The 56277-nt window shown below is 43.6% G+C and carries 72 protein-coding genes, 1 pseudogene and 1 other annotated feature (2 of these 74 only partly in view); of the genes and pseudogenes, 3 read left to right on the top strand and 70 right to left on the bottom strand.

All coding sequences use genetic code 11. The annotated features are described in order from the left end of the window. The 3 genes from BMW59_RS12445 to BMW59_RS12455 all read right to left on the bottom strand — a co-directional run. Positions 1-308, bottom strand: partial view of a P-loop NTPase gene (locus BMW59_RS12445; RefSeq protein ID WP_093052531.1) — the 5' end (the start) only. The gene continues 745 nt to the left of window position 1, outside the view; 308 of the gene's 1053 nt are visible here — the first part of the coding sequence; it begins with the start codon at positions 306-308; its stop codon lies beyond the left edge, outside the window. A gap of 116 nt (positions 309-424) precedes the next feature. Beyond that, on the bottom strand, positions 425-1138 hold the full coding sequence (gene cwlD, locus BMW59_RS12450; RefSeq protein ID WP_093052534.1) for an N-acetylmuramoyl-L-alanine amidase CwlD: 714 nt from the start codon (positions 1136-1138) through the stop codon (positions 425-427). A gap of 71 nt (positions 1139-1209) precedes the next feature. Next, positions 1210-1647 (bottom strand): DUF2521 family protein, encoded by a 438-nt coding sequence (locus BMW59_RS12455; RefSeq protein WP_093052537.1) that lies wholly within the window; start codon positions 1645-1647, stop codon positions 1210-1212. A gap of 347 nt (positions 1648-1994) precedes the next feature. Here BMW59_RS12455 and BMW59_RS12465 point away from each other — a divergent pair, with 347 nt between their 5' ends. Continuing rightward, on the top strand, positions 1995-3827 hold the full coding sequence (locus BMW59_RS12465; protein ID WP_093052543.1) for a UbiD family decarboxylase: 1833 nt from the start codon (positions 1995-1997) through the stop codon (positions 3825-3827). A gap of 56 nt (positions 3828-3883) precedes the next feature. On the opposite strand, the gene BMW59_RS12470 is transcribed toward BMW59_RS12465, so the two are convergent. From BMW59_RS12470 to BMW59_RS12505, 8 genes are all read right to left on the bottom strand, one after another. Continuing rightward, positions 3884-5293, bottom strand: a complete 1410-nt coding sequence (locus tag BMW59_RS12470) for an alanine/glycine:cation symporter family protein (protein WP_093052782.1) — start codon at positions 5291-5293, stop codon at positions 3884-3886. Between the two features lie 207 nt (positions 5294-5500). Then, on the bottom strand, positions 5501-6928 hold the full coding sequence (locus BMW59_RS12475) for an LVIVD repeat-containing protein (protein WP_245733097.1): 1428 nt from the start codon (positions 6926-6928) through the stop codon (positions 5501-5503). A gap of 356 nt (positions 6929-7284) precedes the next feature. Then, positions 7285-8022 (bottom strand): class D sortase, encoded by a 738-nt coding sequence (locus tag BMW59_RS12480; RefSeq protein WP_245733099.1) that lies wholly within the window; start codon positions 8020-8022, stop codon positions 7285-7287. A gap of 30 nt (positions 8023-8052) precedes the next feature. Next, positions 8053-9087, bottom strand: coding sequence for a processed acidic surface protein (locus tag BMW59_RS12485; RefSeq protein ID WP_093052546.1), 1035 nt, complete (start codon positions 9085-9087; stop codon positions 8053-8055). A gap of 235 nt (positions 9088-9322) precedes the next feature. Continuing rightward, positions 9323-10108: an SDR family oxidoreductase gene (locus BMW59_RS12490; RefSeq protein ID WP_093052549.1), complete on the bottom strand. Its 786-nt coding sequence runs from the start codon at positions 10106-10108 to the stop codon at positions 9323-9325. 211 nt (positions 10109-10319) lie between these two features. Beyond that, complete coding sequence (locus BMW59_RS12495) at positions 10320-11030, bottom strand: MerR family transcriptional regulator (protein ID WP_093052552.1); 711 nt, start codon at positions 11028-11030, stop codon at positions 10320-10322. 446 nt (positions 11031-11476) lie between these two features. Continuing rightward, on the bottom strand, positions 11477-12373 hold the full coding sequence (locus BMW59_RS12500) for a YheC/YheD family protein (RefSeq protein WP_093052555.1): 897 nt from the start codon (positions 12371-12373) through the stop codon (positions 11477-11479). 62 nt (positions 12374-12435) lie between these two features. Further along, positions 12436-12801 carry an SET domain-containing protein gene (locus tag BMW59_RS12505; RefSeq protein ID WP_245733101.1) on the bottom strand — a complete coding sequence of 122 codons (366 nt, stop codon included), beginning with the start codon at positions 12799-12801 and terminating at the stop codon, positions 12436-12438. Between the two features lie 147 nt (positions 12802-12948). Between BMW59_RS12505 and BMW59_RS12510 the strand changes: the two genes are divergently transcribed. Beyond that, positions 12949-13188, top strand: a complete 240-nt coding sequence (locus BMW59_RS12510) for a hypothetical protein (RefSeq protein ID WP_093052558.1) — start codon at positions 12949-12951, stop codon at positions 13186-13188. A 131-nt stretch (positions 13189-13319) separates the two neighbouring features. On the opposite strand, the gene BMW59_RS12515 is transcribed toward BMW59_RS12510, so the two are convergent. Beyond that, positions 13320-13808, bottom strand: a complete 489-nt coding sequence (locus tag BMW59_RS12515) for a hypothetical protein (RefSeq protein ID WP_093052561.1) — start codon at positions 13806-13808, stop codon at positions 13320-13322. A gap of 435 nt (positions 13809-14243) precedes the next feature. Between BMW59_RS12515 and BMW59_RS12520 the strand changes: the two genes are divergently transcribed. Next, complete coding sequence (locus BMW59_RS12520) at positions 14244-14924, top strand: DUF6944 family repetitive protein (protein WP_143051236.1); 681 nt, start codon at positions 14244-14246, stop codon at positions 14922-14924. Between the two features lie 5 nt (positions 14925-14929). On the opposite strand, the gene rpsI is transcribed toward BMW59_RS12520, so the two are convergent. The 58 genes and pseudogenes from rpsI to cysE all read right to left on the bottom strand — a co-directional run. Further along, complete coding sequence (gene rpsI / locus BMW59_RS12525) at positions 14930-15322, bottom strand: 30S ribosomal protein S9 (protein ID WP_093052568.1); 393 nt, start codon at positions 15320-15322, stop codon at positions 14930-14932. A gap of 20 nt (positions 15323-15342) precedes the next feature. Then, the gene (gene rplM / locus BMW59_RS12530) at positions 15343-15780 is read right to left on the bottom strand and encodes a 50S ribosomal protein L13 (RefSeq protein ID WP_093052571.1); all 438 of its coding nucleotides are present in this window, start codon (positions 15778-15780) and stop codon (positions 15343-15345) included. A gap of 149 nt (positions 15781-15929) precedes the next feature. Beyond that, positions 15930-16706, bottom strand: a complete 777-nt coding sequence (gene truA, locus BMW59_RS12535; protein WP_093052574.1) for a tRNA pseudouridine(38-40) synthase TruA — start codon at positions 16704-16706, stop codon at positions 15930-15932. Between the two features lie 14 nt (positions 16707-16720). Beyond that, entirely contained in the window at positions 16721-17524 is an 804-nt protein-coding gene (locus BMW59_RS12540) for an energy-coupling factor transporter transmembrane component T family protein (protein ID WP_093052577.1), read from the bottom strand. Beyond that, entirely contained in the window at positions 17517-18398 is an 882-nt protein-coding gene (locus BMW59_RS12545) for an energy-coupling factor transporter ATPase (RefSeq protein ID WP_093052580.1), read from the bottom strand. Before BMW59_RS12545 ends, BMW59_RS12540 begins: the two co-directional genes overlap by 8 nt. Further along, a complete protein-coding gene (locus BMW59_RS12550; RefSeq protein WP_093052583.1) occupies positions 18359-19213 on the bottom strand; it encodes an energy-coupling factor transporter ATPase in 855 nt (284 codons plus the stop codon). Before BMW59_RS12550 ends, BMW59_RS12545 begins: the two co-directional genes overlap by 40 nt. Positions 19214-19455: 242 nt before the next feature. Beyond that, positions 19456-19818 carry a 50S ribosomal protein L17 gene (rplQ, locus tag BMW59_RS12555; RefSeq protein WP_093052586.1) on the bottom strand — a complete coding sequence of 121 codons (363 nt, stop codon included), beginning with the start codon at positions 19816-19818 and terminating at the stop codon, positions 19456-19458. A gap of 72 nt (positions 19819-19890) precedes the next feature. Continuing rightward, positions 19891-20835 (bottom strand): DNA-directed RNA polymerase subunit alpha, encoded by a 945-nt coding sequence (locus tag BMW59_RS12560; protein WP_093052589.1) that lies wholly within the window; start codon positions 20833-20835, stop codon positions 19891-19893. Between the two features lie 177 nt (positions 20836-21012). Then, positions 21013-21405, bottom strand: coding sequence for a 30S ribosomal protein S11 (gene rpsK, locus BMW59_RS12565; RefSeq protein ID WP_093052592.1), 393 nt, complete (start codon positions 21403-21405; stop codon positions 21013-21015). Positions 21406-21428: 23 nt separating this feature from the next. After that, the gene (rpsM, locus tag BMW59_RS12570) at positions 21429-21794 is read right to left on the bottom strand and encodes a 30S ribosomal protein S13 (protein WP_093052595.1); all 366 of its coding nucleotides are present in this window, start codon (positions 21792-21794) and stop codon (positions 21429-21431) included. Positions 21795-21815: 21 nt separating this feature from the next. Then, entirely contained in the window at positions 21816-21929 is a 114-nt protein-coding gene (rpmJ, locus tag BMW59_RS12575) for a 50S ribosomal protein L36 (RefSeq protein ID WP_003322638.1), read from the bottom strand. A gap of 47 nt (positions 21930-21976) precedes the next feature. Next, complete coding sequence (gene infA / locus BMW59_RS12580; RefSeq protein WP_010896341.1) at positions 21977-22195, bottom strand: translation initiation factor IF-1; 219 nt, start codon at positions 22193-22195, stop codon at positions 21977-21979. 4 nt (positions 22196-22199) lie between these two features. Beyond that, on the bottom strand, positions 22200-22502 hold the full coding sequence (locus BMW59_RS12585) for a KOW domain-containing RNA-binding protein (RefSeq protein ID WP_093052598.1): 303 nt from the start codon (positions 22500-22502) through the stop codon (positions 22200-22202). 13 nt (positions 22503-22515) lie between these two features. After that, positions 22516-23274: a type I methionyl aminopeptidase gene (gene map, locus BMW59_RS12590; RefSeq protein WP_093052601.1), complete on the bottom strand. Its 759-nt coding sequence runs from the start codon at positions 23272-23274 to the stop codon at positions 22516-22518. After that, a complete protein-coding gene (locus BMW59_RS12595) occupies positions 23271-23924 on the bottom strand; it encodes an adenylate kinase (protein WP_093052605.1) in 654 nt (217 codons plus the stop codon). The genes map and BMW59_RS12595 overlap by 4 nt, the downstream gene beginning before the upstream one ends. A gap of 58 nt (positions 23925-23982) precedes the next feature. After that, a complete protein-coding gene (gene secY / locus BMW59_RS12600; RefSeq protein WP_093052608.1) occupies positions 23983-25275 on the bottom strand; it encodes a preprotein translocase subunit SecY in 1293 nt (430 codons plus the stop codon). Beyond that, positions 25275-25715 (bottom strand): 50S ribosomal protein L15, encoded by a 441-nt coding sequence (gene rplO / locus BMW59_RS12605; RefSeq protein WP_093052611.1) that lies wholly within the window; start codon positions 25713-25715, stop codon positions 25275-25277. The genes secY and rplO overlap by 1 nt, the downstream gene beginning before the upstream one ends. A gap of 27 nt (positions 25716-25742) precedes the next feature. Beyond that, positions 25743-25931, bottom strand: a complete 189-nt coding sequence (gene rpmD, locus BMW59_RS12610) for a 50S ribosomal protein L30 (protein ID WP_093052614.1) — start codon at positions 25929-25931, stop codon at positions 25743-25745. 14 nt (positions 25932-25945) lie between these two features. Further along, on the bottom strand, positions 25946-26443 hold the full coding sequence (gene rpsE, locus BMW59_RS12615; protein ID WP_093052617.1) for a 30S ribosomal protein S5: 498 nt from the start codon (positions 26441-26443) through the stop codon (positions 25946-25948). 25 nt (positions 26444-26468) lie between these two features. Then, positions 26469-26831 carry a 50S ribosomal protein L18 gene (gene rplR, locus BMW59_RS12620; protein ID WP_093052620.1) on the bottom strand — a complete coding sequence of 121 codons (363 nt, stop codon included), beginning with the start codon at positions 26829-26831 and terminating at the stop codon, positions 26469-26471. A gap of 33 nt (positions 26832-26864) precedes the next feature. Continuing rightward, positions 26865-27401 (bottom strand): 50S ribosomal protein L6, encoded by a 537-nt coding sequence (rplF, locus tag BMW59_RS12625; protein WP_093052623.1) that lies wholly within the window; start codon positions 27399-27401, stop codon positions 26865-26867. A 31-nt stretch (positions 27402-27432) separates the two neighbouring features. Then, positions 27433-27831, bottom strand: a complete 399-nt coding sequence (gene rpsH / locus BMW59_RS12630) for a 30S ribosomal protein S8 (protein ID WP_093052626.1) — start codon at positions 27829-27831, stop codon at positions 27433-27435. Between the two features lie 27 nt (positions 27832-27858). After that, positions 27859-28044 (bottom strand): 30S ribosomal protein S14, encoded by a 186-nt coding sequence (gene rpsN / locus BMW59_RS12635; RefSeq protein WP_093052629.1) that lies wholly within the window; start codon positions 28042-28044, stop codon positions 27859-27861. Between the two features lie 29 nt (positions 28045-28073). Further along, positions 28074-28613, bottom strand: coding sequence for a 50S ribosomal protein L5 (gene rplE, locus BMW59_RS12640; RefSeq protein ID WP_093052632.1), 540 nt, complete (start codon positions 28611-28613; stop codon positions 28074-28076). Between the two features lie 29 nt (positions 28614-28642). Continuing rightward, positions 28643-28954, bottom strand: a complete 312-nt coding sequence (rplX, locus tag BMW59_RS12645; protein ID WP_093052794.1) for a 50S ribosomal protein L24 — start codon at positions 28952-28954, stop codon at positions 28643-28645. A 63-nt stretch (positions 28955-29017) separates the two neighbouring features. Continuing rightward, entirely contained in the window at positions 29018-29386 is a 369-nt protein-coding gene (gene rplN, locus BMW59_RS12650; RefSeq protein WP_093052635.1) for a 50S ribosomal protein L14, read from the bottom strand. A 46-nt stretch (positions 29387-29432) separates the two neighbouring features. Then, complete coding sequence (gene rpsQ, locus BMW59_RS12655) at positions 29433-29696, bottom strand: 30S ribosomal protein S17 (RefSeq protein WP_093052637.1); 264 nt, start codon at positions 29694-29696, stop codon at positions 29433-29435. A 21-nt stretch (positions 29697-29717) separates the two neighbouring features. Further along, the gene (gene rpmC, locus BMW59_RS12660; RefSeq protein WP_093052640.1) at positions 29718-29921 is read right to left on the bottom strand and encodes a 50S ribosomal protein L29; all 204 of its coding nucleotides are present in this window, start codon (positions 29919-29921) and stop codon (positions 29718-29720) included. After that, on the bottom strand, positions 29911-30345 hold the full coding sequence (gene rplP / locus BMW59_RS12665) for a 50S ribosomal protein L16 (protein WP_093052643.1): 435 nt from the start codon (positions 30343-30345) through the stop codon (positions 29911-29913). Before rplP ends, rpmC begins: the two co-directional genes overlap by 11 nt. Before the next feature lie 2 nt (positions 30346-30347). After that, positions 30348-31007 carry a 30S ribosomal protein S3 gene (rpsC, locus tag BMW59_RS12670; RefSeq protein WP_093052645.1) on the bottom strand — a complete coding sequence of 220 codons (660 nt, stop codon included), beginning with the start codon at positions 31005-31007 and terminating at the stop codon, positions 30348-30350. 2 nt (positions 31008-31009) lie between these two features. Next, positions 31010-31351 (bottom strand): 50S ribosomal protein L22, encoded by a 342-nt coding sequence (rplV, locus tag BMW59_RS12675; protein WP_093052648.1) that lies wholly within the window; start codon positions 31349-31351, stop codon positions 31010-31012. A gap of 21 nt (positions 31352-31372) precedes the next feature. After that, positions 31373-31648: a 30S ribosomal protein S19 gene (gene rpsS, locus BMW59_RS12680; protein ID WP_093052651.1), complete on the bottom strand. Its 276-nt coding sequence runs from the start codon at positions 31646-31648 to the stop codon at positions 31373-31375. 60 nt (positions 31649-31708) lie between these two features. Continuing rightward, entirely contained in the window at positions 31709-32539 is an 831-nt protein-coding gene (gene rplB / locus BMW59_RS12685) for a 50S ribosomal protein L2 (protein WP_093052654.1), read from the bottom strand. 32 nt (positions 32540-32571) lie between these two features. Then, entirely contained in the window at positions 32572-32862 is a 291-nt protein-coding gene (gene rplW, locus BMW59_RS12690) for a 50S ribosomal protein L23 (RefSeq protein WP_093052656.1), read from the bottom strand. After that, positions 32862-33485, bottom strand: a complete 624-nt coding sequence (rplD, locus tag BMW59_RS12695) for a 50S ribosomal protein L4 (protein ID WP_093052659.1) — start codon at positions 33483-33485, stop codon at positions 32862-32864. Before rplD ends, rplW begins: the two co-directional genes overlap by 1 nt. A gap of 26 nt (positions 33486-33511) precedes the next feature. Continuing rightward, positions 33512-34144, bottom strand: a complete 633-nt coding sequence (gene rplC / locus BMW59_RS12700) for a 50S ribosomal protein L3 (RefSeq protein WP_093052662.1) — start codon at positions 34142-34144, stop codon at positions 33512-33514. Between the two features lie 38 nt (positions 34145-34182). Next, a complete protein-coding gene (gene rpsJ, locus BMW59_RS12705) occupies positions 34183-34491 on the bottom strand; it encodes a 30S ribosomal protein S10 (RefSeq protein WP_093052665.1) in 309 nt (102 codons plus the stop codon). 619 nt (positions 34492-35110) lie between these two features. Next, a complete protein-coding gene (tuf, locus tag BMW59_RS12710; protein ID WP_093052669.1) occupies positions 35111-36301 on the bottom strand; it encodes an elongation factor Tu in 1191 nt (396 codons plus the stop codon). Between the two features lie 117 nt (positions 36302-36418). Further along, on the bottom strand, positions 36419-38497 hold the full coding sequence (gene fusA / locus BMW59_RS12715; RefSeq protein ID WP_093052672.1) for an elongation factor G: 2079 nt from the start codon (positions 38495-38497) through the stop codon (positions 36419-36421). Between the two features lie 135 nt (positions 38498-38632). Then, a complete protein-coding gene (rpsG, locus tag BMW59_RS12720; protein WP_093052675.1) occupies positions 38633-39103 on the bottom strand; it encodes a 30S ribosomal protein S7 in 471 nt (156 codons plus the stop codon). Between the two features lie 51 nt (positions 39104-39154). After that, positions 39155-39574: a 30S ribosomal protein S12 gene (rpsL, locus tag BMW59_RS12725; RefSeq protein WP_093052678.1), complete on the bottom strand. Its 420-nt coding sequence runs from the start codon at positions 39572-39574 to the stop codon at positions 39155-39157. 112 nt (positions 39575-39686) lie between these two features. Continuing rightward, a pseudogene (locus BMW59_RS12730) lies at positions 39687-39916 on the bottom strand (ribosomal L7Ae/L30e/S12e/Gadd45 family protein). Positions 39917-39997: 81 nt separating this feature from the next. Continuing rightward, positions 39998-43612, bottom strand: coding sequence for a DNA-directed RNA polymerase subunit beta' (gene rpoC / locus BMW59_RS12735; protein WP_093052681.1), 3615 nt, complete (start codon positions 43610-43612; stop codon positions 39998-40000). Positions 43613-43648: 36 nt separating this feature from the next. Continuing rightward, positions 43649-47188 (bottom strand): DNA-directed RNA polymerase subunit beta, encoded by a 3540-nt coding sequence (rpoB, locus tag BMW59_RS12740; protein WP_093052684.1) that lies wholly within the window; start codon positions 47186-47188, stop codon positions 43649-43651. Positions 47189-47580: 392 nt separating this feature from the next. Further along, entirely contained in the window at positions 47581-48183 is a 603-nt protein-coding gene (locus BMW59_RS12745) for a class I SAM-dependent methyltransferase (RefSeq protein WP_093052687.1), read from the bottom strand. 147 nt (positions 48184-48330) lie between these two features. Continuing rightward, positions 48331-48693: a 50S ribosomal protein L7/L12 gene (rplL, locus tag BMW59_RS12750; RefSeq protein WP_093052690.1), complete on the bottom strand. Its 363-nt coding sequence runs from the start codon at positions 48691-48693 to the stop codon at positions 48331-48333. A 61-nt stretch (positions 48694-48754) separates the two neighbouring features. After that, positions 48755-49255 (bottom strand): 50S ribosomal protein L10, encoded by a 501-nt coding sequence (rplJ, locus tag BMW59_RS12755; protein ID WP_093052693.1) that lies wholly within the window; start codon positions 49253-49255, stop codon positions 48755-48757. Positions 49256-49291: 36 nt separating this feature from the next. Further along, positions 49292-49439 (bottom strand) — a sequence feature (ribosomal protein L10 leader region). Between the two features lie 37 nt (positions 49440-49476). Beyond that, positions 49477-50220, bottom strand: a complete 744-nt coding sequence (gene rplA / locus BMW59_RS12760) for a 50S ribosomal protein L1 (protein WP_093052696.1) — start codon at positions 50218-50220, stop codon at positions 49477-49479. Between the two features lie 77 nt (positions 50221-50297). Then, positions 50298-50723 carry a 50S ribosomal protein L11 gene (gene rplK / locus BMW59_RS12765; RefSeq protein WP_143051237.1) on the bottom strand — a complete coding sequence of 142 codons (426 nt, stop codon included), beginning with the start codon at positions 50721-50723 and terminating at the stop codon, positions 50298-50300. A gap of 166 nt (positions 50724-50889) precedes the next feature. Further along, the gene (gene nusG / locus BMW59_RS12770) at positions 50890-51423 is read right to left on the bottom strand and encodes a transcription termination/antitermination protein NusG (RefSeq protein ID WP_093052702.1); all 534 of its coding nucleotides are present in this window, start codon (positions 51421-51423) and stop codon (positions 50890-50892) included. 65 nt (positions 51424-51488) lie between these two features. Then, positions 51489-51689 carry a preprotein translocase subunit SecE gene (gene secE, locus BMW59_RS12775; RefSeq protein WP_281244272.1) on the bottom strand — a complete coding sequence of 67 codons (201 nt, stop codon included), beginning with the start codon at positions 51687-51689 and terminating at the stop codon, positions 51489-51491. A 25-nt stretch (positions 51690-51714) separates the two neighbouring features. Continuing rightward, positions 51715-51864, bottom strand: coding sequence for a 50S ribosomal protein L33 (gene rpmG / locus BMW59_RS12780; RefSeq protein WP_093052705.1), 150 nt, complete (start codon positions 51862-51864; stop codon positions 51715-51717). 161 nt (positions 51865-52025) lie between these two features. Beyond that, a complete protein-coding gene (gene sigH, locus BMW59_RS12785) occupies positions 52026-52709 on the bottom strand; it encodes an RNA polymerase sporulation sigma factor SigH (RefSeq protein WP_235788527.1) in 684 nt (227 codons plus the stop codon). A 101-nt stretch (positions 52710-52810) separates the two neighbouring features. Continuing rightward, the gene (locus BMW59_RS12790) at positions 52811-53323 is read right to left on the bottom strand and encodes an NYN domain-containing protein (RefSeq protein WP_093052711.1); all 513 of its coding nucleotides are present in this window, start codon (positions 53321-53323) and stop codon (positions 52811-52813) included. Position 53324: 1 nt separating this feature from the next. Further along, positions 53325-54080, bottom strand: coding sequence for a 23S rRNA (guanosine(2251)-2'-O)-methyltransferase RlmB (rlmB, locus tag BMW59_RS12795; protein WP_093052715.1), 756 nt, complete (start codon positions 54078-54080; stop codon positions 53325-53327). Between the two features lie 4 nt (positions 54081-54084). Beyond that, positions 54085-54495, bottom strand: coding sequence for a Mini-ribonuclease 3 (locus BMW59_RS12800; RefSeq protein WP_093052718.1), 411 nt, complete (start codon positions 54493-54495; stop codon positions 54085-54087). After that, a complete protein-coding gene (gene cysS / locus BMW59_RS12805) occupies positions 54496-55896 on the bottom strand; it encodes a cysteine--tRNA ligase (protein WP_093052721.1) in 1401 nt (466 codons plus the stop codon). A gap of 33 nt (positions 55897-55929) precedes the next feature. Continuing rightward, positions 55930-56277, bottom strand: partial view of a serine O-acetyltransferase gene (cysE, locus tag BMW59_RS12810; protein ID WP_093052724.1) — the 3' portion only. Its footprint extends 306 nt past the window's final position; the window shows 348 of its 654 coding nt (coding positions 307-654); the start codon falls outside the window, past its right edge; its stop codon occupies positions 55930-55932.

Below are 56277 nucleotides of genomic sequence, written 5' to 3' on the forward strand. Positions count from 1 at the left end.
TTGTCTAAAAGGGATTTTCCTTCCTCTTCTTCTGCTGCTGCTCCGCCATGTTTCGCAACTTCTTCGTCAGCAAGCTTTTCAAAGCGCAGGCCTACTGATTCGGCCCCTGCATTCTTAACTGCGTTTACGACTTCCTGCTGAAGCTGCATTTGCTCAGCTGTACCAGGCTGAGCGATCGCCAATTTCAAACTGACGAGGTTTTTTTTAATTTTAATTTCTTTAACAGCACCTATTTCAATTAAAGACTTTTGTAAATGAGGGTCTTTAACAGGCTCCAGAGCTTGTAACACTTGTTCTTCTGTTAACATGAAGACACCTTCCTTTATCTTATCGTATATGTATCCGATTTCCTCTACGGGGATATTATAACATATTAAAACCGTGGTCATGTTGATATAGATCACATCTAAAAGAGAAATGAGCCTTATTCAGGTAAAGGCTCATTATTTGTATACCTTAAAATACCAGTATAGATTGAAGCTGCGACTTTTTGCTGGTACTTTACGTCTCCAAGAAGCTCTGCCTCTACAGGATTTGAAAGGAAGCCAACTTCAACAAGGGCACCGGGAATGGCTGCCTGCTGGATAAGGTAAACATTCTGTATAGGCTTTGCAAGCCGGGTGGTATTTTCTAAATTTCTGACCAACTCATTCTGAACGTGCTTTGCAAGATTTTCGTTTCCTTCGATAGCTCTGTTATAAAACGTCTGTGCCCCGCTCCATCTTGCCTCTCCTATAGCATTCAAATGGATGCTGATAAATAAATCCGCTTCAGAACTGTTTATCCTGCGAACACGCTCTTTCAAATCTTCCACTTTCCGTGAACGGATTTTTTTTGTATCCGCAGAAGCAAGGTCTTTATCTTCCTCTCGGGTCATAATAACAAGAGCCCCCGCTTCCTGCAGATAATCCCGAAGAATGAGGCTGATCTCCAGGCTTACATCCTTTTCAAGCAGCCCGCTTTTCGAAGTGGCTCCTCCGTCGACGCCTCCGTGACCAGGGTCAATTACAATCATTTTACCGGAAAGAGGCACGCCATAACCTGTAGAATCTTCCGTGGAAAAAAATACAGGTATGATGACTAGAACAGCCGCCAAGGCCAGTGCCGCACCTAATAATAACCCCCACCATTTTTTCATATTTTCCCCCTCCCTGCCTGTAATATATATATGGGACAAGGGAAAAATTATGTTTAAAACCCGACTGCAGACTAATGCAACTTTAACTGGTACTTCTTCTTGCCTTCATCAAATCCTTTACGCCACCATTCATAGATATATCCAGTCGCTACTTCTTTATACACTTCAGCTTGTGCTTCATCCAGATTCATCCAGGCCGTGAATTGGGCTGCAGTATGCTCAATTTGTGCTGATATTTCTCCTGCACAGCGTTGCATCACTGCAAATTCCGATTCACCATGATATCCGAAGCGGGCATATTCTGCACCTAACAAGTACGCATCGATACCAATATCAAGGCAAAAATCCTGTAAATACAGCTGTGAAACGGTTTCTTCTATTGAATGAGCAAAAAACCGGCGCTGAATATCTTTTTTCATTTCATTCACAGATAATGACCGGAGCATGCTCCGCTGATATTTCCACTGTTTTTGTTTGCGCTTTTCTCCTAGTGTGAAAATGACATTCATCGTTAATGCGGCTCCTTTACTTACTGATTCGTACCCTTAGTGTCCTTTTAATGGCCTATTTAATAAGGGCAAATATATGGTATAGGTGGGAGCAGAAAATTTAAATGATCAGGAATGCTGCCTGGACCGCATTTTATGTTAACAGCAGGATGATTTTTACTGAATGCCCTATTTATTTTGCTTATGTTAATGCTTTCCAGAGCTTGATTTTCTCCGTCCTTCATTTATTTGTAAAAACTATTTGGTACATAATAGCCTGCATTTTTTTCGTAATTCACGTAAAATAGGTGATGAATACCTTTTTTAAAAGTTAAAGATTATTTTTGTATAGATGGGAGTCCTTCATTATGTACCGTAACCTGGAAGAATGCGTTAATGATTTGGAAAAGCACGGCCATTTAATCCGAATTACAGAGGAAGTAGATCCACACCTTGAAATGGCTGCCATTCACTTAAAAGTATATGAAGCAGGCGGACCTGCGCTTTTATTTGAAAATGTAAAAGGCTCTGAGTACCGGGCCGTATCCAACCTTTTTGGCACGGTTGAAAGAAGCAGGTTTATTTTCCGGAAAACGTGGGATGGTGTCCAAAATGTGATGGCTGTCCGCAACGATCCGGTGAAAGCATTAAAACAGCCTATTAAAAATGTCTCTTCCGGCTTTTCGGCATTAAAAGCTCTTCCACAGCAAAAAAAGGGTGGCGGTCCTGTCAGTGCCCGTGAGATTAACATTTCCGATCTTCCGTTAATTAAACACTGGCCTGAGGACGGCGGCGCCTTCATCACATTACCTCAAGTGTATTCAGAAGACCCGGACAAGCCCGGCATTATGAATTCCAACTTAGGAATGTACCGTGTGCAGCTCGACGGGAATGACTACAACCTAAATGAAGAGGTAGGGCTGCACTATCAGATTCACCGCGGCATTGGGGTGCATCAGCATAAAGCCACCAAAAAAGGAGAACCTTTAAAAGTAAGTATTTTTGTCGGCGGTCCTCCTGCCCATACCCTTTCAGCAGTTATGCCTCTTCCGGAAGGCCTGAGCGAAATGACGTTTGCAGGCTTACTTGCAGGGCGGCGCTTTCAGTACAGCTACATTGACGGCTACTGCATCAGCCATGATGCGGACTTTGTGATTACGGGTGAGATTTATCCCGAAGATACAAAACCGGAAGGCCCGTTTGGTGACCATTTAGGGTATTACAGTTTAATTCATGACTTTCCAGTAATGAAAATCCATAAAGTATACGCAAAAGAAAAAGCCATACTTCCATTTACTGTAGTCGGCCGGCCGCCGCAAGAAGATACGTCATTCGGAGCCATCATTCATGAACTCACTGGTGATGCTGTAAAACAGGAGATTCCAGGCGTACAGGAAGTCCACGCGGTGGATGCCGCTGGCGTGCATCCATTGCTGTTTGCGATAGGAAGCGAACGGTACACCCCGTTTGAGAAGGTGAAGCGCCCGCAGGAACTTTTGACTATCGCTAACCGTATTCTTGGGACAGGCCAGCTGAGCCTCGCCAAATATCTCTTTATTACTGCCGAACAGGAAGAACCGCTTGATACGCACCTTAAACAGGACTTCCTGGCTTATATCCTTGAACGCCTGGACTTGCGCCGAGACCTTCACTTTCAGACGAATACAACAATTGATACGCTTGATTATTCTGGGGAAGGTCTGAATACCGGAAGTAAAGTAGTTATCGCAGCTTACGGGGATAAGAAACGGGAATTATGTACCGCAGTCCCTGAGGAGTTAAACGGCCTTGAGACTTTTAAAAATCCAAAATTAGTCATGCCGGGGGTCGTTGCGGTTGAAAGCCCGGAATTTAAAGATTACGGCACGGCTCAGAAAGAATTTAATATGTTCACGAATGAAATGGAAAAACGTGGGAAACTGGCTTCGTGCCCGATGATTATCGCCTGTGATGACAGCAGCTTTTTAAGTAAAACAATGAGCAATTTTCTATGGGCTGCTTTTACACGCAGTAACCCTTCCCATGACATATACGGGATCAGGAGCTATTATGAGAACAAGCACTGGGGATGCGACAATATGATTATTGACGCCCGCATTAAACCGCACCATGCGCCTCCATTAACAGCTGACGAAAAAGTGGAAAGAAACATTGAAAGGTTCTTCCGTTACGGAGCGAGCCTGGGCGATTTGGATATTTAAATGACGCTTATATAGAAAGCTGGGCCAGACAATTTTTCTTGTCAGCCCAGCTTTTTTTATTTAATCTTAGATTTTTTATTTTTATTTTCCCAGCTCTCTATATTTTTCAAACCTTTAATACTGTCTTTGTAAAATACCGGATCAAGCCCGTTTTTGCTTTGTTGCTGGAAGTCTTTCAGTGCCTTGATCGCTATATGGGCAAGCAGAGCAACTGCAATGAGGTTTACGACTGCCATCGATCCCATAAACAGATCAGCCATTTCCCAGATGTTCTCTAAATCACTTGTTGCTCCAACCATAATCATTCCAAGGAAAGCGATCCGGAATAAAAGCAAATAAATTGGTTTTTCAGAGATAAACTCAATATTTGTTTCACCGTAATAGTAGTTCCCTAATAACGAGCTGAAAGCGAAGAAGAAGATCGCTATTGTAATAAACCCGGTCGCCCAGTCACCCATATGAGCGGATAAAGCCGTCTGGGTTAACTGTATCCCTTCCATATCCCCTACAGTGTAAACATCGGTAAGCAAAATAATGAAAGCGGTGGCACTGCATATAATTAATGTATCGATTAATACACTTAATGACTGTATAAGCCCCTGTTTAACCGGATGGTTGACATAAACTGTTGCAGCCGCATTAGGCGCACTCCCCATCCCGGCTTCATTGGAGAACAATCCACGCTGCACACCATTCATAATAGCAGCCCCGATCCCGCCTCCAACTACTTCCTGAATACCGAAAGCATTATTAATAATTAACGCAAATACAGCAGGGACTTCGGTGATATTTATTATTACGATAATAAGCGAGACAATGATATATGTAACAGCAAAAATAGGAACAACCACTTCTGCCACTACCGCAATGCGCCGGATACCGCCAAAGACGATAATTCCCATAATGGCTGCCATAACGGCTCCGACTACGATCGGATTGATATTGTAGGCACCTACAAATGCATCTGAAATCGTGTGCGTCTGTACGCTGTTAAAAATCAGCCCGAAACATAAGACGATGAGAACAGCAAACAACAGACCCATCCACCTTGATCCAAGCCCCTTCTCCATATAGTAGGCAGGCCCGCCTCTGAAACCGTCTTTATCTTTCACCTTATAGATTTGAGCGAGCGTACTTTCAATAAATCCTGTCGCGGCACCTATTAACGCTACGATCCACATCCAGAAGATTGCCCCCGGTCCACCGACTGAAATAGCCAGCGCCACCCCGGCAAGGTTCCCTGTCCCTACCCGTGCAGCCGTACTGATAGCAAAAGCCTGGAAAGGGGTTGTGCCCTTTCTTTCTTTAAAAGCGGTGCGGTCTGTCCCGCTCACCAGTTCTTTCACCATAGTAGGCAGCATGCGGAACTGGACAAAGTTTGTTCTTATTGATAAATACAGACCTAACAAAAGCAGGAAACCAATTAAAATATAAGTCCACAGCAAATCATTTCCTGCCGCTACCATTTCTCCTATCCACGTATCTTGCGAAAACCATTGATCCAAGCTACCACTCACCTTTCTAAAAATACGTTCAGCGTTTATTTCCCTCTCTGCTGAATTATAAACCATTTATTTTCCATATTTTCAAATCATACCCTGGCCCCGTTGCATAGAAATAATGAAAACAGGACGTCCTCCAGGACGCCCCGTTTTTTTCTGTTAACAGACTTATCAGTTTTTGATTCGCTGATTGTTTGAATTATTTGATTGACTATTGTTTTTTAGAAGCACCTTCAGCCCTTGTCCCATATCGGAAGCTAACACATAGTTCCTGTCTACAAACACGCCCCAGATGTTCGCCTGGTCAGGAGTATAACGTCCTATTTCCTGAGGGTTTGACGGATCTGTAATATCGACTGAGATCACTCCGCCTGAGTAGTAGGACAGGTACAGGGTATTACCGCGTACCTTCGGATCGTGAACTGTTTTGGCAAATGTCCGAACTGGGTCTGAGAAATCATATGTTAAATCTGTCGTAAACTCACTTAACAGTACTGGATTTGTTTTGTCTTTAATATCAAAAATGCGGGTATAACCGTAAGCACTCTCATATCCCTCACCGTGCGGATTTGCGATTTCACGGGTTTCAATCAGGATGTTTCCTCCTCTCGCAAGCGCGGCAGAGTGTGCGGCACCTTTTTGATCATCAGCAAATTCTGTACGTCCTAAGTATTCAGCGTTCTCAGGATCCCTAATATCAAAGATGACAGTCCCAAGGTCCCACATGGACACATAGGCGTAGTGGCCATTGTTATCAGTAATGACACTGTGGTTAAACACCGGACGGGTATGGCCGTCAGGAGCATCCCAGTGATAGCCGTTAAAACTCTCATCTACTTCGGCCAACGTACGAGGGTCAAACTCCCACAGTTTCTCAGGGTTTGCAGGATCACTAACATCAATGATCTGAAAATCGCGTTCTTCTCCTGATGTATAGAAATCAGCATACGGGTTTGAAACAAGCATAAGGGCTTTGTTTCCTTGAGTCGTTAAGTATAATTCATGTGTTCCGGTTATGCGGCGGTCTAATTCATAAAAACCAAGCCTTTCCGGGTTATACGGGTCTGACACATCATAAAGAAGCGCGCCTCCGATGCTGTCCGGGCGGTTTAAGTTATTTCTTGACGTCTGCTGAAGACTTACAACTGCCAGGTCGCCTTTAAACTCCGGAGTGTTTACAGTTTTCACAATGACTTTTTCCTGCCATGTATGAGGCACGTCATGAGCAATTTGCCCAATTTCCTTTGGATTTTCAGGGTCTTTTAAGTCAAAGATACGGACCCCGCCATTCGCTCCATTGGCGGTATGAGTGCCTAGATAAGCAAATCCTTTATGTGCATACACATCTGCTGTGTTATTTTGAATGCCATCGATTTCCTTAATCTGTTCTGCTGCTGCTTCATGCAAAAACTTCAGGTTTTTATCACCATTTTCTTCAGGGTCCCCCAGCATTTCCAGAGCCTCATGGTCAAATGGGACTGTTTCTTTATTAATACCACCCTCAAAAGCATCATGGGCGAACCCTGCCGGTGCTACGGACGTTAACATAAGTGTTCCTGCAAGTACCGACGTCAGCAAAACTTTATTCCTTTTTTTCAAAATTAAACGCCTCCTTAAAATGATGTGACAGTTACAGGAAAAAGTATATAGAACAAGCGGTTATTTCGCCATACGAAACATTCGGTGAATTCTGCAGTATTTCGAACATTTTTAATACTATGTCCTTAATTTAAAACGTAATTTCGACGAAGATTGTCGAACACCTAACGTATCCTCTTTTGGATTACATAAATTTCAATCGATCACCCTAATTTTCGCGCGCATTAACACTATATTCACATTAAAAATAGTAAAAATAGTTAAATTTAATAAACATTTTCAGGACTACAGACTTAATATATTCCCCCTCTCTTATAAACAGAAAATACTGGCAGGGATAATCCCTGCCAGTTCTTTTAGTTAGAAACAAGCACAGCTTCAAGCACATACCGCTCAGGTGCTGCACCGATAAAATTAAACGGATAGCATGTCGTGACAGTAAGTGTGGCTCTTGGACGGGGCACAATTACCGTCCGGTCATCTGCATCTACAATTCTGACTCGCTTTACTTTGTATGTGAATTCCCCTGCAGACGTTGTGACGATAAGGAGATCCTTCTCCCCGACTTTTCCTAACTCTCTGAATACCGTATCACGGTGGCCTGATAAGACGGAATTATCATTCTCACCCGGCAAGACACTTCCCGGATAATGCCCTACACCTTTTTCCAGTGTTTTATCGTCAGTCCCATGGTAAACAGGAAAGGTGGCATTTAGCTTTGGGATAGTAAGATAGGCGAATTCTTCACCGGCGCCCGGCCGTTCTGCATACACAACATGCCCGGGTTCCGTAACCTTCATGTTGTCCTTTTTCTCCTTAGGCGCAGAAGAAGACGATGCTGTTTTCATGCTGCCCTGAGAATTAGCCGTATCTATCTTTTCTTCTAAAACGGCTTCTCTTTTAGCAGTCATGCCAGAAACAGGCACCGGATGTTCTTTCACAGTTTCTGCTGCAAAAAGGTAAGAAGCGGGTTCACTGTATTTATATAAAAGATAACCCTTCAGAAACGTGTAAGCATTTGTAGTAGTAAACAGTAGCCCCGCCACGATTAGCCCTGTAGAAAAAAGTAAAAGAAAGCAGTTCTTAATCTTCATACCGGAACTCCTTTTTTAGTTTTTATCCTGTCAGGCTGCTTTCCGCTTCCGGATAATGGCAGCACCGGTTCCCGCCGCAAGAAGTCCCAATAACATATTTAAAGGCAGATTTGTGGCCGTATCCGGCAGTTTACCGCCTTTTTCTGTTTTATTAACCACAGGCTCAGCATCGCTGACTGACTCTTTTTCTTTCAGTTCTTCCGTCACTGTCTGAAGTTCATCAGCTGTCTCTAAAAATAAATCCGAATCGAACATATCAGCTGTAAACAGAATGTCCGCAAGAAATTCTCCTTGAAAATTATACAATTCTATTAAGAGATCATAACCATTCAGCTGGGTAACCTTTATCAGTTCAGCTAAAGTCACCGGCTTCTTTTCCTCGCCTTTTACAAAGAAAAATACCGCTTCCAGTTCCATAAGGTTTAAAAGTTCCTCACTGATTGCCAGAAGCTCAGCTATTTGTTCTGCGGACAGTTCACTCGCAGTTTCGAAATCCCCTAAAGCAATCAGTCTGTAAAACAGTTTGTCCAGCTTGTCTTCAAAATCCGGGTCATTGTCTATCACATATTCCAGATGCTCAAACAGCCTGATGAGCTCGTCTTCATCCAGCCCGATTTCCGCAAACAAATCCAGGAAATCGCTGTAATCTTCATCAAATTCCCATTCCTCATCAGCCCAGCCGTCCCATTCTTCATCATAGTAATAATTCCAGACATAAAAATCGAGGTCGTCATAAAACTTAATCTCTTCCAAAGTCACGCCGTATTCAGCAAGAACGGTATGTAATTCTGCACGTGTGATCTCATAGTCAGCAAGAAGCTGTTCAATAAGTTCGTCTGTCAGTATGTCTCCCAGAAAATCCTTCAACTCTTCCACTGACTCGAAGTCTTTTACTTCCATCCCCCATTCGAAATCAAGATACTCATCCAGCTCATCCTGCGACCAGCCAATCTCTTTTAAATAAGCAGTTAATTCCTGGCTGTTCACAGAGGCCGAGGCCACGTGGGGTAAAAAAGAAAATAGCATAGCAGAAACGACTAGCATTAACAGCAACAAACGTTTCATAACATTAACCTCCAATTTTTGGAATTTTTAACGCATGAAATGATTATATGCCCATTTATGCCGGTCAGCCACGTAAATATCTCCTATTTATTTGTTAAGAAATTTTATCTCCATATTCCTATATCTTTCTTCAATATCCTTTAATATAATAGATAACCCATTTTAATGGAAAACTATATAAAAAACCTTTCTTACCGTTGTCAGGCAAGAAAGGCTCCTCCGCTTTTTTATAAACCTACACTTTTTCTTCCCATTTTTCCTCTTCAAAGCTCTTCATCTGTTCTTCCACTTCCTTAGGATAAGCCGTCCGGAAATGATGGTGGTCAGCTTCGATCACTTCAACCATTTTATCTATCATATCTTTTGGATCATACTGGTCCTCCAATATTTTTTCTGTTTCAGCAATTGATTCTTTGTGGGTAAAGTTCTCATCATCATTGAACCACTTCCACTTTTCTTCAAACATACGGTCATTAAAGCCGGTCTCAAACGGTCCTGGATTAATGGTGGCTACTTGGACTCCGAATTCTTCAAGTTCTGCCTTCATCGTCTTCGCTATTGATTCAATGGCATGCTTTGAAGACCCGTAAGCACCTAAGTAAGGCATTGCTACGACGCCGACAATTGAACTTAGAAAAATAATCTTGCCGCTTTTCTTATTCACAAATTTTTTAGCTGCAATCTGTGTATTCTCGAGCGTACTGAATACATTTGTTTCATAAATAGCCCGCATTCTGTCTACAGGGATCTCAGAGATCGGCCCCCCTTCACCAATTGCTGCGTTAGCGACAAACACATCATAGTCATAATCTTCTATGAGCTGCTGATCTCTTTTATCAGTAATATCCAGTTTAATTACTTCCAGCTCTACTCCTTCTCTCTCAGCTTCTTCATGCAGGCTTGTTACCTGTGAAATAATTTCTACGCCTGCAATTACTTTGTGCCCTTTTTTAGCCAAACCCAGTGCTGTTCCTTTGCCTAAACCGCTTCCTGCTCCAGTTATAAAAATTGTTTTGGCCATCTTAAACCCTCCTTATGGTTACTAGTTGGCAGTTCCCATGGAGAATTTATCCAAAACCTTTTCTATGGCCTATTTAAAGGCGTGCATTACCAGGGCTCCTTTCTTGCACGCAAAAAAAGCCCCTTCTGCCATATAAAAGCAGAAAGAGCTTACTAAGGAGAAATTTAAACTATTATTTTATTAATATATGTAATTATGAGGTACCCCGCTCTCATTTACGGAAGAGAGCAAAAAGCTTATCCCAGTAGTATCCTTTGCGCTTTTTTATCGTCGTCTCTAAACGTTTATTAAAGTCATTTTGCAGGCGCCATTCTTTCTTTTGTTCCTCCCTGATTTGCTGCAATTCTTTTTGTAAAAATTCATTTTTTTCTTTTTCCTGCTCAAGCATGGTTTCATAATAACCGTGTTGCTGCTCAGTTAATTTTTCAATCTTTGAATTTGTTTTCTGCGCCGAATTACCAATTGTAGAGCTAATAACATGGTGGTCCTGCTGAAGTCTCGCCACCGTTGTTTTAAGCTGGTCCATATCGTTTCTGAGCTGCATATTGGTTTCACGTGCAGCTGCAAATTCACCCGCTAAAACGGTTAATATCTCTTTTAACTGATTAGGATCCTGAGGGAGCTCATCATATTGGCCAGACACCGCTACCTGTGTGTCATTCGACTGTTCCAATTTCTTTTTCTGCTGCTCGACAAGATCTTTAGCTGTATCGTCCAAAGGCCTATTCGTATCGCGCAGCGCTATAAGCGATTCGATATCAGATTGGACAAAAACCCGCCGGTCCCGTTCTTTAAAAAATTCATACCCATTCCGCTCAAGCACCTGACCGTATTTACGGACAGTCGGCGTTGCAATTCCTAACTCTTCCGCCACTTCCTTTGTCGTATAAGACCGCTCATTTGGTTGTATATCGTGCCGCATATCGGACCTCCTCAAAAACTGTTCTGTATAGTATATCGCCGGGCGATACGGTGCGTTGCCGGAAACCAGGGTTAATTGTTCAGTGACCGCTTAAACAGCCGCTTTTTTATTTAGTCTTATGTCCCATTTTATCACGCATGCTTATACTTGTGTATGTCACTTGAGATGTAAATCGCTTTTGTAAATGAATTGTGATAATTATACGGAGGGAAAGAAACCTTTCTTAAATGTATCTTTCTGCAACTGTATCGCCGTGAATTCCACCATATCGCCATGCGATACAGTGGAGGGCTATTTAATTAAGTCCATAATTGGCTTTGTTTTTTCTCATAACCATTCACGGGCGGCTTTTTTTGTTGGTGTATCGCTTTGATACATTCTTGTATCGGTCCGGATACCCGCAAAATATATCGCTTTGCGTTGGAATCTTACCAGGTTTTACTTCCTTATTCAGATGACAAAAAACGTCTGAAGCGTCTTATCAAGTTAGTAATAAAATTACCGTCGGGATTTTTATTGAGGTTAGATGTAACTTTATTTTCAGGAAGTAAGTCATTTTTCCCTGGGCTTTCCGATTTCCCTGTGTTTTCTGTTTTTCGTTCCTTATATCTTTCTGGGGAGGATCGAAAATCTACAATGTTTTTATAAAACGTCTGGTTCTGCATGATTTCAAACATGTTTATAGAAGGACGGTAATTTGCCTCAATAATCCACAAGTTCCCGTCTTCATCGATTCCCACATCCAACCCTATTTCAGTTCTTTTAGGAAAATACTTTTGAAGATGCCGGGCAGCTTCAAGACCTAAGCTATCCAATTTTTTTTGCAAATCGGTTACCTTCACTTTATTCTTTAAAATGGACTTATTAATTGCCTCTTCAACAGTCAGTACCTGGACGCTGGCATTAGTAACGAAATAGCCGGAAAAACTTACTTTGGCCGCTGTCCCTGTTACAAACCAGTCATCAGTCCTTTTCTTTCGCTGCAGCATTATCCTGAAATCAAAGGGAGCATCGTCAATTGTGGCTAAAGGGATGTACTGCTGAACGACCCTCTTCTTTTTAGTTATCTGATTAATGTAGTTAAGGGTGGGTACTTGTCCGGTAAAATGATTTATCTTCCTGCCGTAGTGAATATTATAATGATCGTCCCCAAGACTGTTTACTTTCAGAATCTTAAACCCCAGCCTGCCGAAATTAGGTTTTATTACAACGGATTTATGTCTCTTTAGCATAGACCATAATGTGTCTCTTTTAAAAATTCGTGTTTCTGGAAGATAGTCAGCAAGCAGTTTGTTTTGTTTCATTAGTTTATATTTTGACCATTTGGATACAGAGACTTTCATAAATAACCTCCTTTCTTAATAAGACTCGTAAAATACCGCTCTCTGCTAATCACTTGGTTTGTTTATTCCACTACTTTAAACGGAACAGGCAGCTTCCTGTCCGGCTTTCCTTTATAATTGATGGTCACCTCTTCTCCGGGAGCAATATCCCGCAGCGCACGAAAAAGGATACAGTTGTCTTCTCTGTTTAATATAAAAACCGCATTTGGTTTATATGAGTGGTTGTATAACGAGCCGTATCCTAAAGCGATAGCTCCTTCTCTTCCCCACTGAAAGAAGTAATCAACCAGAACAGTAGTCATGATGGCACGCAATTCACTTTTAGGAATGATAATAACAGGAGCCTTTTCAATAATTTCTCCTTTTTTAAATGATTTTAAAGTAAATACACCGCGCCCTTTTTCAGTACTTTGTTTAACCTCTAACACTCTTAACCCCCTCCCTTTTCTTAAAATCAACATATTCAAAAAAATTACAGGTGAAACGTCAATTACCCATTTATACTGAGAGTCCAAACAACTGTTAAATTTGGCTAATATAAATAAATTAACTTTAAAGAAAAGGAGGTACAAAAGATGGGACTTAGAACAAATGGCTGCGACTGCGCAGCATGGGACGAAATTCTAGAGCAGGACGCCCAATATAATGTGACTACTGAAGCAGGTACTGCAGATGCGGTCAATAACGCTTTTTACAGGGGGACTACTGGAAACTTTCTAATTTTTGACCCAACTGGAAAAGGCTTAGGCTTAATTTATTTTTGCTGTACTCAAATAACTTCTATTCAGGAAGCAGATGGGACTCCGGTAGAGTAAAAGATAAAAAGCACTCAACCATATGCTGGTTGAGTGCTTTTAAAAGTATAGAAAAGCTTAGAAGGACGTATAGTTTGAGGAATTCCTGCATTTATAAAACAGATTCAAAATTTAAAGAGTGAAAGGTTCTGTTATTCACTGCGGTATCGGGGGATAACCTCACTTTTCTCAAAATCTCCCAGAGAGGAGTCACGAGCTGTATATTCCAGTTCTTCATCTCCGTGGTATTGTGAGCGATGCTGTTTACCCGTTGATTTATACCTTATTTGTACTTCTTCCATGTATTCCGGTGTTTCTTCTACCGGAGACGGGAGTTTCATGCTGGCAATCCATGTATCGAGCCTATAGGTCCCTCTATCAACTATTTCACACAAGTGTTCAAGAGATTTGATAAGCTCATTTAAACAATCCAGTCCGTTCCTTAACATGACAAGACCTTTTTCTTTTGCTCTTTGAAGCGAGTGCTCCATTCTGTACTTATTTTCCTGGTGTTGAAATTCAATGAAACAGCTGCTGCGGTCCCAGTTATAGTTATAAACTTCAATCTTCAACCGTTTCATCACTTTCTTAAGCCTTCTTTCACAAATATACTGCTCTTTATGCGGAACCCATTTAAACATCCCATTCACCTTCCTTATTATGCTCGAGATTATACGCTTACCTTGTAATAATACATTCTCTAAATTGTACAGAATCCCTGTATTAATCGTTTTACAGTCATCGACTTATTTTTACAAGGGAAAAAGGAAAACCGTTTCAATATTTACTTGATAGCCCCTTTCCTTTATCTAATTAAGGGAAGAATAAGTATATTTTAACTTAATTTGTAAAATATTGTTGAAATTTTTTTAGCAAAATTAAAAGGTAATTTTAAACTCGTGCTGATTTCTAATCTTTCCTTTAAGTTCTTGTTAACTAAAAGGTCCCCTTCGGCATATGCTTCAATAAACAATCTAATCTTGTCGCTAGTTAGAGCTTTTGCAGGGAGGTAATGGAATAACAATATTAGTTGTTCAGCTAATAAAAATCCTTTTACATAAAGAGCTTCACCTGCCTTGCAATCAATAAACACCACAAGGACAAACATTAAGGCGGTGGCAGAAGTGACAGATGAACAGTTAAAGCTGTTTACCGGAGCATGGTTAGATGCAATAGGCAGTATCCTTTCTGCTAGTGCAACAGCAGGAAATTTTGGGGGATTAAATGAAATAAATAACAAACTGACAGCAGTCGGCGAGGGGTTACAAGCGGCAGGAACATTAATCAATGGAACTGTTTCAACAGATGATCCTTTAGACTTTGCCGGCAACTGGATAGATGGTGCCGGAGCGGCAACGTCGTCTTTAGCAGCCTATTGGCAATATATCGGTGATGAAAATGGTGCAGACAATATGCGCCTCGACATATTAGGGGATTCCCTCCAATCAATGGGAGCCTCTATTAGTGCCTTATCTGATTATTCAGCAGGTGAAGCAGGCATGGCTGCCGGTAATGCGCTTCAAGGGTTAGGAGCCGGTTTAGAAGCCATTGGCGGGACGTATGAATTAAGAAAAAAAGAGGAAGCTCAGTTGTTAATTACGGTTGGTGCAGCGTTACAAGCAATTGGAGCAAGCCTTATTGCGATTCTGGTGACGAGAAGTGCAATCTTTTGCAAGTCAACTGAATGTGATGGTGCGTCCTTTCCGATAACAAAAAAGACCCCCAACCAAAATTGGTTGAGAGTCTTCCAAACGTAGATATATTAACGCTTTGAGAACTGAGGTGCACGACGAGCAGCTTTAAGACCGTATTTCTTACGCTCTTTCATACGAGCGTCACGAGTCAGGAAGCCTGCTTTTTTGAGTGGTGCACGGAATTCCGGATCTGCTTCAAGCAATGCGCGTGCCACACCGTGACGGATCGCGCCTGCCTGGCCTGTGTATCCACCGCCGTCAACGTTAACAAGCACGTCATAAGTGCCTTCTGTTTGAGTTTCAGCTAATGGCTGTTTCACAATAACTTTTAATGTTTCAAGGTCAAAGTAGTCGTTGATGTCTCTTTTGTTGATCACGATTTTGCCATCTCCTGGTACGAGACGCACACGTGCAGTTGAGTTCTTACGACGACCTGTACCGTAGTATTGAACTTGTGCCAAGAAAATTCCCTCCTTCTATATTAACCGCGTAATTCGTAAGTTTCTGGCTTTTGCGCTGCGTGAGGATGCTCGCTTCCTGCGTATACGTTAAGTTTCTTAGCCATTTGACGGCCTAGAGAACCTTTCGGAAGCATACCTTTTACTGCAAGCTCGATAAGTTGTGTCGGCTTGCGGTCACGCATTTCTCCTGCACTCATTGATTTCAATGAACCAGGGTAACGGCTGTGACGGTAGTACATTTTGTCCTGGAGCTTGTTTCCTGTTAAATGAATCTTCTCCGCATTGATAATGATCACATGATCTCCTGTATCAACATGCGGCGTAAATGTCGGCTTGTTCTTGCCGCGAAGGATGCTGGCAACTTCTGATGCTAAGCGTCCAAGTGCTTTTCCTTCTGCGTCTACAACGTACCATTTACGCTCAACGTCTTGTGGCTTTGCCATATATGTTGTACGCAATTTATTTCCCTCCTAGTCAAACTGTCCAAAAAATATCCTACATTCCAACGTTCGATTCCGTACCCGGGGCTAGTGGGCATAAGAATACCATAGACCATCATATAATATATGAATGCCTGTGTCAATAAAAAATACACTAGGATTCGTTGTTATTGAAATTTTTTTATATGATCGTCCATTTTTTTCTGTTCATAGAACACTTGAGCTAAATACAACCCGCATGCCGGGGCCGTTTTTCCCGCCAGGGCCCTGTCTTCTGCGGCCAGAATCTCAGGTACTTCCCCGGGGTTCCGATCGCCCGCTCCTGCTTCAATTAAAGTTCCCGTAAGGACTCTTACCATCTGGTAGAGAAAACCGCTTCCAGTAAACCGCAATGTCCAGTCATCTTTTTCTTTCGCAATATCAATTACGAATAACGTTCTTACCTTATCTACCACATCCGTTTTAGGCGACGAAAAACTCGTATAGTTATGAGTGCCGGTCAGATGGGCTGCTGCCTCCTGCATTGCTCCTATATCCAGTTTTTTAGGCAGGTGGTGGACATAGTGCCGCTCAAATACATTCCGTTCAGGCGCTGTATTGATTCGATAAATATACTCCTTGCCTAATGCATCATACCGGGCATGGAACGAAGAGGAGACATACTGGCAGCTGTGAACGTGTATATCTTTCGGGAGAAGCGTGTTCAAAGCTTTCGGCCACCGGTCTTCCGGGATAGCCAGCGATGAATCGAAATGCACCGGCTGTCTGATTCCGTGTACTCCTGAATCTGTCCGGCCTGAGGAAACTGATTTCCAGCCATCCGCTTTATGTATTTTTCCGAGCGCCTGCTCTATTTCTCCCTGGACAGAACGGTCATTCGGCTGCCGCTGATACCCGTGAAAGCCGGCCCCGTCATAAGACAAGTGGGCTAAGATTCTTCGCATGCACACTCTCTCCTCTATTCAAGAAATCGGAATATAACTGTCAGTACCGCAAAGGCAATAAACAAACTGAGCGCTCCTGTATCTAAAGGCTTCCATTTCAGCTGTCTGAATTTAGTCCTGCCTTCACCGCCGTTATAACCGCGTGCTTCCATAGCAATAGCCAGATCCTCCGCACGCTTAAATGACTGCACAAATAGAGGGATCAGCACCGGTATTAGAGCTTTCAGCCTTTTCCATAAGGAACCTTCGGAAAAATTAGCTCCCCGGGCCATTTGGGCTTTTACTATTTTTGCAGTTTCTCCGAGCAGCGTTGGAATAAACCTTAAAGCGATCGACATCATCAGCGCCAATTCGTGAGTAGGAACATTCACCTTTTTTAACGGCTTCATAAGTCTCTCCATCCCATCTGTTAAATCGATAGGGGTCGTTGTTAAAGTCAATAAAGAGGCCATAAGAATGAGCAGAAAAAGCCTTAAGGCAATCAGGCTTCCTTCCATAACCCCGCCGGAATAAACCGTCAGCAACGGCCATTCCACCAGCACTGTCCCTTCCCTTGTCATAAAAAGATGCAATAAGAAAGTAAAAAAGATAATAATTGCGATAAAGCGCATTCCTTTTATGAAATAGCCAAATGGTATTTTGGACCTAGAAAAGGCTGTAAAGGTGAGAATTACTGCCATACCGAGAATAAACGGGTGGCGCGTTAAAAATAAAAAGATGATAAAAAGCAGAACGATAATCAGTTTAGAACGGGGATCCATTTTGTGAATCACCGATTCTTTAGGAACATATTGGCCTATGATCACATTATCAAACACGGTCACTCACACCCCTTTTCCGAAGAAACTCCAGAACCTGGTCAACTGTTTCTTCGAGTGTAAATGCGGCAGTGCTCATGTCTTCGCCTGATTGTTCCCTCAGCATTGAAAGGAGCTTCACAGACTCGGGGACGGACAACCCCATCGCTTTAAGTTCACCGGCTTTTGAAAAAACCTGGTGTGGACGGCCCTGATCCTTAACAGTCCCTTTATCCATAAGAACTATTTCATCGGAATAACGGGCCGCGTCCTCCATTTGGTGCGTCACAAGTATAATTGAGCGCTCCTTCTTTTCCTGGAACCAGTCGTAAAACAGTTCCATCATCTTAACCTGGCCCTCCGGGTCGAGACCTGCGGTAGGTTCATCTAAAATAAGCAGTTTCGGATTAAGCGCCAGTACTCCCGCAATGGCTACTCTCCGCATCTGGCCGCCGCTCAAGTCAAACGGGGAACGGTCAAACATGTCAGGATGAATACCTGCCAGCTCAAGATACTCCTTTGCCCTTTTTTCAGCTTCAAGCTTAGAAAGGCCAAAGTTTACCGGACCGTAGGCCACATCAGAAAGCACTGTTTCATGAAACAACTGATGTTCAGGAAACTGAAAAACTATGCTCGCATGCCTTCGCAGCTCATATAGATGTTTCTGTTTCGTATCTGCACGAATCGTCCAGTCTCCTACAGCCACTGTACCTGATGAAGGTTTAAGCAAGCCGTTTAAATGCTGGATAAAAGTAGATTTACCTGATCCTGTATGGCCGATCACCGAGGTAAACCGGCCTTCCGGGATTGTTATATTAAACCCTTTGAGAGCTTCCTTTTCAAAGGGAGTGTTTTTCATATATTTATATGTGAGGTTGTCTGCTTTAATCTGCATAGCGCTTCCACCAACTCCTCTTCGGTTAACACGTTATCAGGCAATCGAACGTGATATTTGCGAAGTTCCTGAGCAACTTGCACCGCGAAAGGAGTCTTTAATTGAGCCTGGTGCAGAGCAGATTCATTTGTCAGGATGTCCTGCGGTGTGCCATCCTGCTCAATGCGGCCTTCTTTCAGGACGATAATACGGTCCGCTGACACCGCTTCTCTCACATCATGAGTAATTGTCACGATTGTCAGGTTCTCTTCTTCACGCAGCTTTTGTACGGTGGCTATCACTTCTTGCCGACCCATGGGATCGAGCATGGATGTGGCTTCATCCAGGACGATTACCCGCGGACGCAGAGCCAAGGCTCCGGCTAAGGCTACCCGCTGTTTCTGGCCTCCTGACAGCCGGTGCGGCTCCTGTTTCTCCAGCCCTGATAAACCGAGACGGCTTATGCTTTCATAGACCCTCTTCTGCATCTCATCATAAGGCACCCCGGCGTTTTCAAGACCGAATGCTACGTCATCTTCCACTGTAGGGGCCACAAGCTGGTTATCAGGGTTTTGAAAAACCATACCTACCTGCCTGCGTATAAAGGGATGCTGACTGGGATCGTTCGTTAGATGGCCGCATGCCATGACTTCCCCTTCTTCAGGAACGTGCAGCGCATTAAAGAACTTAGCCAAAGTGGACTTGCCAGAGCCGTTATGGCCTAACACCGCCAGCCATTCCCCTCTTTTAACTTCGAGAGAGATATCTTTTAATACGTAAGGAGCCTGCTCGTGATACCGGAAACTTAGTCCTTTTACTTGAATATCATAAGTCATACAAAGGCTCCTCTCATAATGTTCGCAGGGCTGCGGTTTGTTTAATTACCGGGCTGCACACTAATCCCGCCGGAAATGCAGCATAACTTTGGTGCTGAAGGATAAGCACTTGCAGGAGGCCTTGCCTTCTCTCCCGCTTGGAGATGACATTGGCAGGACAATCGGGTACAAAAAAAGGGCACAGACCAGCATCTGTTTCCAGACGCGGTGTCCCGCCCTTTGAAGAATCAATGCGTCATGAGTTATACAAGCTCAATGATAGCCATTTCTGCACCGTCTCCACGGCGAGGTCCAAGCTTAAGAACTCGTGTATAACCGCCTTGACGCTCTTCGTAGCGCTTAGCTACATCATCAAATAGTTTTTGAATTGCATCTTGTCCAGTTTCTTCATCTGCAACTTCATTACGTACATAAGCAGCTACTTGACGACGAGCATGTAAGTCACCACGTTTACCTAACGTGATCATCTTTTCAACGATTGAACGAAGCTCTTTCGCTTTCGGTTCTGTCGTTTCAATGCGTTCGTTAATAATTAAATCAGTCGTTAAGTCACGGAATAGTGCTTTACGGGCACTGCTGTCACGACCTAATTTTCTGTATCCCATGTTAGTCCCTCCTTCTCTGATGAATCTCTATTCTCAGCCCGATCTGACTGGCAGACCGTAACCGGAACAGAATTATTCTTCATCTCGAAGACCAAGATTGAGTTCTTGCAGTTTTTCCTGTACCTCTTCAAGTGACTTTCGTCCAAGGTTACGAACTTTCATCATGTCTTCTTCTGATTTTTGTGTCAGTTCCTGTACTGTATTAATTCCCGCACGCTTTAAGCAGTTATAGGAACGTACAGACAAGTCTAACTCTTCTATCGTCATTTCGAGGACTTTTTCTTTCTGATCCTCTTCTTTTTCAACCATAATCTCGGCGTGCTGTGCCTGATCGGTTAAACCGACGAAAATGTTCAAATGCTCAGTAAGAATCTTTGCTCCAAGGGAGACGGCTTCTTCAGGACGAATACTGCCGTCAGTCCAAACATCCAGTGTCAGCTTATCGAAGTTCGTAATCTGACCTACACGTGTGTTTTCAACTTGGAAGTTCACACGGGAAACTGGTGTAAAGATGGAATCCACAGGGATTACCCCAATTGGCAAATCATCTGAATTATTGTTTTCTGCCGGTACATATCCCCGGCCTCTGGCTGCTGTAATTTTCATTTGGAATTGAGCACCCTTAGAAAGAGTAGCGATATGCAGATCCGGGTTTAAAACCTCCACATCACTGTCATGCATTAGATCAGCTGCAGTGACGACCCCTTCACCTTGAGCATCAATTTCCAAAGTTTTCTCTTCATCCGAGTAAATTTTCAGTGCCAGTTTTTTTAGATTGAGCACGATTGTTGTGACGTCTTCAACGACACCTTCAATCGTAGAAAATTCATGCAGTACTCCGTTAAACTGGACGCTTGTTACAGCAGAACCAGGTAAAGACGAAAGCAGGATTCTGCGGAGGGAATTTCCAAGCGTTGTTCCGTATCCGCGCTCAAGAGGTTCTACGACAAATTTACCGTACGTAGCATCGTCGCTTAATTCAACCACTTCAATTTTCGGCTTTTCTATCTCGATCATTAAACAAACCCTCCTTCAAAACGTCGAAACCCCGGTTGTGAAATAGGCACAACCGGAATCCCTCATTGGGCACACCTAGACCTGTCACGAACCGTCAATATATTTCCGTATCCATAGCGGACATTGGCTCTTACACCATTATTGACAAGGGTATGGAAATTCATACCTCTGCTGCGACTATACTCTACGACGTTTTGGTGGACGGCAGCCGTTATGAGGAACCGGTGTGACGTCTTTAATCATGTTCACTTCAAGACCTGTAGCCTGAAGGGAACGAATAGCAGCTTCACGTCCGGCACCAGGGCCTTTTACTGAAACTTCTACAGCCTTCATGCCATGCTCCATCGCTGCTTTTGCTGCAGTTTCAGCAGCAGTCTGAGCTGCGAAAGGAGTAGACTTACGTGAACCTTTAAAGCCTAAAGCTCCGGCACTTGCCCAAGAAATGGCATTCCCTTGAGGGTCTGTGATCGTAACAATCGTATTATTGAAAGTTGAACGAATGTGCGCAACTCCGGACTCTATATTTTTACGTTGACGACGCTTTGCACGAGTCGTTTTTGGTTTAGCCATAATCGAACATGACCTCCTTTACTTTATTTTTTCTTATTAGCAACCGTACGACGAGGTCCTTTTCGTGTACGTGCATTGTTCTTAGTTTTCTGTCCTCGGACAGGCAATCCACGGCGATGACGGATACCGCGGTATGATCCGATTTCGATCAAACGCTTAATATCAAGAGAAACTTCACGGCGAAGATCCCCTTCTACTTTAATCCCGTCAACAACTTCACGGATTTTACCTAATTCATCTTCAGTTAAATCACGGACGCGTGTGTCTTCAGATACACCCGCATCTTTAAGAACCAGGCTAGCTCTTGACTTGCCGATTCCGAAAATGTACGTGAGAGAGACGACAACCCGCTTATCACGAGGAATGTCGACACCAGCAATACGTGCCATGCTTTTACACCTCCTGTGGTTTTACCCTTGCTTTTGTTTGTGTTTAGGATTTTCGCAAATTACCATGACGGTACCTTTTCGGCGAATAACTTTGCATTTTTCGCAAATTGGTTTCACTGATGGTCTTACCTTCATGTTTTCTACCTCCTTATAATGCGGAGTGACTGTCATAACCTGTCAGTTTATTTATAACGATACGTGATACGACCACGAGTCAGATCATACGGAGATAATTCTACAGTAACCTTGTCTCCAGGTAAAATACGAATGAAGTGCATACGGATTTTTCCTGAGACATGGGCAAGAATTTTGTGCCCGTTTTCCAGCTCTACGCGAAACATAGCGTTTGGAAGCGGCTCTATGACCGTTCCTTCTACTTCAATTACATCTTCTTTGGCCATGAATTTACTCTCCTTCCTTCAGTAAATTATCATCAATATATGTTGAAATTGCAAACCGCAATTTGGCATTGGTTACACGGCCCGTTTCAACAATGCTATTCTTCACTTCAGGAGCAATGATATTTACTCTCTCGATGTGCTGAATGTTTTTCTTTTTTGCACGGTCCACTTTCCTCTTATCCCCGTCAGCAATCCGTACAAAACGTTCATCCAGAACATCAATAATGAAAGCAAATTGATCTTTGTCCCTTCCATTCAGAACTCTCACAAGTTCTCCAACTTGTGGAATCGATTCAGGATCTTTCATTTGTTGACCACCTTTATCCCTTAAGCGGGGCTTTTGTCAATATTTCATATCCTGTGTCGACAATAGCGATTGTGTGTTCAAAATGGGCACACATTTCCCCATCCGTGGTAACGACGGTCCAGTTATCTTTCAATGTTCGGACATGCCGCCTGCCCGCATTAACCATCGGTTCGATGGCCAGAACCATTCCTTCTTTCAGTCTCGGCCCTTTGCCGGGCGGACCAAAATGGGGGATTTGCGGGTCTTCATGGAGACTTTGACCAACCCCGTGACCGACATACTCTCTCACAATGGAAAAACCATGTGCTTCCGCATACGTTTGAATCGCATGAGAAATGTTTGACAGTCTTGCACCAGGTTGAGCTTCAGCAAGTCCTTTATATAGTGATTCTTCGGTGACTTCGAGGAGCTTGCCAGTCTTTTCATTGATTGTTCCCACCGGATACGTCCAGGCGGAATCACCGTGGTAGCCCTGGTAGTCGGCGCCAATATCAATGCTGATAATGTCACCGTTTTTCAGAGCCCGGTCTCCCGGAATTCCGTGTACCAATTGATCATTTACTGAAGCACAGATGCTGCCAGTAAATCCATTATAGCCTTTAAAAGATGGAATCGCATCATTGTTACGAATGAATGTGTCTGCGATGTGGTCCAGTTCCTTCGTCGTGATCCCAGGTTCAATGTGTTTTTGAAGCTCCTGATGAGTCAAAGCTACGATTTCTCCTGCATGACGCATGATATCAAGCTCTCGCGGAGTCTTACAAATGATCATTGATGGCTTCCTTTCAAAAGCTGATCAATATCTTCAAAAACGTCTTGTATGTCTTTCTGGCCGTTAATGTTACGAAGGTAGCCTTTTTCACTGTAAAAGTCAACTAGCGGCTGTGTTTGCTCCCAATTGACTTCTAAACGTTTTTCAACCGTTTCAGGCTTGTCATCATCCCGTTGAATCAAGTCACTTCCGTCTTTATCACATTTACCCTGTACCTGCGGAGGATTAAAAATCTCATGGTAAGCTGTTCCGCAGTCAGGGCAGATCCAGCGACCAGTCAGACGTTTAAAAAGATCCTCTTTTGGTACCTTGATATATAAAACATGATCTAATTGACGATCAAGTTCATTTAATATTTCTTCCAGTGCGGATGCCTGGGCGACAGTACGAGGAAAGCCGTCAAGTAAAAAGCCGTCCTTGCAGTCATCTTTGCTTAAGCGCTCTTTTACAATTCCAACCGTCACTTCGTCCGGTACAAGGTTTCCCTCATCCATGAAAGCTTTTGCCTTAAGGCCTAATTCTGTTCCATTTTTAATAGCTGCACGGAACATATCTCCGGTTGAAATGTGAGGAACGCCATATTTATCAACGATTTTATCTGCTTGAGTACCTTTTCCTGCACCTGGAAGTCCCATTAAGATTAGATTCATTGTATTCCCTCCACCGTTTTAGCCTACGATCGAAGGCAAAGGGAGATTAACTCCCTTATTATTTAATAAAGCCTTTGTAGGATCGTTTAATTAATTGACTCTCAATTTGTTTCATCGTGTCCAGTGCCACACCAACAACGATCAATAAACCGGTGCCTCCTATTTGAACAGCTGGAGGAAGTCCAGCCACTTCTGTAAAGAAGACTGGTATGGTTGATACTGTTGCCAGGAACAGAGCTCCGACGAATGTCAAACGATAAAGGATTCGAGTAATATATACTTGTGTTGTCTTACCGGGACGGATTCCAGGAATGTAACCACCCTGTTTTTTCAGGTTATCCGCCATTTGCTCAGGATTCACCTGAACGAATGTATAGAAATACGTAAACCCGATGATTAGCGCCGCGTAAACAACAAGTCCAAACGGCTGCGTATAATCAAAGTTACGAGTAACCCAACCAGCTATCGCACTCTCATCTCCAAAGAATCCTGCCACTGTGGGCGGGAAAATAAACAGAGACATCGCAAAGATAACTGGAATAACCCCGGCTGAGTTCACCTTTAACGGCAAGTGAGTCGATTGACCTCCTTGCGGCTTCCCAGCAACCAATCGCTTGGCGTATTGAACAGGAATCTTTCTAAGGGCCTGTTGTACAAAAATAACTCCGACGACGATCGCTAAAAGTGCCAAGAGAAGTAACAATACGGTTACAATGTTAATAAACAAGGCATCTCCTGCGTCTTCGAATTGAGTTACATAAATTTGATTAACTCCATTCGGAATCCCAGCAGCAATCCCGGCAAAAATCATAATCGATATCCCGTTACCGACTCCGTTTGCTGTTACCTGTTCACCTAACCAGAGCAGGAAGGCTGTTCCCGCGGTTAAAGTTAAAGCAATCAGCAAATAAGTAGTCATATTTGGGTTAGGTACAAGGCCTTCAAAAATGTTATTGAAACCAATAGACATTCCTAAGGCTTGAATAAACGCGATTACAATCGTTCCGTATCTTGTTACTTGGGCCAGCTTTTTACGACCTGCTTCGCCTTGTTTCGACCACTCAGCGAACTTAGGGACTACATCCATCCGTAACAACTGAACGATAATGGATGCAGTAATGTACGGCATAATCCCTGTCGCAAAAATAGAGAAGTTTTCAAGAGCTCCTCCGCCAAAGGTATTCAGAAAACCAAAGGCGTTCATTTCTCCACCAAAATCCAATATATCAGCGTTTACTCCCGGAGCCGGGATATGGGCACCGATACGGAAGACGATTAACATCGCTAAGGTGAATAATATTTTGTTTCGTAAATCACCAACACGAAAAATATTGGAGATTGTCTGGAACATTAAATCACCTCAGTCGTTCCGCCAGCGGCTTCAATCGCTTCCTTTGAAGATCCTGAGAATTTATGAGCTTTTACTGTAAGCTTACGGTCAAGAGTCCCGTTACCAAGAATCTTAATTCCGTCTTTTTCGTTCTTGACTACACCTGATTCTACAAGTAGTTCAGGTGTAACTTCTGTACCCTCTTCGAAACGGTTTAGCGTTTCAAGGTTTACGATGGCGTAAGTTGTACGGTTAGGGTTTTTAAATCCGCGTTTTGGTAAACGGCGGAAAATAGGCATTTGTCCACCTTCAAACCCTGGGCGTACTCCTCCACCAGAACGGGCGTTTTGACCTTTGTGACCTTTACCGGCAGTTTTACCATTACCAGTAGCAATCCCGCGGCCTTTACGCTTACGTTCTTTACGTGATCCTTCAGAAGGTTGTAATTCGTGAAGTTGCATGTTGACACCTCCTCAACTGTTTATCAATTAAGCTTCGATTTCTTTCACACTGATAAGGTGGGAAACTTTGTTTACCATTCCTCGCATTGCTTCGTTATCCTCTTGCACGACAGTGTGATTGACTTTACGAAGACCTAAAGTCTTCACAGTCACACGCTGATCTTCAGGGCGTCCGATCAGGCTTCGTTTGAGGGTAATTTCCAGTTTTTTTGCCATGCCAAAATCCCTCCTTAACCTAGCAACTCTTCTACAGATTTGCCGCGTAGTTTTGCAACATCTTCTGGACTCTTCAAGCTTTCAAGCCCTTGAATTGTCGCACGTACCATGTTAATAGGGTTATTTGACCCTAAGGATTTAGACAGGATGTCACCTACACCAGCTAACTCAAGTACCGCACGGACAGGTCCGCCTGCGATAACTCCGGTACCTTCAGAGGCCGGCTTAAGCAGCACACTGCCTGCACCAAACTCACCAGTGATCTGGTGTGGAATTGTAGTTCCTTGAATTGGTACGCGAATTAAGTTTTTCTTACCGTCTTCGATAGCTTTTCGAATAGCTTCAGGCACTTCTAGTGCTTTACCCATTCCAAAACCAACGTGTCCGTTTTTATCACCAACGACAACGAGTGCGGCGAAGCGGAAACGACGTCCACCTTTAACAACCTTCGCTACACGGTTGACCGTTACGACTCTTTCTTCAATTTCCAATTTAGTTGGATCGATACGCAATGAATTTCCCTCCTTTTAGCCTTGATTAAAACTTAAGACCTGCTTCACGTGCAGCGTCTGCAAGTTCTTGTACACGACCGTGGTAGAGGTAACCGCCACGATCAAATACTACGGATTCATGACCTTTTTCAAGGGCACGCTTTGCTACAAGTTCGCCAACTTGACGAGCTGCTTCTTTGTTCCCGCCGTTTTCAATGTCGAGTTCTTTATCTAAGCTTGAAGCACCTGCTACAGTAACGCCTGCTACGTCATCAATGAGCTGTGCGTAAATGTGCTTATTAGAACGGAAAACATTTAAGCGGGGACGTTCGGCAGTTCCAGTGATCGAACGACGAACGTGGGCGTGTCTTTTCTTACGTACCGCGTTCTTGTCAGTCTTCGAGATCATTGAACGTCATTCCTTTCTTTCCGTTATTAGGGATTATTTCCCTGTCTTACCTTCCTTACGTCGTACATATTCGCCTGCATAACGAACACCTTTACCTTTGTAAGGTTCAGGTCTTCTTGTAGAACGAATATTTGAGGCAAGTGCTCCAACACGTTCTTTATCGATACCTTTAACGATAATTTCTGTATTAGAAGGTACTTCAATTTCAAGTCCGTTGTCTGCTACAAACTCTACAGGGTGAGAAAGACCTACGTTTAAGACTACTTTGTTGCCAGTCTTTTGCGCACGGTAACCAACCCCTACTAGTTCAAGCTTCTTTTCAAAGCCTTTCGTTACGCCTTCAATCATGTTGTTGATCATGCTGCGTGTTGTACCATGAAGGGAACGGTGCTCTTTATGATCAGAAGGACGCGCAACAGTGATCGTGTTGTCTTCCTGATTTACGATCATATCGTGGTGAATTTCGCGCTGAAGTTCACCTTTTGGTCCTTTTACAGTAATAGTTGTATTGTCGATTTTCACTTCTACTCCGGAAGGAACCTCAACTGGTTTTAAACCAACTCGAGACATGCCTTACACCTCCATTCTGTTACGTACTTTATTACCAAACGTAAGCGAGTACTTCTCCGCCTACTTTTTGTTGACGAGCTTCTTTATCAGTGATAACGCCTGTTGATGAAGAAATAATCGCGATTCCCAGTCCGCCAAGTACTCGTGGCAGTTCATCTGACTTAGCATAAACGCGTAAGCCCGGCTTACTGATTTTCTTAAGTCCGGTGATAACTTTTTCGTTATTGGCACCATACTTAAGGAAAATACGAAGGATACCTTGTTTGCTATCCTCAATGTATTCATAATCGCGAATGAAACCTTCGCGCTTTAAAATGTCAGCAACTTCTCGCTTGATTGTTGAAGCTGGAAGCTCCAAACTTGTGTGTCGAACTGTATTCGCATTGCGAATACGAGTTAGCATATCAGCAATTGGATCTGTCATGACCATCGTATTTACCTCCTTCCCTAAACGGAATTACCAGCTAGCTTTTTTAACGCCCGGAATTTGACCTTTATATGCAAGTTCCCGGAAGCAGATACGGCAAAGTTTAAATTTGCGAATGACACTGTGAGGGCGTCCACAACGTTCGCAACGTGTGTATTCCTGTACATTAAACTTTTTAGTACGCTTCTGTTTTGCGATCATCGATTTTTTCGCCAAGGTCTTCACTCCTCTCTTTGGCAAACTTGTTATTTTTGAAACGGCATGCCCATCTGAGTGAGAAGTTCGCGTGCTTCTTCGTCAGTATTAGCCGTAGTGACAATTACGATATCCATACCGCGAACTTTATCTACTTTGTCATACTCGATTTCTGGGAAAATCAATTGTTCTTTAACTCCCAAAGTGTAGTTTCCACGTCCGTCAAATGCTTTTTTAGAAACACCGCGGAAGTCACGTACACGCGGAAGGGAAACAGTGATTAGCTTATCCAGGAATTGATACATACGCTCGCCGCGCAATGTAACCTTGGCACCGATCGGCATACCTTCACGAAGTTTAAATCCGGCGATGGATTTCTTGGCTTTCGTGATTAACGGCTTTTGACCACTAATCAGTGTGAGTTCCTCAACAGCTTTATCAAGAACTTTAGAGTTCTGTACTGCATCACCGACACCCATGTTTACAACGATTTTTTCAACACGTGGTACTTCCATAACGGAAGAGTAGTTAAATTTCTCTGTTAAAGCAGGAGTGATATCCTGGTTGAACTTTTCTTTCAAACGACTCATTGAGTTGACCTCCTTTCAGCCACTGGCGCTTACTTATCTAAAGACTCGCCAGATTTTTTCGCGATTCTAACTTTCTTTCCATTTTCTTCTTTATATCCAACGCGTGTTGGTTCACCCGTTTTTGGATCAATTGGCATCACGTTTGAGACGTGGACAGGCGCTTCTTGATTCAAAATTCCACCTTGTGGATTTGATTGGGACGGCTTAGCATGTTTTTTCACCATATTTACGCCTTCCACAAGCACACGGTTTTGGTTCGGGTATGCTTCAAGAATTTTACCTTCTTTGCCTTTGTCTTTTCCAGAGATGACTTTGACGTTATCTCCTTGCTTGACGTGCAATTTCGGTTGAGACATGAGGGCACCTCCTCTTAAGACGAATATTTCCGTTCATATGATTTATCATTAAAGAACTTCAGGAGCTAAAGAAACGATCTTCATAAATTGATTCTCACGTAATTCACGTGCAACCGGTCCGAAGATACGTGTTCCTCGCGGGCTCTTATCGTCACGGACGATCACCGCTGCGTTTTCGTCAAACTTAATGTAAGATCCGTCTTGACGGCGAGCACCGCTCTTTGAACGAACGATTACCGCACGGACTACTTCACCTTTCTTGACAACGCCACCAGGTGTTGCTTGCTTTACAGAACAGACAATTACGTCTCCAATGTTAGCTACTTTACGTCCGGATCCTCCAAGAACTTTAATACATTGCACTTCACGTGCTCCTGAGTTATCGGCAACTTTTAATCGGCTTTCTTGCTGAATCATTGACTTCTTTACCTCCCTTCAGGTAAGCAAAACATAAACTTTTAAGTTAAACGATGATAGATTCCTCTACGATTTCTACGAGACGGAAACGCTTATCCTTGGATAATGGCTTAGTTTCCATGATTCGTACAACGTCACCATTTTTGGCTGAGTTATTTTCATCATGCGCTTTTAACTTTTTAGAGTATTTTACACGCTTTCCATAGAGCGAGTGCATTTTATACGTTTCGACAACAACTGTGATGGTTTTGTCCATCTTGTCAGATGTTACGCGACCAACATAGCTTTTGCGGTTGTTACGTTCTTCCACTGTGCAAACCTCCTCTCAGGACTATTCGTTCGTGATACCGAGTTCTCGTTCACGTAAAACTGTTTTTGCACGGGCAATTGATTTTTTCACTTCGCGAATACGGGCTGGATTATCAAGCTGTCCAGTCGCAAGCTGAAAGCGAAGGTTAAATAGTTCTTCTTTCAAAGACTTGGATTTTTGTTCGATTTCTGCAGTGGTAAGGTTGCGAATCTCATTAGCTCTCATTTGCGTCACCACCCACTTCTTCACGTTTTACAAATTTAGTTTTAATCGGCAGCTTGTGAGAAGCAAGACGTAGTGCTTCACGAGCTACTTCTTCGGATACCCCAGCTATTTCAAACATAATTTTCCCTGGCTTAACAACTGCCACCCAGCCTTCAGGCGCCCCTTTACCGGAACCCATTCGAACTTCTAAAGGTTTTGATGTATAAGGCTTATCCGGGAAAATTTTAATCCATACTTTACCTCCACGCTTCATATAACGTGTCATGGCAATACGTGCAGATTCAATTTGTCGGTTAGTGATCCAGGAAGCTTCAAGAGCTTGCAAACCATATTCACCGAATGTTACTTCTTTTCCGCCTTTCGCACGGCCGCGCATTTTCCCACGGTGTTCACGACGGAATTTAACACGTTTAGGCATTAGCATGATTAATTTCCTCCTTCCTCTTCATTCGTTCCTTTCGTTGGAAGGACCTCACCTTTGTAAATCCACACTTTAACACCGAGCTTACCGTAAGTTGTATCTGCTTCTGCAGTTCCGTACGCTATGTCAGCTCTTAAAGTGTGTAGAGGAACAGTTCCTTCGCTGTATGATTCAGAACGAGCAATATCGGCACCGCCAAGACGACCAGAAACTTCTGTTCTAATCCCAAGTGCGCCTGCACGCATCGTACGTTGAATAGATTGTTTCATCGCACGACGGAATGAAATACGATTTTCTAATTGACGAGCAATGTTTTCAGCAACAAGTCTGGAATCAAGATCTGGTTTCTTGACTTCATTGATGTTGATGTGTACACGCTTGCCGGTTAATTGATTTAGAGCTTTACGTAATGCTTCTACTTCAGAACCACCTTTACCAATAACCATTCCTGGCTTGGCAGTGTAAATCGTTACGTTCACACGGTTAGCCGCGCGCTCGATTTCAATTGTGGAGACTGAAGCTTCACTAAGACGCTTCTCCAGGTATTCACGAATTTTGATATCTTCGTGAAGCAGGTCAGCATAATCTTTATCAGCGTACCATTTTGACTCCCAGTCGCGAATAACGCCGACACGAAGTCCATTAGGATTTACTTTTTGACCCACACTTATCCCTCCTTCTTTTCTGTAAGAACGACCGTTATATGGCTCGTACGTTTGTTGATTCGGCTCGCACGTCCCATTGCACGTGGGCGGAATCTTTTTAGTGTAATACCTTCATCTACATATGCCTGGCTGACAACTAAGTTGTCAGGTTCCATTTCATAGTTATGCTCTGCGTTCGCAATGGCTGAGTTAAGAAGCTTCTCGATTACAGGAGATGCTTTTTTTGGTGTCAGACGTAAAATTGAGATTGCTTCACCAATTTCTTTACCACGAATTAAGTCTGCGACTAAGCGAACTTTGCGAGGAGCAATACGCACTTGTTTTGCAACTGCTTTTGCTTCCATGAATAGTACCTCCCCTCTTTATTAACGTCGTGTTTTCTTATCGTCTGAAGCATGGCCTTTGTACGTTCTGCTTGGTGCAAACTCACCAAGTTTGTGTCCTACCATATCTTCTGAAATATATACTGGTACATGCTTACGTCCGTCATATACCGCGATTGTGTGACCAATGAATTGTGGGAAAATTGTTGAACGACGGGACCAAGTCTTAATGACTCGCTTGTTGTCATCATCCATCGCTTCTACTTTCTTCATTAAATGATCATCGACAAAAGGTCCTTTTTTCAAGCTGCGACCCATAATGGTACCTCCCTTCGTGATTGACCTACGGTTCCACCTGAGAACCGTAGAACAACCCCGTTATTTTTTGCGACGACGCACAATATATTTATCCGTGTCTTTGTTTTTCTTACGAGTCTTATATCCAAGAGTTGGTTTACCCCATGGAGACATCGGTGATTTAAGACCGATTGGCGCACGTCCTTCACCACCACCGTGAGGGTGATCTACAGGGTTCATAACAGAACCGCGGACTGTAGGGCGCTTGCCTAACCAGCGTGAGCGGCCGGCTTTACCGATGTTTACAAGCTCATGTTCTACGTTACCAACCTGGCCGACTGTCGCACGGCAAGTTGCAAGAATCAGACGAGTTTCACCTGAACGGAGTCTGACAAGAACATAGTCTCCTTCTTTACCCAGCACTTGTGCTTCAGCTCCTGCAGAACGGACAAGCTGTCCGCCTTTTCCTGGACGAAGCTCAATGTTGTGGATAACAGTACCAACTGGAATATCTCTTAATTGAAGAGCATTACCAACTTTGATGTCGGCATCTTTTCCAGACATGATTTCCATACCAACTTTAAGATTTTTAGGAGCAAGGATATAACGCTTTTCTCCATCTGCATAGTTGATAAGTGCGATGTTCGCAGAACGGTTTGGATCGTATTCGATCGTAGCAACGCGCCCTGGAATTCCATCTTTGTCACGCTTAAAGTCAATAATTCGGTATTGACGCTTGTGACCGCCGCCTTGGTGGCGAACTGTTAATCTGCCTTGGTTATTTCGACCGCCGCGCTTGTGTAATGGAGCTAGCAATGATTTTTCCGGCTTATCTGTTGTAAGGTCCTGAAAATCAAGAGTAGTCATTCCGCGACGACCGTTAGTGGTCGGTTTGTACTTTTTAATAGCCATCAGAGTTTCCCTCCTTCTCTATAGATTATTGTTTACGCACCTTCAAAGAATTCTAGTTCTTTGCTGTCCGCTGAAAGTTCAACAATGGCTTTTTTGCGCTTGCGAGTATAGCCTGTATAACGTCCGAAACGCTTAAACTTCCCTTTGTAGTTCATCGTATTTACGTTAACTACTGTTACGCCGAAAATTTCTTCCACAGCGTCTTTGATCTGTGATTTATTCGCACGAGGATCTACCTCAAACGTATATTTCTTATCAACCATTAAGTCCGCTGAGCGTTCTGTAATGATGGGGCGCTTAATAATATCTCTTACGTCTGCCATTATGCAAGCACCTCCTCTACTTGTTTCACAGCATCCTGGGTAATGATGAGCTTCTCATGGTTAAGAAGATCGAGAACATTAACTCCATCTGCTGTTACAAATTTTACTCCCGGAAGGTTACGTACAGATAATGCAACAGCATCGTTGTAATCGTTGGAAACAACAAGTGCTTTTGTATCTGCTGTTAATCCGGCAAGAATTTGTTTCATTTCCTTAGTCTTTGGTGCTTCAAGGCTCAATCCTTCCACTACGCGAATATTTTCCTCATTCACTTTGGAAGAAAGAGCAGATCTTAAAGCTAAACGACGTTGTTTCTTAGGCATCTTATATCCGTAGCTGCGCGGTGAAGGTCCGAATGTTACTCCACCACCAACCCAGATAGGCGAACGGATAGTTCCGTGACGGGCACGGCCTGTTCCTTTTTGTCTCCAAGGCTTGCGTCCGCCGCCGCGAACGTCTGAACGGCCTTTTGTAGAATGTGTACCTTGACGTTGAGATGCTTGCTGCATCACAACTGCGTCGTATAGAACACTTTCATTAGGCTCTATACCGAAAACGTTGTCTGAAAGTTCAATATCGCCAACTTGTGAGCCAGTCTGGTTATATAGTGTAACTTTTGGCATCTGGGCTCCTCCTTTCCTTTACAAAATTACTCAGCAGCTTTAATTGCTGATGTGACAGTCACGTAGCTTTTCTTCGCTCCAGGAATATTCCCTTTAACAAGAAGAATATTACGTTCTGTATCTACTTTTACGATCTCAAGATTCTGGATAGTCACTTGCTCTCCACCCATACGTCCAGGAAGCAACTTACCTGGTCTTACGTGGTTTGGATCAACAGGACCCATTGAACCAGGGCGACGGTGATAACGGGAACCGTGAGTCATCGGTCCGCGGGACTGGTTATGACGCTTAATTGCACCAGCAAACCCTTTACCTTTTGATGTACCGGTTACGTCTACCGTATCTCCTTCAGCAAATGTATCAACTTTGACTTCCTGACCAACCTCGTAATCCGCTGCACTTACATTGCGGAATTCTTTAATGAAGCGCTTAGGGGCAGTATTTGCTTTTTGAGCATGACCCTTTGCAGGTTTGTTTTGACGATTTTCCTTCTCGTCTGCAAAACCTAGCTGGATCGCTTCGTATCCTTCACCTTCTGCAGTTTTTCTTTGAAGAACTACGTTAGGTTCAGCTTGAATAACAGTTACAGGAACTGCTTCTCCAGTTTCAGAGAAAATTTGGGTCATACCTAATTTTCTACCTAAGATTCCTTTGGCCATTCGTCACACCTCCTATTATTTCTTTTCATATTTTAAAATTACAATTTAATTTCAATATCAACGCCTGACGGCAGGTCCAATCTCATTAACGCATCAACAGTTTGTGGTGTTGGGTCAATGATATCGATTAGACGTTTATGTGTACGCATCTCGAATTGCTCACGAGAATCTTTGTACTTGTGTACGGCACGAAGAATTGTATAAACAGATCTTTCTGTTGGAAGCGGGATAGGACCAGATACACCGGCACCTGAACGCTTAGCTGTTTCTACAATTTTCACCGCAGATTGATCTAGAATTCTGTGATCATACGCCTTTAATCGAATACGAATCTTCTGTTTTGCCATTAGATTACCTCCTTTTTCGCCCATTTTTGGAAATAGACTTGCTCCCCGAAAATTTCCTAGCACCCTCCCATGGCAAAGGGGCCGGGTGTGTCAGCAACCTTTCGGATCTGTGCCTGTCAGTGACCAACATTAAACATTATACAAGAATGAAAATGCGTATGCAAGGATTTTTTTAAAAAATCTCTTCCGGCCACACTTTGAATATTATACTAGGTTGATTAATGAATTTCAAGGAGTGACAGAAAGTGATTTTTTACCAGCCTTTCTGTAAAGTCACAAGTCTATACTTTATGAACGAAATTGTTTTGGTTTTAGCCCCAATCTCTGGCTTCGTCTATTATGCAGAGCTCTTCCTTTCAGGGTGAACGTTTAAGTTACCTGGCCGCGAGGCACTGTTTATGTTATTTTCAGCAGGGCTTTACTGCCCGGTCTTCCCAGCGATCATTAAATAGACAGCTTTATTTTGTTCTATTATCTCCAGCGGGTTTCTTCTATTATATAAGCCGCCCTTTTTCCATCCTGTAAATTTGTCTGCGACAGATCTGCAATGAACGCAAAAAACCGGCAGGCAGACTTACGTCCACCTTGCCGGTTTATTATAGTTAACTGGTAACTCGTATTACTTAGTGATTGTTGCTACAACACCAGCGCCTACAGTACGTCCACCCTCACGGATAGAGAATTTAGTACCTTCTTCGATAGCGATTGGTGAAATTAGCTCAACGTCCATTTCAACGTTGTCCCCAGGCATAACCATTTCTACACCTTCAGGAAGTTGAACAACACCAGTTACGTCCGTAGTACGGAAGTAGAACTGTGGACGGTAGTTAGTGAAGAATGGAGTGTGACGTCCACCCTCTTCTTTTGATAGAACGTATACTTCAGCTTTGAACCTAGTGTGTGGAGTGATTGAACCTGGCTTCGCAAGAACTTGGCCACGGTTGATGTCTTCACGGGATACACCACGTAGAAGGGCACCAATGTTGTCACCAGCTTCTGCATAGTCAAGAAGCTTACGGAACATCTCAACACCAGTTACTGTAGTCTTTTTAGAGTCTTCTTCAAGACCGATGATTTCTACTTCATCACCAACGTTAAGCTGTCCACGCTCAACACGTCCTGTAGCAACAGTACCACGGCCAGTGATTGAGAATACGTCCTCAACTGGCATCATGAATGGCTTGTCTTTGTCACGGTCAGGAGTTGGGATGTAGTCATCCACTTGCTGCATTAGATCAAGGATCGCTTGCTCGTGGTCTGCATCTCCTTCAAGAGCTTTAAGAGCAGAACCTTTAACAACTGGAATGTCGTCGCCAGGGAAGTCGTACTCAGAAAGAAGGTCACGCACTTCCATTTCTACTAATTCAAGAAGCTCTTCGTCGTCTACCTGGTCAGTTTTGTTAAGGAATACCACGATTGAAGGTACACCAACCTGACGGGAAAGTAGAATGTGCTCACGAGTTTGCGGCATTGGGCCGTCAGCAGCAGATACTACAAGGATAGCTCCGTCCATTTGCGCAGCACCAGTGATCATGTTTTTAACATAGTCAGCGTGCCCTGGGCAGTCAACGTGTGCATAGTGACGAGTATCTGTTTCGTACTCAACGTGTGCAGTTGAGATAGTAATTCCACGCTCACGCTCTTCAGGCGCTCCGTCGATTTGGTCATATGCCATCGCAGAACCTTTACCTGATTTTTTGTGAAGCACGTGAGTGATAGCTGCAGTTAAAGTAGTTTTACCGTGGTCAACGTGTCCAATTGTACCAATATTGGCATGCGTTTTGGAACGATCAAATTTTTCTTTTGCCATGATCGAAATCCTCCTTAATGTTTATAAAAGTTTTTATTTTTAGGAGAAAGATGAAAGATTTAACTCTGTCACCTTTCTAAGCTTACAACAAAATTTTTGCCGGCACAATCTTTCTTCTTACTGTCCGGAAGTTTTTTTAATAATCTCTTCAGAAATACTCTTTGGTACTTCTTCATAGTGGTCAAAGTGCATGGAATACTGTCCACGACCTTGAGTATTTGAACGCAGTGAAGTGGCGTAGCCGAACATTTCAGCAAGAGGCACCATTGCGCGAACAATTTGTGCATTGGCTCGGGCATCCATACCTTCTACTCGTCCGCGACGGGAAGTTACATCACCCATAATGTCTCCCATATATTCTTCAGGAATAACGACTTCAACTTTCATAATCGGTTCAAGAAGAACTGGGTTACATTTGTTCTTAGCTTCTTTAAGGGCCATAGATGCGGCTACTTTAAAGGCCATTTCGTTAGAGTCGACATCGTGGTAAGATCCGTCGAATAGACGTGCCTTAACATCAACTAACGGGAAGCCTGCAAGAAGACCGTTATCCAGGGAATCTTTAACACCGGCTTCAACAGAACCAATGTATTCACGAGGTACTACCCCGCCTACGATATTATCTTGAAATTCAAACCCGGCGCCTTCTTCGTTTGGAGAAAATTCGATCCATACGTGACCGTACTGACCGCGTCCACCTGACTGACGGACAAATTTCCCTTCACATTTGGCTGCCTGGCGAATTGTTTCACGATAAGAAACCTGTGGGGCGCCAACATTAGCTTCCACTTTGAATTCACGTTTCATACGATCAACAATAATATCAAGGTGAAGTTCACCCATACCTGCAATGATCGTCTGGCCAGTTTCTTCATCAGTGTGAGTTTTAAATGTTGGATCCTCTTCTGCCAGCTTGGCTAACGCCATACCCATTTTGTCCTGGTCAGCCTTTGACTTAGGCTCAACAGACAATGAAATAACAGGGTCAGGGAATTCCATTGATTCAAGGATAACAAGATTTTTCTCGTCACATAGCGTGTCACCGGTAGAAGTATCTTTTAGCCCGACACCCGCGGCAATATCACCGGAGTAGCAAGTCGGAATTTCTTCACGGTGATTCGCATGCATCTGGAGAATACGTCCCATACGCTCACGCTTCCCTTTAGAAGAGTTACGGACGTAAGAACCTGCATTTACAGTTCCGGAATAAACCCGGAAGAAAGTCAGCTTACCAACATAAGGGTCAGTGGCAACTTTAAATGCCAATGCTGCAAACGGCTGGTCGTCACCTGATTTACGGACGACTCTTTCGTCTGTTTCAGGAACGTGGCCCTCGATGTCTGCAACATCTGTAGGAGCTGGAAGATAATCCACAACCGCGTCCATCAGCAGCTGAACACCTTTGTTTTTGAAGGCAGAACCACAAAGTACAGGATAGAATTCCACGTCACACGTTCCTTTACGGATCGCAGCTTTAATTTCAGCCTCTGTGACTTCTTCACCTTCTAAGTATTTCATCATTAATTCTTCATCCAATTCAGAAACAGCTTCAACGAGCTTTTCCCGGTATTCATCCGCTTGAGCTTTATACTCTTCCGGAATCTCACGGGCTTCACTTCGTGTCCCTAAATCATCAAGATAGTAGAACGCCTGCATTGTTACGAGATCAATAATCCCCTCAAAGTCATCTTCCGCACCGATCGGCAGCTGAATCGCAGCAGCGTTAGCACCTAAACGGTCAGAAAGTGTGCCAAGGGAATAAATGAAGTCCGCACCAAGTTTGTCCATCTTATTAACAAAGACGATACGCGGTACGCCGTATGTTGTCGCTTGACGCCATACAGTTTCTGTTTGCGGTTCAACTCCAGATTGAGCATCCAGAACCGCAACAGCACCGTCGAGTACACGCAGTGAACGCTCAACTTCAACTGTGAAGTCTACGTGTCCTGGTGTATCGATAATGTTAATACGGTGGTTTTTCCATTGAGCAGTTGTAGCCGCAGACGTAATGGTAATCCCACGCTCTTGCTCCTGGTCCATCCAGTCCATCTGGGAACCGCCTTCGTGAGTTTCGCCAATTTTATGAATACGGCCTGTATAGAAAAGAATACGCTCTGTCGCAGTTGTTTTACCGGCGTCAATATGAGCCATAATCCCGATATTACGGGTCTTTTCTAAGGAGAACTCTCTTGCCATAGGTCAATTTCTCCTTCCTTTTACTTAAAAATGTTTAGTTGTAATTAAGCATGGTCAATCCAGAGAGGAGTTATGCCTCCCCTGTGAATTGAGACCGGATAATTGATTAGTTTAAAGGTCACTTCATTTAGAAGTTTACCAGCGATAATGAGCGAATGCTTTGTTCGCTTCAGCCATTTTGTGAGTATCCTCACGCTTCTTAACAGCTGAACCAGTATTATTCGCTGCATCTAAAATCTCATTAGCCAGACGCTCTTCCATCGTCTTTTCACCACGAAGGCGAGCGTAGCTTACCAACCAGCGAAGCCCTAGAGTCGTTCGACGGTCAGGCTTAACTTCGATCGGCACCTGATAGTTAGCACCTCCGACACGGCGTGCTTTAACTTCAAGTACTGGCATGATATTTTTTAATGCTTGTTCAAAAACTTCCTGTGGCTCGTTGCCACTCCGTTCGCGAACAAGGTCGAATGATTTATAAAGAATTGTTTGCGCTTTACCTCTCTTACCATCAACCATGATACGGTTGATCAGACGAGTAACCAGCTTGGAATTATAAATCGGGTCAGCCAGCACGTCTCTTCGAGGTACAGGTCCTTTACGAGGCATTGAAGTCCCTCCTTTCAATCTTGGTTAAGGATTTATCATCCTTGATTTTCATTATTTTTTAGCTTTAGGTCGCTTAGTTCCATATTTGGAACGCCCCTGCATGCGGTTCTCAACACCAGCAGTATCAAGAGCTCCACGTACGATATGGTAACGTACCCCTGGTAAGTCTTTTACACGTCCGCCGCGGATTAATACAACACTGTGTTCCTGAAGGTTGTGTCCGATTCCAGGGATGTAAGCAGTAACCTCAATTTGGTTCGTTAAACGAACACGGGCATACTTACGAAGGGCTGAGTTCGGCTTCTTCGGCGTCATTGTACCTACACGAGTACATACACCACGCTTTTGCGGTGAATCTTCATCAGTCTGTACTTTTTTGAAGCTGTTATAACCTTTATTTAAAGCTGGAGAGTCGGATTTTTGACCTTTTGATCGGCGACCCTTTCGCACTAATTGGTTAATTGTAGGCATGTTTGTTCCTCCTTTCTTTTTTAAAATATGCAAGCCCACTGGTCCAGGTGGTTCACAAATGGGTAAAAGGAAAGTTTTTACCAGCGGGCGCTGCCGCCGGCAAAAACTTTTTTCACTTTTTAATTGCTACAATTGCTGCATTCACATCAATTCCGCACGCTTTTCCAAGCTGTTTCATCGAATCGACGGTGTGAATGACAACACCTTTATCTTCAGCAAGAACTATCGCCTTTTTCAAGACTTGCCGATCAGCTCTTTAACCTGCTCGTTTTCCAGTGCCTTTAACGTCTGCTTAGTGCCTACGACTTTATTTGCTGCCTGGACTACTTTTTCATAAGACATGACTTATCCTCCAAAGCATCAGGTATTTGGCACACTTAGATATAGTACCACCATGGTTTTTGCATGTCAACACTTTATTAATTAATTATCAGAAGCTGTCGCTTCTTCTACAAGCTCCTCTGTTTCAGAGGCTTCTGAATCAGAAGCTGCCATTTGCCGGTAACGCTGCATACCGGTACCTGCAGGTACGAGTTTACCGATGATAACATTCTCTTTCAGGCCTACCAGTTCATCCCGTTTTCCTTTGATCGCTGCATCTGTAAGGACTCGCGTCGTTTCCTGGAAGGATGCGGCTGATAAGAAGGAATCCGTTTCTAACGATGCTTTGGTAATTCCAAGGAGTACCGGGCGGCCAGAAGCAGGACGTCCGTTTCTCAGCAGGATATCACGATTTGCCTCGTTAAACTGGTGGATTTCAACGAGAGACCCAGGCAATACATCTGTATCCCCAGCGTCTATAACGCGGATTTTTCTCATCATCTGGCGAACCATCACTTCAACGTGCTTGTCACCAATTTCCACCCCTTGCATACGGTAAACTTTCTGGACTTCTCTTAACAGGTATTCCTGTACGCCCTGAACACCGGATACGATAAGGAGTTCTTTCGGATCAATCGAACCTTCTGTCAGTTCCTGACCAGGTTTCACTTCATCCCCAACATTTACTTTCAGTCTTGCGCCGTATAATGTTGGGTAGCTTCGTGTTTCGATTGCCCCTTGAACCACTATTTCTTTCTTATCATTAACTTCTTTAATGTCGGTTACCTTACCTTCGATTTCAGAAATAACAGCCTGCCCTTTAGGGTTTCTGGCTTCAAAGACTTCCTGGATTCTCGGAAGACCCTGAGTAATGTCGTCTCCGGCTACACCGCCTGTGTGGAAAGTACGCATAGTTAACTGGGTACCCGGTTCACCGATTGACTGGGCTGCGATAATTCCTACCGCTTCCCCTACTTCTACTTCTGAGCCTGTCGCAAGGTTTCGTCCATAACACTTTTTACATACACCATGCTTTGTATCACATGTGAAGGCAGAACGGATTAAAACTTCCTCTACCCCTGAATCCTCAATGGTTTTCGCCATATCTTCAGTGATATTCTGGTTTCTTTCCGCAAGTACTTCCTTCGTTTCCGGATGGTAAATGCGCTGGAATGACACTCGGCCTACCAGACGGTCATAAAGACTTTCGATCACTTCATTTCCTTCTTTAATCGCTTTAACAAGAAGGCCGCGGTCAGTTCCGCAGTCATCAGACCTGACAATAACGTCTTGAGCCACGTCTACGAGACGACGGGTGAGGTAACCTGAGTCAGCTGTTTTAAGGGCTGTATCTGCAAGACCTTTACGCGCCCCGTGAGTTGAAATAAAGTACTCAAGCACCGTCAGACCTTCACGGAAACTTGATTTGATCGGAAGCTCGATAATACGTCCGGACGGGTTGGCCATGAGACCACGCATCCCGGCAAGCTGAGTGAAGTTAGAGGCGTTACCACGCGCTCCTGAATCACTCATCATGAAGATAGGGTTGGTAATATCAAGTGTGCCGAGGAGTTTTTCCTGAATAACGTCCTTAGCTGCACTCCAGATTTCTATAACTTTGTCATACCGCTCGTCTTCTGTAATCAGACCGCGGCGGAACTGTTTCATAACACGCTGTACTTTAGTTTCAGCTTCATCGAGAATTTCCTGCTTGTCTTTAAGAACGACGATATCAGAAACACCGATTGTAATACCCGCTTTTGTCGAGTAATAGAAACCTAAGTCCTTCATTTTATCAAGCATAACGGAAGTTTCCGAAATCTTAAACTTCTTAAATACTTCCGCGATGATGTCTCCTAAGAAACCTTTCTTAAACGGAAGAACAAGCTCTCTGCTTTCAAGTTCTTTTTTAATATCCGTTCCTTTTGGAACAAAATACTTTTCGGGAGTCTCAATTTCAAGGTTAAAAGCAGTCGGCTCATTAACAAATGGGAATGAGTCTGGAAGAATTTCATTAAAGATAATTTTCCCTACTGATGTCAGAATTAAGTGATCTTCAAATTCTGGCTTGAAGTTGGACTTGCCGAGTGATGAAACAGGAACAGCAATCCGGGTGTGAAGATGGACATAACCATTTTGGTAGGCGGTCAATACTTCATTAGGATCTTTATAAATGTTCCCTTCACCCACTGCGCCTTTTCTCTCAAGTGTTAAATAGTAGTTTCCTAAAACCATATCCTGAGACGGCGTAACAACTGGTTTTCCGTCTTTCGGATTAAGGATGTTTTGAGCAGCAAGCATGAGTAAACGGGATTCAGCCTGTGCTTCAGCCGAAAGCGGCACGTGTACAGCCATCTGGTCACCATCGAAGTCTGCGTTATAGGCAGTACATACGAGCGGGTGCAGCTTAATGGCACGGCCTTCAACTAATGTTGGTTCGAAAGCCTGGATCCCCAGTCTGTGAAGTGTTGGCGCACGGTTTAACAGGACAGGGTGCTCCCTGATTACCTCTTCCAGAACGTCCCAAACTTCCGGATGTACACGTTCTACCTTACGCTTGGCGCTTTTAATATTATGGGCTAACCCCTTGCTTACAAGTTCTTTCATAACAAAAGGCTTAAACAGCTCAAGGGCCATTTCTTTCGGCAGTCCGCACTGGTACATCTTCAGGTGAGGACCTACCACGATTACGGAACGGCCAGAATAGTCAACACGTTTACCAAGGAGGTTTTGCCGGAAACGCCCCTGCTTCCCTTTAAGCATGTGGGAAAGGGATTTTAACGGCCGGTTCCCTGGCCCTGTAACCGGACGTCCGCGGCGGCCGTTATCAATAAGCGCGTCTACTGCTTCCTGGAGCATCCGTTTCTCGTTCTGCACGATAATATTCGGAGCCCCTAAATCTAACAAACGTTTTAAACGATTATTACGGTTAATTACACGACGGTAAAGGTCGTTCAGGTCGGACGTGGCAAACCGTCCGCCATCCAATTGCACCATCGGGCGCAGTTCCGGAGGAATAACCGGCAGCACATCAAGCACCATCCACGATGGGTAGTTGCCCGAGTGACGGAAAGCTTCGAGGACTTCGAGCCGTTTAATTGCCCTTGTACGGCGTTGTCCCTGAGCTGTTTCCAGTTCTTCTTTAAGAAGGTTCGCCTCTTTATCAAGGTCGATATCCTCAAGTAATTTCCGGATAGCTTCAGCACCCATTTGGGCAGAAAAAGATCTGCCGTATTTGTCAATATAGTTGCGGTACTCTTTTTCTGAAAGAAGCTGTTTCAGTTCAAGCGGTGTATCCCCGGGATCTGTGACTACGTAAGAAGCGAAGTAAATAACTTCTTCCAGTGACCGTGGAGACATATCGAGTACGAGTCCCATACGGCTTGGAATTCCTTTAAAGTACCAGATGTGAGACACAGGGGCAGCAAGTTCAATATGCCCCATACGCTCACGGCGGACTTTGGCTCGTGTAACTTCTACACCGCACCTGTCACAGACGACCCCTTTGTATCTTACACGCTTATATTTTCCGCAATGGCATTCCCAGTCCTTTGTAGGACCAAAAATGCGCTCACAGAATAAACCGTCTTTCTCCGGTTTTAACGTCCGGTAGTTGATTGTTTCCGGTTTTTTAACTTCTCCTCTGGACCAAGATCTGATCTTGTCAGAAGAGGCAAGGCCAATTTTCATATATTCAAAATTATTAACATCTATCAAGGGGCTAACCTCCCTTTCAACATTCAAGTTCTCCCATTATGCGTTAGATTCTCCGCTGGACTCCAAGTTCAGGTTAAGCTTATCGTTTGACTGGTCTTCTTCTTCGTCAATTTCAAGCATATCAATTTCTTCATCATTGCTTGAGAGCATTTTAACGTCCATACCAAGACTTTGCAGTTCTTTTATAAGGACTTTAAACGATTCAGGAACACCCGGTTCAGGAACATTTTCACCTTTTACAATCGCTTCGTAAGTTTTCACACGACCGATTGTATCGTCAGACTTAACTGTGAGAATCTCCTGAAGCGTATAGGCTGCACCATATGCTTCCAGAGCCCATACTTCCATTTCCCCGAAACGCTGCCCACCGAACTGGGCTTTACCGCCGAGCGGCTGCTGGGTTACAAGAGAGTACGGTCCAGTAGAACGGGCATGCAGCTTATCGTCAACCATGTGAGCCAGTTTAATCATATACATGACACCTACTGAGACGCGGTTGTCAAATGGTTCACCGGAACGTCCGTCATAAAGGACTGTCTTACCGTCTCTGGCCATGCCTGCTTCTTCAATTGTGCTCCAAACATCTTCCTCACGGGCACCGTCAAATACCGGCGTAGCGATATGGATACCCAGTTGTCTGGCTGCCATACCCATGTGCAATTCAAGCACCTGTCCGATATTCATACGTGAAGGAACACCTAACGGATTAAGCATAATATCTATTGGTGTACCATCCGGCAAGTAAGGCATATCTTCTTCCGGAAGGATACGGGAAATAACCCCTTTGTTACCGTGTCGGCCAGCCATTTTATCGCCTTCGTGAATCTTACGCTTCTGGACGATATAGACCCGAACCAGCTGGTTAACGCCTGGAGGAAGTTCGTCTCCGTCTTCCCGGTTAAATACTTTTACATCAAGAACAATTCCGTCTCCTCCGTGCGGCGCTCGTAGTGAGGTATCCCGGACTTCACGTGCTTTTTCACCGAAAATGGCGTGAAGAAGGCGTTCTTCTGCCGTTAACTCAGTAACCCCTTTTGGAGTGACTTTTCCGACGAGTATATCACCGTCTTTTACTTCGGCCCCCACCCGGATAATGCCGCGTTCATCAAGATTTCTCAGGGCATCTTCACCGACGTTAGGGATATCCCGGGTGATCTCTTCAGGCCCAAGCTTTGTATCCCGGGATTCTGATTCATATTCTTCAATATGAATAGAAGTATACACATCATCTTTTACGAGACGTTCACTCAGGATAATAGCATCCTCATAGTTATACCCGTCCCAAGTCATAAACCCTACAAGAACATTTTGTCCAAGGGCCATTTCACCTTTTTCCATAGACGAACCGTCAGCAAGAATCTCGCCTTTTTCAACGATCAGTCCTTCACTGACAATCGGGCGCTGGTTATATGATGTTCCCTGGTTGGAACGTTCAAATTTCATCAGGTTATAACGGGTGACATTTCCTTCAACTTCTTTGCCGTCGACTTCTTCAATCGTACGAACATCAACGTATTTCGCACTTACCCGTTCAACACGGCCTTTCGTCCTCGCTACTACAGCGGCACCGGAGTCTTTAGCTGATACATATTCCATACCGGTACCTACGAGAGGAGACCTGGGTTCGAGAAGTGGAACTGCCTGCCGCTGCATGTTTGCACCCATAAGCGCACGGTTAGAGTCGTCATTCTCCAGGAAGGGGATACACGCTGTCGCCGCAGAAACAACCTGCTTAGGAGATACATCCATGTAATCGACGCGGTCCCGCGGAACGATGATGTTCTCACCACGGAAACGGCAAATGATATTTTCATCTATAAATGACCCATCTTCGGCGAGCTTCGCATTCGCCTGGGCTACAACATAATTATCCTCTTCATCAGCTGTGAGGTAATCCACCTGGGCAGATACCTTGCCTGAATCATGATCAACTTTACGGTACGGAGACTCAATAAAGCCAAACTGGTTAACTTTAGCAAAGCTGGACAAGGAGTTAATTAACCCGATGTTCGGACCCTCAGGTGTCTCAATCGGACACATACGGCCATAGTGGGAATAGTGTACGTCACGTACTTCGAAGCCTGCACGTTCCCTTGTCAAACCACCAGGCCCAAGAGCAGATAAACGGCGTTTATGCGTTAATTCCGCCAGAGGGTTAGTCTGATCCATGAACTGGGAAAGCTGGGAACTTCCGAAGAACTCTTTAATTGACGCGATCACAGGACGAATATTAATTAACGCCTGTGGCGTGATCATGTTAGCGTCCTGAATAGACATTCTTTCACGAACCACTCGTTCCATACGGGAAAGGCCGATTCGGAACTGGTTCTGGAGCAATTCGCCAACAGAACGCAGACGACGGTTTCCTAAGTGATCGATATCGTCTGTGTTTCCTACCCCATGAAGAAGGTTAAAGAAATAACTGATAGACGAAATGATATCAGCCGGCGTAATATGTTTAATGGACTTATCAATTTCACCATTAGCAATAACTTTAATCGGCTGGTCGTCATCTCCTTGGGAATAAATCATAACTGACTGGAGGTCGACATCTTCATCGTCAATTACCCCTCCCTGGAGGTTAAGACGGCGGAAGCCTACATTATTTTCAAGGTAAGGGATTAATTTGTCCAGGACACGGCGATCAATAAGTGTGCCTTCTTCCGCTAAAATTTCGCCCGTTTCAGGGTCTACGAGTGTTTCAGCTAAACGCTGATTAAACAGTCTGTTTTTAATATGAAGCTTCTTGTTCATTTTATAACGACCGACATTAGCCAGGTCGTATCTTTTAGGATCGAAAAAGCGGGATTCCAGTAAACTTTTCGCACTTTCTACTGTTGGAGGTTCTCCCGGGCGTAAACGCTCATAGATTTCCAGAAGCGCTTTTTCAGAGCTATCTGTGTTATCCTTTTCAAGCGTATTCCGCAAATATTCATCTTCTCCCAATAAGTCAATGATCTCTTGATCAGTGCCAAATCCAAGCGCACGTAATAGAACCGTTGCGGGAATTTTCCGTGTACGGTCAATTCTTACATACACGACATCTTTTGCATCGGTTTCAAGTTCAAGCCATGCACCACGGTTTGGAATAACCGTTGTGGTGAAGCCGCGCTTTCCGTTTTTGTCCATTTTTTCACTGAAGTACACACTTGGTGAACGAACAAGCTGCGAGACAATAACGCGCTCGGCACCGTTAATAATAAATGTACCTGTGTCTGTCATGAGAGGGAAATCTCCCATAAACACTTCCTGCTCTTTCACTTCACCTGTTTCCTTATTAATAAGGCGGACTTTTACACGAAGTGGCGCAGAATAAGTCACGTCTCGTTCTTTCGACTCGTCTACAGGGTATTTTGGTTCTCCTAAACTGTAATCAATAAACTCGAGAACTAAATTTCCTGTAAAATCTTCAATTGGTGAGATGTCCTGAAACATCTCTCGAATACCCTCATCAAGAAACCATTGATAAGAAGCTGTTTGAATTTCAATTAAGTTTGGAAGATCCAGAACTTCATTGATTCGTGCATAACTTCTTCTCTGGCGGTGGCGTCCATACTGAACTAGTTGACCTGTCAACTCATTCACCCCTCAAACCTAGCGTTTTTATCATCAAAAGGACCGCATGGCGTTTATTGCAAAAATCCTTTGACAGATACGTAATAACATCGTACTATTTTCTAAAGAAAAGAGGATTTCATAAGAAAGTTGTAGAATAAAGTCTAAGGAAAAGCAGAAAATATAAAATAAAGAAAAAAAGGGTTCTGAGGTCTTTTGTCTGAAAAACATAAAAGACGTTCATAGTTTGTCCAAATCACCCTTTTTTATACATTTCCTTTTTATTTAAATCTACTTTATTTCCAAGAAATCTCCGTCACTCAAGCTAAAGATGTTTAACAGAGCATAAGAACCCTATTTTCATCTTCATGTTCATACGCATTAAATAATGCTAACACAACCGGCAAATTCAGTCAATGTTTTTTTGCTTTGAAAATAAAATATCCTTTTGATTTGTTTTCTACTGTCACATCAAAGTCCAATTCTTCAAGCTTCTTCTGTGTTGAAGGCGCTCCCTGCTTCTTCTGAAGCACCACCCATAATTCCCCATTTTCTTTCAGCACGTCTCTTGCCTGTTCATAAAGAGCGAAAACTGTCTCTTTTCCTGCTCTGACAGGCGGGTTGGTAATAAGGGCAGCAAAAGTGTCTCTCTCAAATCCGTCCAGCAGATTATTTTGATCGATCTTAATATTACCTGCCTGATTTAACCGGGCATTTTTCTCAGATAACTGAACGGAACGCTCATTAATATCAACCATATGAATCGGGCGTTCAGGGAAGGATTTCGCAATAGAGATACCAATCGGTCCCCAGCCGCACCCTATATCTCCGATAGGCCCGCTGATCCCAGGCTCCCGAAAAGTTTCTAATAGTAAGCGCGTGCCATAATCCAGGCCGCTCTTCGAAAAAACACCTCTGTCAACATAGAAATGAAAGGATTGCCCTCTGATTTCTTCCCGAATTTCTTTCTGATTGCTTTCCACTGACGGTTTCTTTGAATAATAATGGTCTGCCACAGATTATCCCTGCCTTTCTCATTGGCTCTGTTTATTATTTACTGCAGGCTAAGTATCACTACTTCTTTTCGGGAGAGCCAAAGTATAAAGAAAACCCGCTTTGGCATCCAAAGCGGGTTTTCGTTTAATTTCCGTAAAGAGCGGAAATTACTTAAGTTCGATAGAAGCGCCTGCTTCTTCAAGCTTGCCTTTGATTTCTTCAGCTTCGTCTTTGTCAACGCCTTCTTTAACTGGGGCCGGAGCACCATCAACAAGTGCTTTTGCGTCTTTAAGTCCAAGACCAGTGATTTCACGAACAACTTTGATAACACCGATTTTAGAAGATCCGGCACTCTCAAGAACTACGTCGAATTCAGTTTGCTCTTCTTCAGCTTCAGCGCCGCCTCCGCCAGCAACTGCCACTGGAGCCGCAGCCGTTACGCCGAATTCTTCCTCAATAGCTTTTACTAAATCATTTAGTTCTAAAACTGACATTTCTTTAATCGCATCGATCATTTCTTGCTTAGTCATGATTAAATTCCTCCTGTTTAAAATATATTATGCCGTCAGGCACTGATTTGGCAAGGTTTGTTTACGCACCTTGCTCTTCTTTTTGTTCTGCAACTGCTTTTGTCGCCAATGCAAAGTTGCGGATTGGAGCTTGCATAACGTTGAGTAGCATAGAAAGCAACCCGTCGCGGGATGGAAGCTCCGCAAGAGCCTTGACTTCTTCTAAAGAAGCTACACGTCCTTCAATGATTCCAGCCTTAAGTTCTAACGCGTCGTGCTCTTTGGCAAAGTTGTTAAGAATCTTTGCAGGAGCCACCACATCGTCATTACTGAATGCAATTGCTGTCGGCCCCTTTAGCTGTTCATCGATTTCTGTTAATTCAACAGCTTCAGTTGCACGGCGCACCATTGTGTTTTTGTAAACTTTGAAGTCTACGTTCGCTTCACGCAGCTGTTTACGAAGTTCAGTTACTTCAGCTACGTCCAAACCACGATAGTCAACTACAATTGTAGATTGACTTTCTTTAAGTTTAGTTGCGATTTCGTCAACAATCTGACTTTTCTTTTCAATCACTGTGCTCATTCTGACACCTCCTATTGAAGATTGTTCATACCGTTTGCGAGCCATAAAAAAGCCCCCATGCGCAGACATGGAGGCAGTATAATCTATTCCCTATATAACATAGGTATTCGACGCTACAAACCTCGGCAGGAAATTAAGCACATTTGCGTGCACCTGCTGTCTACGGCATGATCGATTAAATTCACAATCAACAGTATAACTCCCTGAATCAGGGAAGTCAACTACAGTTTATATCCTGATACATTAATTTTTAAGCCAGGCCCCATTGTAGCAGCAAGGGAAACGTTACGAAGGTAAGTTCCTTTTGCAGCCGCTGGTTTAGCTTTCATTAAAGTATCCATCATTGTTTTAAAGTTTTCAACGAGCTTGTCATTATCGAAAGACGTTTTCCCAAGTGGAACGTGGATATTTCCAGCTTTATCAACGCGGTATTCTACTTTACCCGCTTTGATTTCATTCACGGCTTTTTCCACTTCGAAAGTAACAGTGCCAGTCTTAGGGTTAGGCATTAAACCTTTTGGCCCTAATACTCGTCCAAGCTTACCAACTTGAGCCATCATGTCAGGAGTAGCAACGACGACATCAAAGTCAAGCCATCCCTGGCTAACCTTATTAATCATGTCTTCTTCTCCTACGAAGTCAGCTCCGGCAGCTTCTGCTTCTTTCGCTTTATCTCCCTTTGCGAAAACAAGAACTCTTTGAGTTTTACCAGTTCCGTTTGGAAGAACGACTGCTCCACGGATTTGCTGGTCTGCTTTCTTAGGGTCAACGCCAAGACGTGCAGCCAATTCAACTGTTTCGTCAAAATTAGCGACTGCTGTCTTCTTAACAAGTTCAATTGCTTCTTCTACATTATACACTTTCTCACGATCAACGAGTTTCAGTGCATCTTCATACTTTTTACCTCTTTTAGTAGCCAATGTTGTTTCCTCCTTAATTGTGGTTTTAGCGGTTAGACCTCCCACTAATAAAGGTTGCGATACCCGGCATCAGGCAGGACCCTCGCCCTTCTCGCAACCTCCATTTACCTGCACAGGTTTAATTAGTCTTCAATAGTAATTCCCATGCTTCGGGCTGTACCTTCAACCATACGAATCGCTGCATCTACATCTGCTGCGTTCAGGTCAGGCATTTTTGTTTCCGCGATTTCTTTTACTTTATCACGCTTCAAAGTAGCGACCTTGTTGCGGTTAGGCTCACCAGAAGCCGTATCAATACCAGCTGCTTTCTTCAGAAGAACGGCAGCAGGTGGAGTTTTAGTGATAAATGTAAATGACCGGTCTTCAAATACCGTGATTTCTACAGGAATGATCAGACCCGCCTCTTCTTGCGTACGAGCGTTAAATTCCTTACAGAATCCCATAATATTAACACCTGCTTGACCAAGTGCTGGCCCAACTGGCGGCGCTGGATTCGCTTTACCAGCAGGAATTTGTAATTTTACTACTTTAATGACCTTTTTAGCCACGCGACACACCTCCTTAAGTCCGTGATGTGGTAAACCGAGCTTTCGCTCTCCCACTCAAACCCTGCTTCTTTGCAGGAAAAAACGTGAACAGAATGTCCACGTTGATTAACAACATTCAAATTTTATCACTTCATAACTAAGATAGCAAGAATTTTTCTCAAGAGAATTAAATTTTTTCTACCTGATTGAATTCTAACTCTACTGGAGTTTCCCGGCCGAACATATTAACGTGAACTTTTAATTTCTGCTTTTCAGCTGAAATATTTTCAATCGTACCGATAAAGTTCGCAAATGGCCCTTCTTTCACCTTCACGGATTCCTTCAGTTCGAAGTCCACTTCAGGTGCAGGGGCTTCTACGCCCATCTGGCGTAATATAGCGTCTACTTCTTCAGGCAGAAGCGGTGTCGGTTTAGCTCCGCCGCCAGAAGAACCGATAAACCCGGTAACACCTGGGGTATTACGGACAACATACCAGGAATCATCTGTCATAACCATCTCTACAATGACATAGCCTGGAAAGACCTTCTTCGTTACTTGTTTTGATTTTCCATCTTTAATTTCTGTTTCTTCTTCTACCGGGACGATGACTCGAAAAATTTTATCGGTCATACCCATTGATTCCACACGTTTTTCCAAATTCGTTTTTACTTTATTCTCATATCCGGAATATGTGTGAACTACATACCAATTCTTCTCCATGATTGTTCAGGACTGTGACGTCCTTCCCTCCTCTAACGGATTCATATTTTCGTAAATGACCCCAATTAACCTGTGATCAAACGAATAAGCGATGAAATTCCGAAATCCGCAATTGCGAAGAAAATCGAAATGAAAATAACTGTCACTGAAACTACCACAGTATATTTCGTCAATTCTTTTCGGTTAGGCCATGACACCCGCTTCATTTCTGTGGATACGTCTTTTAAAAATTTCACCGGTTTTTTTGCTTTTGCTGTCTCTGCCACTAAAAACACCCCCCAATGCACTCAGTTACTTCGTTTCAAGATGCGCTGTATGCTTTCCGCATGTCTTGCAGTATTTATTTATCTGAAGTCGCTCCGATTGGTTTTGAGCTGTTTTTGTCGTAGAATAATTTCGTGAATGACAATGCTGGCAGGCAAGAATCACTTTCTGTGACATAGCCAACTCTCCTCTTTAACATACACTCATACATACTAGTAAAATTTATCACACGCCGGACTGCCGTGTCAATCATGCCTTGTCACTATCATAGACTTTCCTTGGACGTTTTAACCTTAAATTTAAAAAAACAGGGCAAGCCCTGTTTTTAAAAGTAAGAATTACAGTTTTACACCTTTTAATTCTACGTATCTTTCAAGCTTTCGTTTGACCCGCTGAAGAGCATTGTCTATTGATTTGACATGCCGGTTAAGATCAGCGGATATCTCCTGGTAGCTTCTTCCGTCCAAATAGTGCATGAGCACTTTCCGCTCCAGATCGCTTAAAATCTCTCCCATTTTGTCTTCAATATCATCAAATTCTTCCTGGTTAATCAGCAATTCCTCAGGATCGCTTAACTTAGATCCGCAAATCACATCCAGAAGGGTACGGTCCGACTCCTCATCATAAATAGGTTTATCCAGAGAAACATAAGAATTCAGCGGAATATGCTTTTGGCGTGTAGCTGTTTTAATTGCGGTGATAATTTGCCTCGTTATACATAATTCTGCAAATGCTTTGAATGAGGACAGCTTGTCCCCTTTAAAATCACGAATAGCTTTAAAGAGTCCGATCATACCTTCCTGAACAATGTCTTCATGATCCGCTCCAATTAAAAAATACGAACGGGCTTTTGCCCGCACAAAGTTCTTGTACTTATTAATCAAGTACTCCAGCGCACCGCTGTCCCCTTCCCGTACATATTGCACGAGACTTTCATCGTCTAATTGCCGAAACTTATCCTGAAGCCCGGTCTCAATGAGGTTTAAAGCCACCGCAATCCCTCCGCCCTGTCTTTTTCTCATAAGAAAAGCCAGTCAGTCTCAAATAAATGAAAGCGCATAAATTAAAGAATTGTCTAAATATAACATCAGTATACAGGAAGAAATTAAAAAGCGTCAAGACGTCATCTTTGTCCCCGGCGCCATTTTTCAAAAATTTCAGCCATCTCTTCTGTTATGGGGAGCTTCGTTTTTGCTGTCGCTTTTTTTGTCTTTTTTACTTCTTTCTCAATACCCCGTTCGATCTGTTTCATCTCTGTCCTAAGTTCACGGGCCGACTTTCTGTATGCTCCGCTCGCAAAAATAACTCTCTGTTCAACAAAATCGGAGGTCGCCACATAGATCTGTGTGTCGACCCTCTTCCATTCCTTAACAAGTTTTTCGATCCGTTCATCCGCGGTCTCTTTTTCCCTTGTATAAATAATATTTAATGCGTAGTTATTATATTTTTTGCCAAGCCCCGGCACCATATGGGCATCAAATATAACAGTCACTTCAACCCCTGTATAAGCCTGATATTCGGCCATTTTCTCTATAAGCTGGTCTCTGGCCGATTCAAGGTCCGATGTTTGGAGTGCTTTAAGTTCCGGCCAGTCTCCTATAATGTTATAGCCGTCTACCAGCAGCACCTTTCTCATCCTAGTTCATCTCCGGAGAAGGGCGCCGCCGGAGCACTTCATACATCAGAAGACTTGCTGCTACTGAGGCATTAAGTGAAGTGACTTTACCTGCTAATGGAATGTTAACAAGGAAATCACATTTTTCCTTTACAAGCCGGCTCATACCCTTACCTTCACTGCCAATAACAAGGCAAAGAGGCATATTAACATCCACTTCACGATAATCTGACTCCCCCCGCGCGTCTGTTCCTATAAACCACAATCCCTGTTTTTTTAATTCCTCCATTGTTCTCGCGAGATTAGTCACCCGGGCAACAGGGACATGTTCTATAGCTCCCGCAGAAGACTTAGCTACTGTTGAAGTTAAACCGACTGACCGTCTTTTAGGGATTATAACCCCGTGGGCGCCAGCTGCATCTGCCGTCCTTAGTATTGATCCAAGGTTATGAGGATCTTCGAGCTCATCCAGCAGCAAAAAAAACGGTGATTCGCCTTTTTTCGAGGCTCTGTCGAATAGTACCTGAATATCCTGATATTCATAAGCTGAAATTTGAGCTGCAACCCCCTGATGATTATCTGTGTCCACCATCTGGTCCAGCTTTTTCTTAGGAACAAACTGCACTTGCACTTTTTTCTTTTTACTTAAGCTGATAACCTGGTTCATCTGCCCTTTCTGAGAACCTTCGGCTATCCAAATTTTATTTATCGTATGATCCCCTTTTAAAGCTTCCAGAACGGGATTTTTACCCGCAATCAAATCTTGTTTTCCTGACATGTTATCACTCCTTTCTTTCAATCATTTCAAAACTTTTTAAGACGAGCTCATCCATTCTTTTTTCGCGTCCTGTTAAATATAAATAACCGATGAGGGCTTCATAAGCTGTGCTCAAATTGTAAGTGGCGCGGTCCGTGTTTTTAGGAACAGTTCCTGATCGGGCATTCCTGCCCCGTTTGACAATCGCCAGTTCTTCTTCGGAAAATATTCCTTCATCTAATAAGGCCCTGAGAATATAAGCCTGCGATTTAGCAGAGACATACTGTGTCGCTTCTTTGTGGAGTTTATTAGGCCGGACTTGTCCGCTCGAAATCAGGCGGTACCGGACATAAGTGTCCAGCACCCCATCTCCCATATATGCCAGCGCCAAAGGGTTTAACTGTTCCGGCTCGCGGATTTCTTTATTCAGTTTCATTTACTGCCCTCTTTTCCAGCGCGTTCCTTGAGGCGTATCTTCCAAAATAATATTCTGGTCTTTTAACTGGTCTCTGATTTCATCTGCTCTTGCAAAGTCCCTGTTCTTTCTTGCTTCTATTCTTTCTTCTATTAATTGTTCAACCTCTTCATCAAGCAGTTCCTCTTCCCCGAGGCGGATCCCTAATACAAACGCCATATCATCGAATTCTGCAAGGAAAGCCTTCAAAACACCCTTGTTTGTTTGCTTCTCTTCAAGATATTTGTTTGCCGTTTTAACCAAGTCAAACATGGCAGCTACCGCATTAGCGCTGTTGAAGTCGTCGTCCATGGCTTCCGTAAATTGTTTACGATAGTTTTTAATCTCTTCTAGCCACCGGTCTGTACTTTCTCCCAGATCAGCTGTCTCTTCCAGTCTGTGTGAGACATTCAGGTAAGTTGTTTTGATCCGCTCCAGGCTGCTTTTTGCACTGTTAAGCTGTTCGTCACTAAAGTTAATTGGACTGCGGTAATGGGCGTTCACAATAAAGAAGCGGACGACTTCAGGATCGAACTGTCGAATAATGTCATGAACTAATATAAAGTTCCCGAGCGATTTCGACATTTTCTCGTTATCTATATTAATATAGCCGTTATGAATCCAGTAATTCGCCATTTTCTTTTCATTTAAAGCTTCGGACTGGGCGATCTCATTTTCATGGTGGGGGAAGGCAAGGTCCTGTCCTCCGGCATGAATATCAATGGTCTCCCCTAAATATTTCTTTACCATAGCCGAGCATTCGATATGCCAGCCTGGCCGTCCTTTCCCCCATGGGCTGTCCCAGGATATTTCCCCGGGTTTTGCTGATTTCCATAATACGAAATCAAGAGGGTCTTCTTTCTTTTCGCCAACTTTAATTCTTGCGCCTACTTGCAGGTCATCAATTGACTGATGAGAGAGCTGCCCGTAAGTATCAAATTTCCGCGTCCTGAAATACACATCGCCTTCAGATTCGTAAGCATACCCTTTTTCTGTCAGGCGTTCAATAAACTCAATAATCTCCGGCATCGTATCCGTTACCCGCGGATGCTCATCTGCGGGTTTGACACCCAGGGCTCCTGTGTCTTCATGATAGGCTTTGATAAATCGTTCAGCTATCGCCATAACGTCCTCGCCCATTTCTTCTGCAGCTTTTATTATTTTGTCATCCACATCTGTAAAGTTTGAAACATATTGTACATCGAATCCCCGGTATTCAAAATACCTGCGGATCATATCAAATACTACTGCCGGGCGGGCATTACCGATATGGATGTAGTTGTAAACCGTAGGCCCGCAAACATACATCTTAATTTTTCCTTCTTCCATAGGCTTAAACGTTTCTTTTTTTCTTGTTAACGTATTATACAGCTTGATCGCCATACAAGTTTCCTCCTCAGTATATCGTTCAACAGGTCAGCTTCTTTGTGACTGCTCCCTTTTTAGTTCTTTTATTTCTTTCTTTACCCGCAATAACTCCTGTTCAAGAGCTCTGAATTTATCTGATACAGGATCTGGAAGATTGATGTGATCCAGATCGTTCTGTACTTTCACCCCATCCTGGACGACAATTCTGCCAGGTATACCGACGACAGTAGAGTTAGGCGGGACTTCTTTTAAAACGACAGAACCTGCTCCTATTCGGGAGTTTTTTCCGATTCTCATGGACCCGAGAACTTTTGCCCCGGTAGCCACAAGAACATTATCCTCCAGAGTCGGATGCCGTTTTCCTTTTTCTTTTCCTGTTCCGCCCAAGGTGACGCC

Origin of the sequence: Salipaludibacillus aurantiacus (assembly GCF_900111295.1) — a bacterium.
Taxonomy (GTDB): domain Bacteria; phylum Bacillota; class Bacilli; order Bacillales; family Salisediminibacteriaceae; genus Salipaludibacillus; species Salipaludibacillus aurantiacus.

Bases quoted from the DNA above. Each gene is read 5' to 3' on its own strand.
- BMW59_RS12790 (WP_093052711.1), bottom strand. From the start codon at position 53,323: ATGAGAAAGGTGCTGCTGGTAGACGGCTATAACATTATAGGAGACTGG.
- fusA (WP_093052672.1), bottom strand. From the start codon at position 38,497: ATGGCAAGAGAGTTCTCCTTAGAAAAGACCCGTAATATCGGGATTATG.
- rplV (WP_093052648.1), bottom strand. From the start codon at position 31,351: ATGGAAGCAAAAGCAGTTGCAAAACAAGTGCGTATTGCTCCTCGCAAA.
- BMW59_RS12490 (WP_093052549.1), bottom strand. From the start codon at position 10,108: ATGGCCAAAACAATTTTTATAACTGGAGCAGGAAGCGGTTTAGGCAAA.
- rplP (WP_093052643.1), bottom strand. From the start codon at position 30,345: ATGCTAATGCCTAAACGTGTTAAATTCCGTCGTGAACACCGTGGGAAA.
- truA (WP_093052574.1), bottom strand. From the start codon at position 16,706: ATGCGAAGAATCTTAGCCCACTTGTCTTATGACGGGGCCGGCTTTCAC.
- rpsG (WP_093052675.1), bottom strand. From the start codon at position 39,103: ATGCCTCGTAAAGGACCTGTACCTCGAAGAGACGTGCTGGCTGACCCG.
- BMW59_RS12485 (WP_093052546.1), bottom strand. From the start codon at position 9,087: ATGAAACGTTTGTTGCTGTTAATGCTAGTCGTTTCTGCTATGCTATTT.
- rpsS (WP_093052651.1), bottom strand. From the start codon at position 31,648: ATGGGTCGCAGCTTGAAAAAAGGACCTTTTGTCGATGATCATTTAATG.
- rplC (WP_093052662.1), bottom strand. From the start codon at position 34,144: ATGGCCAAAGGAATCTTAGGTAGAAAATTAGGTATGACCCAAATTTTC.
- rplL (WP_093052690.1), bottom strand. From the start codon at position 48,693: ATGACTAAGCAAGAAATGATCGATGCGATTAAAGAAATGTCAGTTTTA.
- BMW59_RS12585 (WP_093052598.1), bottom strand. From the start codon at position 22,502: ATGAAAGATCCTGAATCGATTCCACAAGTTGGAGAACTTGTGAGAGTT.
- BMW59_RS12470 (WP_093052782.1), bottom strand. From the start codon at position 5,293: ATGGTAGCGGCAGGAAATGATTTGCTGTGGACTTATATTTTAATTGGT.
- secY (WP_093052608.1), bottom strand. From the start codon at position 25,275: ATGTTCCAGACAATCTCCAATATTTTTCGTGTTGGTGATTTACGAAAC.
- BMW59_RS12515 (WP_093052561.1), bottom strand. From the start codon at position 13,808: ATGTTTAAATGGGTTCCGCATAAAGAGCAGTATATTTGTGAAAGAAGG.
- tuf (WP_093052669.1), bottom strand. From the start codon at position 36,301: ATGGCAAAAGAAAAATTTGATCGTTCCAAAACGCATGCCAATATTGGT.
- BMW59_RS12480 (WP_245733099.1), bottom strand. From the start codon at position 8,022: ATGAAGATTAAGAACTGCTTTCTTTTACTTTTTTCTACAGGGCTAATC.
- rplR (WP_093052620.1), bottom strand. From the start codon at position 26,831: ATGATCTCGAAGACTGACAAGAACGCGGTACGTAAGAAAAGACACGCC.
- nusG (WP_093052702.1), bottom strand. From the start codon at position 51,423: ATGGAGAAGAATTGGTATGTAGTTCACACATATTCCGGATATGAGAAT.
- BMW59_RS12595 (WP_093052605.1), bottom strand. From the start codon at position 23,924: ATGAATCTAATCTTAATGGGACTTCCAGGTGCAGGAAAAGGTACTCAA.
- rlmB (WP_093052715.1), bottom strand. From the start codon at position 54,080: ATGTCAGGAAAACAAGATTTGATTGCGGGTAAAAATCCCGTTCTGGAA.
- BMW59_RS12800 (WP_093052718.1), bottom strand. From the start codon at position 54,495: ATGAAACTGAATAAAGAAATCCGCGAGCCGGAACAGTTAAACCCTTTG.
- BMW59_RS12510 (WP_093052558.1), top strand. From the start codon at position 12,949: ATGGGACTTAGAACAAATGGCTGCGACTGCGCAGCATGGGACGAAATT.
- rplO (WP_093052611.1), bottom strand. From the start codon at position 25,715: ATGCAACTTCACGAATTACAACCTTCTGAAGGATCACGTAAAGAACGT.
- BMW59_RS12495 (WP_093052552.1), bottom strand. From the start codon at position 11,030: ATGCGGCACGATATACAACCAAATGAGCGGTCTTATACGACAAAGGAA.
- BMW59_RS12550 (WP_093052583.1), bottom strand. From the start codon at position 19,213: ATGACTTATGATATTCAAGTAAAAGGACTAAGTTTCCGGTATCACGAG.
- rpsJ (WP_093052665.1), bottom strand. From the start codon at position 34,491: ATGGCAAAACAGAAGATTCGTATTCGATTAAAGGCGTATGATCACAGA.
- rpsM (WP_093052595.1), bottom strand. From the start codon at position 21,794: ATGGCACGTATTGCTGGTGTCGACATTCCTCGTGATAAGCGGGTTGTC.
- rpsK (WP_093052592.1), bottom strand. From the start codon at position 21,405: ATGGCTAAACCAAAAACGACTCGTGCAAAGCGTCGTCAACGTAAAAAT.
- rplJ (WP_093052693.1), bottom strand. From the start codon at position 49,255: ATGAGCACAGTGATTGAAAAGAAAAGTCAGATTGTTGACGAAATCGCA.
- BMW59_RS12500 (WP_093052555.1), bottom strand. From the start codon at position 12,373: ATGAAAGTCTCTGTATCCAAATGGTCAAAATATAAACTAATGAAACAA.
- cysS (WP_093052721.1), bottom strand. From the start codon at position 55,896: ATGGCGATCAAGCTGTATAATACGTTAACAAGAAAAAAAGAAACGTTT.
- sigH (WP_235788527.1), bottom strand. From the start codon at position 52,709: ATGAGAAAAAGACAGGGCGGAGGGATTGCGGTGGCTTTAAACCTCATT.
- rpsH (WP_093052626.1), bottom strand. From the start codon at position 27,831: ATGGTCATGACAGATCCAATTGCTGATATGCTAACTCGTATTCGCAAT.
- rplF (WP_093052623.1), bottom strand. From the start codon at position 27,401: ATGTCTCGAGTTGGTTTAAAACCAGTTGAGGTTCCTTCCGGAGTAGAA.
- rpmG (WP_093052705.1), bottom strand. From the start codon at position 51,864: ATGTCACAGAAAGTGATTCTTGCCTGCCAGCATTGTCATTCACGAAAT.
- BMW59_RS12465 (WP_093052543.1), top strand. From the start codon at position 1,995: ATGTACCGTAACCTGGAAGAATGCGTTAATGATTTGGAAAAGCACGGC.
- BMW59_RS12545 (WP_093052580.1), bottom strand. From the start codon at position 18,398: ATGCAGATTAAAGCAGACAACCTCACATATAAATATATGAAAAACACT.
- rpmD (WP_093052614.1), bottom strand. From the start codon at position 25,931: ATGGCAAAAAAACTGGAAATTACCCTCAAACGAAGCCTGATCGGACGC.
- rplD (WP_093052659.1), bottom strand. From the start codon at position 33,485: ATGCCAAAAGTTACACTATATAACCAGACTGGCTCACAAGTTGGCGAT.
- rplB (WP_093052654.1), bottom strand. From the start codon at position 32,539: ATGGCTATTAAAAAGTACAAACCGACCACTAACGGTCGTCGCGGAATG.
- rpmJ (WP_003322638.1), bottom strand. From the start codon at position 21,929: ATGAAGGTAAGACCATCAGTGAAACCAATTTGCGAAAAATGCAAAGTT.
- cwlD (WP_093052534.1), bottom strand. From the start codon at position 1,138: ATGAAAAAATGGTGGGGGTTATTATTAGGTGCGGCACTGGCCTTGGCG.
- rplE (WP_093052632.1), bottom strand. From the start codon at position 28,613: ATGAGTCGTTTGAAAGAAAAGTTCAACCAGGATATCACTCCTGCTTTA.
- rpmC (WP_093052640.1), bottom strand. From the start codon at position 29,921: ATGAGAGCTAATGAGATTCGCAACCTTACCACTGCAGAAATCGAACAA.
- BMW59_RS12560 (WP_093052589.1), bottom strand. From the start codon at position 20,835: ATGATCGAGATAGAAAAGCCGAAAATTGAAGTGGTTGAATTAAGCGAC.
- infA (WP_010896341.1), bottom strand. From the start codon at position 22,195: ATGGCCAAAGAAGATGTAATTGAAGTAGAAGGAACGGTCATAGAGCCG.
- BMW59_RS12455 (WP_093052537.1), bottom strand. From the start codon at position 1,647: ATGAATGTCATTTTCACACTAGGAGAAAAGCGCAAACAAAAACAGTGG.
- rplQ (WP_093052586.1), bottom strand. From the start codon at position 19,818: ATGGGATACAGAAAATTAGGTCGTGACAGCAGTGCCCGTAAAGCACTA.
- rpsL (WP_093052678.1), bottom strand. From the start codon at position 39,574: ATGCCTACAATTAACCAATTAGTGCGAAAGGGTCGCCGATCAAAAGGT.
- rplW (WP_093052656.1), bottom strand. From the start codon at position 32,862: ATGGCAGACGTAAGAGATATTATTAAGCGCCCCATCATTACAGAACGC.
- map (WP_093052601.1), bottom strand. From the start codon at position 23,274: ATGATCATTTGTAAGACTCCGCGAGAGCTTGATATCATGCGTCATGCA.
- rplN (WP_093052635.1), bottom strand. From the start codon at position 29,386: ATGATTCAGCAAGAAAGCCGATTAAAAGTTGCCGATAACTCAGGAGCA.